Source organism: Streptomyces sp. NPDC002784, assembly GCF_053592135.1.
The window spans coordinates 221,484-277,188 of the sequence record NZ_JBSFVD010000003.1; the positions used below are offsets into that span (position 1 = coordinate 221,484).

General features: G+C 73.3%; 50 protein-coding genes (2 of these 50 only partly in view). 27 read left to right on the forward strand and 23 right to left on the reverse strand.

All coding sequences use genetic code 11. The features are described from left to right. Both ACWD1Z_RS08355 and ACWD1Z_RS08360 read left to right on the forward strand, forming a co-directional pair. A protein-coding gene (locus tag ACWD1Z_RS08355) for a LacI family DNA-binding transcriptional regulator (protein WP_451117136.1) crosses the window boundary here: on the forward strand, positions 1–226 show its 3' end. Its footprint begins 824 nt before the window's first position; 226 of the gene's 1,050 nt are visible here — the last part of the coding sequence; the start codon falls outside the window, past its left edge; its stop codon occupies positions 224–226. Between the two features lie 7 nt (positions 227–233). Further along, entirely contained in the window at positions 234–1,025 is a 792-nt protein-coding gene (locus tag ACWD1Z_RS08360; protein ID WP_451116651.1) for a hypothetical protein, read from the forward strand. On the opposite strand, the gene ACWD1Z_RS08365 is transcribed toward ACWD1Z_RS08360, so the two are convergent. Further along, positions 971–2,521 carry a protein kinase domain-containing protein gene (locus tag ACWD1Z_RS08365; protein ID WP_451116653.1) on the reverse strand — a complete coding sequence of 517 codons (1,551 nt, stop codon included), beginning with the start codon at positions 2,519–2,521 and terminating at the stop codon, positions 971–973. The two genes, ACWD1Z_RS08360 and ACWD1Z_RS08365, sit on opposite strands and share 55 nt — an antisense overlap. 78 nt (positions 2,522–2,599) lie before the next feature. Then, positions 2,600–3,898, reverse strand: coding sequence for a DUF6986 family protein (locus ACWD1Z_RS08370; protein WP_451116655.1), 1,299 nt, complete (start codon positions 3,896–3,898; stop codon positions 2,600–2,602). Between the two features lie 202 nt (positions 3,899–4,100). Between ACWD1Z_RS08370 and ACWD1Z_RS08375 the strand changes: the two genes are divergently transcribed. Further along, positions 4,101–5,006: an endonuclease/exonuclease/phosphatase family protein gene (locus tag ACWD1Z_RS08375; RefSeq protein WP_451116656.1), complete on the forward strand. Its 906-nt coding sequence runs from the start codon at positions 4,101–4,103 to the stop codon at positions 5,004–5,006. Between the two features lie 62 nt (positions 5,007–5,068). Here the strand turns inward: ACWD1Z_RS08375 and ACWD1Z_RS08380 are convergent, their stop codons facing one another. The 4 genes from ACWD1Z_RS08380 to ACWD1Z_RS08395 all read right to left on the reverse strand — a co-directional run bounded on the left by ACWD1Z_RS08380 (position 5,069) and on the right by ACWD1Z_RS08395 (position 8,082). Then, a complete protein-coding gene (locus ACWD1Z_RS08380; RefSeq protein ID WP_451116658.1) occupies positions 5,069–6,031 on the reverse strand; it encodes an electron transfer flavoprotein subunit alpha/FixB family protein in 963 nt (320 codons plus the stop codon). A gap of 53 nt (positions 6,032–6,084) precedes the next feature. Then, complete coding sequence (locus tag ACWD1Z_RS08385) at positions 6,085–6,873, reverse strand: electron transfer flavoprotein subunit beta/FixA family protein (protein WP_451116660.1); 789 nt, start codon at positions 6,871–6,873, stop codon at positions 6,085–6,087. Between the two features lie 219 nt (positions 6,874–7,092). Continuing rightward, a complete protein-coding gene (locus ACWD1Z_RS08390) occupies positions 7,093–7,602 on the reverse strand; it encodes a flavin reductase family protein (RefSeq protein WP_451116662.1) in 510 nt (169 codons plus the stop codon). 114 nt (positions 7,603–7,716) lie between these two features. Next, on the reverse strand, positions 7,717–8,082 hold the full coding sequence (locus ACWD1Z_RS08395) for a thioredoxin family protein (RefSeq protein ID WP_451116664.1): 366 nt from the start codon (positions 8,080–8,082) through the stop codon (positions 7,717–7,719). A 184-nt stretch (positions 8,083–8,266) separates the two neighbouring features. Between ACWD1Z_RS08395 and ACWD1Z_RS08400 the strand changes: the two genes are divergently transcribed. Further along, a complete protein-coding gene (locus ACWD1Z_RS08400) occupies positions 8,267–8,995 on the forward strand; it encodes a lysophospholipid acyltransferase family protein (protein WP_451116665.1) in 729 nt (242 codons plus the stop codon). 42 nt (positions 8,996–9,037) lie between these two features. Here ACWD1Z_RS08400 and ACWD1Z_RS08405 read toward each other — a convergent pair whose 3' ends face one another. The 5 genes from ACWD1Z_RS08405 to ACWD1Z_RS08425 all read right to left on the reverse strand — a co-directional run bounded on the left by ACWD1Z_RS08405 (position 9,038) and on the right by ACWD1Z_RS08425 (position 13,676). Then, positions 9,038–9,736: a B3/B4 domain-containing protein gene (locus ACWD1Z_RS08405; protein WP_451116667.1), complete on the reverse strand. Its 699-nt coding sequence runs from the start codon at positions 9,734–9,736 to the stop codon at positions 9,038–9,040. Positions 9,737–9,749: 13 nt separating this feature from the next. Continuing rightward, positions 9,750–10,340 (reverse strand): transglutaminase-like domain-containing protein, encoded by a 591-nt coding sequence (locus ACWD1Z_RS08410; RefSeq protein WP_451116669.1) that lies wholly within the window; start codon positions 10,338–10,340, stop codon positions 9,750–9,752. 86 nt (positions 10,341–10,426) lie between these two features. After that, complete coding sequence (locus ACWD1Z_RS08415) at positions 10,427–11,497, reverse strand: threonine aldolase family protein (protein WP_451116671.1); 1,071 nt, start codon at positions 11,495–11,497, stop codon at positions 10,427–10,429. Beyond that, complete coding sequence (locus tag ACWD1Z_RS08420; RefSeq protein WP_451116673.1) at positions 11,494–12,240, reverse strand: SDR family NAD(P)-dependent oxidoreductase; 747 nt, start codon at positions 12,238–12,240, stop codon at positions 11,494–11,496. Before ACWD1Z_RS08420 ends, ACWD1Z_RS08415 begins: the two co-directional genes overlap by 4 nt. 38 nt (positions 12,241–12,278) lie before the next feature. Next, entirely contained in the window at positions 12,279–13,676 is a 1,398-nt protein-coding gene (locus ACWD1Z_RS08425) for a DUF6421 family protein (RefSeq protein WP_451116675.1), read from the reverse strand. Between the two features lie 394 nt (positions 13,677–14,070). Between ACWD1Z_RS08425 and ACWD1Z_RS08430 the strand changes: the two genes are divergently transcribed. After that, positions 14,071–14,754, forward strand: coding sequence for a glycerophosphodiester phosphodiesterase (locus ACWD1Z_RS08430; RefSeq protein WP_451116677.1), 684 nt, complete (start codon positions 14,071–14,073; stop codon positions 14,752–14,754). Between the two features lie 3 nt (positions 14,755–14,757). Here ACWD1Z_RS08430 and ACWD1Z_RS08435 read toward each other — a convergent pair whose 3' ends face one another. After that, entirely contained in the window at positions 14,758–15,294 is a 537-nt protein-coding gene (locus tag ACWD1Z_RS08435) for a GNAT family N-acetyltransferase (protein ID WP_451116679.1), read from the reverse strand. A gap of 73 nt (positions 15,295–15,367) precedes the next feature. Here ACWD1Z_RS08435 and ACWD1Z_RS08440 point away from each other — a divergent pair, with 73 nt between their 5' ends. The 3 genes from ACWD1Z_RS08440 to ACWD1Z_RS08450 all read left to right on the forward strand — a co-directional run bounded on the left by ACWD1Z_RS08440 (position 15,368) and on the right by ACWD1Z_RS08450 (position 17,782). After that, entirely contained in the window at positions 15,368–15,760 is a 393-nt protein-coding gene (locus ACWD1Z_RS08440; RefSeq protein WP_451116681.1) for a VOC family protein, read from the forward strand. Between the two features lie 123 nt (positions 15,761–15,883). Then, complete coding sequence (locus ACWD1Z_RS08445; RefSeq protein WP_451116683.1) at positions 15,884–16,660, forward strand: VOC family protein; 777 nt, start codon at positions 15,884–15,886, stop codon at positions 16,658–16,660. Between the two features lie 69 nt (positions 16,661–16,729). Next, positions 16,730–17,782 (forward strand): aldo/keto reductase, encoded by a 1,053-nt coding sequence (locus ACWD1Z_RS08450; RefSeq protein WP_451116685.1) that lies wholly within the window; start codon positions 16,730–16,732, stop codon positions 17,780–17,782. A 6-nt stretch (positions 17,783–17,788) separates the two neighbouring features. Here ACWD1Z_RS08450 and ACWD1Z_RS08455 read toward each other — a convergent pair whose 3' ends face one another. Further along, the gene (locus ACWD1Z_RS08455; RefSeq protein ID WP_451116687.1) at positions 17,789–18,328 is read right to left on the reverse strand and encodes a MarR family winged helix-turn-helix transcriptional regulator; all 540 of its coding nucleotides are present in this window, start codon (positions 18,326–18,328) and stop codon (positions 17,789–17,791) included. After that, positions 18,325–19,956, reverse strand: a complete 1,632-nt coding sequence (locus tag ACWD1Z_RS08460; protein ID WP_451116689.1) for an FUSC family protein — start codon at positions 19,954–19,956, stop codon at positions 18,325–18,327. Before ACWD1Z_RS08460 ends, ACWD1Z_RS08455 begins: the two co-directional genes overlap by 4 nt. 169 nt (positions 19,957–20,125) lie before the next feature. On the opposite strand from ACWD1Z_RS08460, the gene ACWD1Z_RS08465 reads away from it, so the two are divergent. From ACWD1Z_RS08465 to ACWD1Z_RS08480, 4 genes are all read left to right on the forward strand, one after another. After that, the gene (locus ACWD1Z_RS08465; RefSeq protein ID WP_451116691.1) at positions 20,126–20,653 is read left to right on the forward strand and encodes a DUF5134 domain-containing protein; all 528 of its coding nucleotides are present in this window, start codon (positions 20,126–20,128) and stop codon (positions 20,651–20,653) included. A 46-nt stretch (positions 20,654–20,699) separates the two neighbouring features. Continuing rightward, positions 20,700–21,422, forward strand: a complete 723-nt coding sequence (locus tag ACWD1Z_RS08470) for a phosphatase PAP2 family protein (RefSeq protein ID WP_451116693.1) — start codon at positions 20,700–20,702, stop codon at positions 21,420–21,422. A gap of 9 nt (positions 21,423–21,431) precedes the next feature. Next, the gene (locus tag ACWD1Z_RS08475) at positions 21,432–22,154 is read left to right on the forward strand and encodes an HAD family hydrolase (RefSeq protein WP_451116695.1); all 723 of its coding nucleotides are present in this window, start codon (positions 21,432–21,434) and stop codon (positions 22,152–22,154) included. 157 nt (positions 22,155–22,311) lie between these two features. Further along, positions 22,312–22,980, forward strand: coding sequence for a TetR/AcrR family transcriptional regulator (locus ACWD1Z_RS08480; protein ID WP_451116697.1), 669 nt, complete (start codon positions 22,312–22,314; stop codon positions 22,978–22,980). 54 nt (positions 22,981–23,034) lie between these two features. Here the strand turns inward: ACWD1Z_RS08480 and ACWD1Z_RS08485 are convergent, their stop codons facing one another. After that, the gene (locus tag ACWD1Z_RS08485) at positions 23,035–23,514 is read right to left on the reverse strand and encodes a DUF6214 family protein (protein WP_451116699.1); all 480 of its coding nucleotides are present in this window, start codon (positions 23,512–23,514) and stop codon (positions 23,035–23,037) included. Positions 23,515–23,713: 199 nt separating this feature from the next. Between ACWD1Z_RS08485 and ACWD1Z_RS08490 the strand changes: the two genes are divergently transcribed. After that, positions 23,714–25,063, forward strand: coding sequence for an FAD-dependent oxidoreductase (locus ACWD1Z_RS08490; protein WP_451116701.1), 1,350 nt, complete (start codon positions 23,714–23,716; stop codon positions 25,061–25,063). A gap of 64 nt (positions 25,064–25,127) precedes the next feature. After that, a complete protein-coding gene (locus ACWD1Z_RS08495) occupies positions 25,128–26,480 on the forward strand; it encodes a nucleobase:cation symporter-2 family protein (protein WP_451116703.1) in 1,353 nt (450 codons plus the stop codon). On the opposite strand, the gene ACWD1Z_RS08500 is transcribed toward ACWD1Z_RS08495, so the two are convergent. Both ACWD1Z_RS08500 and ACWD1Z_RS08505 read right to left on the reverse strand, forming a co-directional pair. Beyond that, positions 26,477–30,757, reverse strand: a complete 4,281-nt coding sequence (locus ACWD1Z_RS08500; RefSeq protein WP_451116705.1) for a cation-translocating P-type ATPase — start codon at positions 30,755–30,757, stop codon at positions 26,477–26,479. The two genes, ACWD1Z_RS08495 and ACWD1Z_RS08500, sit on opposite strands and share 4 nt — an antisense overlap. An 8-nt stretch (positions 30,758–30,765) precedes the next feature. Further along, a complete protein-coding gene (locus ACWD1Z_RS08505; protein WP_451116707.1) occupies positions 30,766–30,969 on the reverse strand; it encodes a hypothetical protein in 204 nt (67 codons plus the stop codon). Positions 30,970–31,317: 348 nt separating this feature from the next. Here ACWD1Z_RS08505 and ACWD1Z_RS08510 point away from each other — a divergent pair, with 348 nt between their 5' ends. After that, positions 31,318–32,091, forward strand: coding sequence for a pectate lyase (locus tag ACWD1Z_RS08510; protein WP_451116709.1), 774 nt, complete (start codon positions 31,318–31,320; stop codon positions 32,089–32,091). 799 nt (positions 32,092–32,890) lie between these two features. Here ACWD1Z_RS08510 and ACWD1Z_RS08515 read toward each other — a convergent pair. After that, positions 32,891–33,649 carry a PaaX family transcriptional regulator C-terminal domain-containing protein gene (locus ACWD1Z_RS08515; protein WP_451116711.1) on the reverse strand — a complete coding sequence of 253 codons (759 nt, stop codon included), beginning with the start codon at positions 33,647–33,649 and terminating at the stop codon, positions 32,891–32,893. A gap of 75 nt (positions 33,650–33,724) precedes the next feature. On the opposite strand from ACWD1Z_RS08515, the gene ACWD1Z_RS08520 reads away from it, so the two are divergent. Next, positions 33,725–35,380 carry a DNA alkylation response protein gene (locus ACWD1Z_RS08520; RefSeq protein ID WP_451116712.1) on the forward strand — a complete coding sequence of 552 codons (1,656 nt, stop codon included), beginning with the start codon at positions 33,725–33,727 and terminating at the stop codon, positions 35,378–35,380. 93 nt (positions 35,381–35,473) lie between these two features. Then, on the forward strand, positions 35,474–37,432 hold the full coding sequence (locus ACWD1Z_RS08525) for a HEAT repeat domain-containing protein (protein ID WP_451116714.1): 1,959 nt from the start codon (positions 35,474–35,476) through the stop codon (positions 37,430–37,432). Positions 37,433–37,516: 84 nt separating this feature from the next. Here the strand turns inward: ACWD1Z_RS08525 and ACWD1Z_RS08530 are convergent, their stop codons facing one another. Beyond that, positions 37,517–38,092: an Rv1733c family protein gene (locus ACWD1Z_RS08530; protein ID WP_451116716.1), complete on the reverse strand. Its 576-nt coding sequence runs from the start codon at positions 38,090–38,092 to the stop codon at positions 37,517–37,519. Between the two features lie 272 nt (positions 38,093–38,364). Between ACWD1Z_RS08530 and ACWD1Z_RS08535 the strand changes: the two genes are divergently transcribed. The 4 genes from ACWD1Z_RS08535 (at position 38,365) to ACWD1Z_RS08550 (ending at position 42,215) form a co-directional block, all read left to right on the forward strand. Further along, positions 38,365–39,450, forward strand: a complete 1,086-nt coding sequence (locus tag ACWD1Z_RS08535; RefSeq protein ID WP_451116718.1) for a WD40/YVTN/BNR-like repeat-containing protein — start codon at positions 38,365–38,367, stop codon at positions 39,448–39,450. 73 nt (positions 39,451–39,523) lie between these two features. Continuing rightward, the gene (locus ACWD1Z_RS08540; RefSeq protein WP_451116720.1) at positions 39,524–40,201 is read left to right on the forward strand and encodes a uracil-DNA glycosylase; all 678 of its coding nucleotides are present in this window, start codon (positions 39,524–39,526) and stop codon (positions 40,199–40,201) included. Continuing rightward, positions 40,198–41,175: an N-acetylglucosamine kinase gene (locus tag ACWD1Z_RS08545; RefSeq protein ID WP_451116722.1), complete on the forward strand. Its 978-nt coding sequence runs from the start codon at positions 40,198–40,200 to the stop codon at positions 41,173–41,175. Before ACWD1Z_RS08540 ends, ACWD1Z_RS08545 begins: the two co-directional genes overlap by 4 nt. Positions 41,176–41,294: 119 nt before the next feature. Continuing rightward, positions 41,295–42,215, forward strand: coding sequence for a sirohydrochlorin chelatase (locus ACWD1Z_RS08550; protein ID WP_451116724.1), 921 nt, complete (start codon positions 41,295–41,297; stop codon positions 42,213–42,215). Positions 42,216–42,303: 88 nt separating this feature from the next. Here the strand turns inward: ACWD1Z_RS08550 and ACWD1Z_RS08555 are convergent, their stop codons facing one another. Continuing rightward, the gene (locus ACWD1Z_RS08555; protein ID WP_451116726.1) at positions 42,304–43,329 is read right to left on the reverse strand and encodes a lactonase family protein; all 1,026 of its coding nucleotides are present in this window, start codon (positions 43,327–43,329) and stop codon (positions 42,304–42,306) included. Between the two features lie 1,055 nt (positions 43,330–44,384). Next, positions 44,385–45,911 carry an FUSC family protein gene (locus ACWD1Z_RS08560; protein WP_451116727.1) on the reverse strand — a complete coding sequence of 509 codons (1,527 nt, stop codon included), beginning with the start codon at positions 45,909–45,911 and terminating at the stop codon, positions 44,385–44,387. A gap of 195 nt (positions 45,912–46,106) precedes the next feature. Between ACWD1Z_RS08560 and ACWD1Z_RS08565 the strand changes: the two genes are divergently transcribed. The 4 genes from ACWD1Z_RS08565 (at position 46,107) to ACWD1Z_RS08580 (ending at position 51,115) form a co-directional block, all read left to right on the forward strand. Continuing rightward, complete coding sequence (locus tag ACWD1Z_RS08565; RefSeq protein WP_451116729.1) at positions 46,107–46,583, forward strand: Lrp/AsnC family transcriptional regulator; 477 nt, start codon at positions 46,107–46,109, stop codon at positions 46,581–46,583. 97 nt (positions 46,584–46,680) lie between these two features. Beyond that, positions 46,681–47,373, forward strand: coding sequence for an HAD family hydrolase (locus tag ACWD1Z_RS08570; protein ID WP_451116731.1), 693 nt, complete (start codon positions 46,681–46,683; stop codon positions 47,371–47,373). 60 nt (positions 47,374–47,433) lie between these two features. Then, positions 47,434–48,171: a hypothetical protein gene (locus ACWD1Z_RS08575; RefSeq protein ID WP_451116733.1), complete on the forward strand. Its 738-nt coding sequence runs from the start codon at positions 47,434–47,436 to the stop codon at positions 48,169–48,171. A 139-nt stretch (positions 48,172–48,310) separates the two neighbouring features. Continuing rightward, positions 48,311–51,115 (forward strand): beta-L-arabinofuranosidase domain-containing protein, encoded by a 2,805-nt coding sequence (locus ACWD1Z_RS08580; protein WP_451116735.1) that lies wholly within the window; start codon positions 48,311–48,313, stop codon positions 51,113–51,115. A 16-nt stretch (positions 51,116–51,131) separates the two neighbouring features. Here ACWD1Z_RS08580 and ACWD1Z_RS08585 read toward each other — a convergent pair whose 3' ends face one another. Next, positions 51,132–51,866, reverse strand: a complete 735-nt coding sequence (locus ACWD1Z_RS08585) for a LysR family substrate-binding domain-containing protein (RefSeq protein WP_451116737.1) — start codon at positions 51,864–51,866, stop codon at positions 51,132–51,134. Positions 51,867–51,923: 57 nt separating this feature from the next. Between ACWD1Z_RS08585 and ACWD1Z_RS08590 the strand changes: the two genes are divergently transcribed. Then, entirely contained in the window at positions 51,924–52,310 is a 387-nt protein-coding gene (locus tag ACWD1Z_RS08590) for a DUF5997 family protein (RefSeq protein WP_451116739.1), read from the forward strand. A gap of 107 nt (positions 52,311–52,417) precedes the next feature. Next, a complete protein-coding gene (locus tag ACWD1Z_RS08595) occupies positions 52,418–54,592 on the forward strand; it encodes a hypothetical protein (protein WP_451116740.1) in 2,175 nt (724 codons plus the stop codon). Positions 54,593–54,737: 145 nt separating this feature from the next. On the opposite strand, the gene paaE is transcribed toward ACWD1Z_RS08595, so the two are convergent. Continuing rightward, a protein-coding gene (gene paaE, locus ACWD1Z_RS08600; protein ID WP_451116742.1) for a 1,2-phenylacetyl-CoA epoxidase subunit PaaE crosses the window boundary here: on the reverse strand, positions 54,738–55,705 show its 3' portion. The gene runs 139 nt beyond the window's last position; only the last 968 of its 1,107 coding nucleotides appear in the window; the start codon falls outside the window, past its right edge; the stop codon is at positions 54,738–54,740.

Consider the following 55,705-nt stretch of genomic DNA (forward strand, 5'->3'; position numbering starts at 1 on the left):
CGAGCAGTCCCGCCGGGTGGCGCTGGTCGGCTTCGACGACCTGGAGCTCGCCGATCTGCTCCAGCCGGGCGTCACCGTGGTCGCGCAGGACGCCGCCGCCCTCGGCCGGACCGCCGCCGAGCGCCTGTTCCGCCAGCTGGACGGTACGCTCGTGACACCCGAGCGGATCGAGCTGCCGACCCGGCTGATCACCCGCGGCTCGGGAGAACTGCCCCCGGCGGACTGAGCGAGTCATGGACGCGCGCACCCTTCAGGCACTGGGCCTTTCGATGGCGCCCCGCGACCATCCGCTGCTCTACCCCGGCACCTGGCCCGCGGACTCCGGCCTGCTGGACGGCGACCGGTTCCTGCCCCTGGACCGGCTGACCCACCCGGACCGCACCCCCGTCCTCGCGATCGGCTCCAACGCCTGCCCCGGCCAACTGCGGCACAAGATGGCCGAGTTCGGCATCCTCTCCCCGGTCCCCATGGTCAAGGTCCGCGCCACGGGCGTCGAGATCGGGGTGTCGGCACACGTGAGCCGGCTGGGCTATGTGTCCGCGTCCCCCTTCCACGCGCCGGGCCGCGTACGGGAGTTGTTCGTCCTGTGGCTCGACGCCGACCAGCTCACCGTGATCGACGCCAGCGAGGGCGTACCGCTGCCGTACGGCAACTACCGGCGCGTGTGGCTGTCGTCCTCGGAGGTACGGATCGACCTGGCGGACGGCACGACGCTGCCGGGCGTCTTCTCCTACGTCAATCGCCGCGGCGTGCTGCACAACGGCTCCGGAGCGCCGCGCACCCACCCCGGGCAGCGGGCGCTGATCGGTGAACTGCTGCTGAAGTCGGCCCGGTTGCGGGAGCTGTTCGGCGCGACGCCGGAGGAGTTCTGCGCGCGGGCGCGCGCGGACCGGCGGCTGTGCGAGCGGGGCACGCGGCTGTTCGGACGGGAGAAGCTGGTGACCGTGCACGGTCTGGAGCGGCACATCGGTCAGCAGACGGGCAGTCCGGGCACCGGCCCGTCGTTGTCGCCGCCCCTGACGTAGACGTCACTGACCCAGACGTCCGCGTTGCCGCTGTCGTCGTCGGTCTTCGCCCACCAGACGTTGGTCCACCGGCCGCTGGTCTCGCGGCGGCCCAGGTTCTGCTGGCAGTAGAAGTAGTTGGTGCCCGCGCCGAGGATGCCGACCTCGGTGCCGTCGGCCGTGTAGGACTTCGCGGTGCGCCAGACCTCGCAGTTGTACTTGCCGCCGCCGATGGGGTGACAGGAGGCGGCGGGGGCGGTGGCGTCGCTGTCTCCGGCGGAGGACTTGCTCGGGGTGGGCGTCGGCTCGGTGCTCGGCTCGGACTCGGTGCTGCGGCCCGGTGAGCTGCTCGGGGCCGGGGCCGGGGCCGGGGATTTTCCGTCGGCCTTGCCGGTGGGCGTCGGGGCGGCCGGGGTGACGGTCGGGGCGGGGTGTCCGGCCGCCTCGGGTTCGTCGCCGCCGCTCAGGAGGGCGACGGTGGTGCCGGCCGTGGCGAGGACGAGGAGGACCGCGGCGGCGGTGAGCAGGGCGCGGCGCCTGCCGCCGGAGGGGCGGGCGGCCGTCGTGGTGGGTGCTTCGGCCGAGCCGTGCGGGGCGGGGACCTGGTGGGCTTCCGTCACCGTTCGCACCGGCCCGCGCAGGGTGGTCGTGGGCGTGTCACCGGAGTCGGCCACCGCCTGGAGGAGGTCGCGGGCCTCCTCGGCCTCGGGGCGCCCCTCGGGGCGCTTGTCCAGCAGCCGCTGGAGGACGGGGGCCAGCGGTCCGGCGCGGTGCGGCTCGGGAAGGGGCTCGGTGACGATCGCGGTGAGCGTGGAGAAGGTGGAGGTCCGGCGGAAGGGCGAGGAGCCCTCGACGGCGGCGTACAGGGTGGCGCCGAGGGCCCAGACGTCGGAGGCCGGGCCCGGCCGGGCGCCCTGGGCCCGCTCGGGCGCCAGGTAGTCCAGGGAGCCGACCAGTTCGCCGCTGCGGGTGAGGTGGGTGGCGGAGCCGTCGCCCGGGTCCTCCATGGTGGCTATGCCGAAGTCGGTCAGCAGGACCCGGCCCGAGCGGTCGAGGAGGATGTTGCCCGGCTTGACGTCGCGGTGCAGGACGCCGGCGCGGTGGGCGGCGGCCAGCGCGTCCATGACCTTGGCGCCGATCCCGGCGGCCTCGCGCGCGTCGAGGGTGCCGCGCTCGCGCAGGACGTCGTCCAGGGACGGGCCGTCGACCAGTTCCATGACGATCAGCGGACGCCCGTCGACCTCGGTGACGTCGTGCACGGCCACGACGGCGGGGTGGCGCACCCGGGCCGCGGCGCGTGCCTCGCGCTGCATCCGCAGCCGCAGGCCGTCGAGTTCGGGGCCCGCGGTGTCGGTGTAGGTGCGCAGTTCCTTGACGGCGACCTCGCGCCCGAGGACCTCGTCGCGGGCCCGCCAGACCACCCCCATGCCGCCCCGGCCGAGCTGGGCCAGGACGCGATAACGCCCGGCGAGCAGCCGACCGGCCCCGTCCGTCTGTCCGTGATCCCCCGAAGACACCGCCGCCCCGTTCCTGTGAGTCCTTCGTGCGTGGCGTACAGCCTAGGGGGCGGCGGCGACAGTTCTCCCGCGCCCCGGCTACTGCGCCCCGGAGACGGTCAGGTCACCGCGCCGGGGTGCGGCGAAGCCCTCCAGGTCGGCGCGGGTCAGGCCGGTGAGCCGGGCGACCTCGCCGGTGTCCAGGGCGCCGCAGTCCAGGCCGCGCAGCAGATAGCCGCTGAGGGCCTTGGCGGTGGCGGGCTCGTCCATGACGTCGCCGCCGGTCCGGTTGGCGTAGCGGGTGAGCCGGGCGGCGGCCTGGGCGAAGCCCTCGCGGTAGAAGGCGAAGACGGCCGCGTACCGGGTGGGGATGTGACCGGGGTGCATGTCCCAGCCCTGGTAGTAGGCGCGGGCCAGGGCGCGGCGGGTGAGGCCGTAGTGCAGCCGCCAGGCGTCGTGGACGTTCTCGGTCGTACCGACCGGGAGGACGTTGGTGGAGCCGTCGGAGACGCGGACGCCGGTGCCGGCCGCGGCGACCTGCATGACCGCCTTGGCGTGGTCGGCGGCGGGGTGGTCGCTGGCCTGGTAGGCGGCGGAGACGCCGAGGCAGGCGCTGTAGTCGAAGGTGCCGTAGTGCAGGCCCGTGGCGCGGCCCTCGGCGGCCCGGATCATCCGGGCGACGGCGGCGGTGCCGTCACCGGCCAGGATGGACTGGCTGGTCTCGATCTGGATCTCGAAGCCGAGCCGCCCGGGCGCAAGGCCGCGCGCCTTCTCGAAGGACTCCAGGAGGCGGACCATGGCGGTGACCTGCTCGGGGTAGGTGACCTTGGGCAGGGTCAGCACCAGCCCGTCGGGCAGGCCGCCCGCCTCCATCAGACCGGTGAGGAAGATGTCGAGGGTGCGGATGCCGCGGTCGCGGACGGCGGCCTCCATGCACTTCATGCGGATGCCCATGCAGGGGGCGGCCGTGCCGTTGTCGTACGCCTCCGCGATCAGGCGGGCGGCGCGGGCCGCGTCCTGGTCCTCGTCCGTGCCCTGGTAGCCGTCCTCGAAGTCGACGCGCAGGTCCTCGACGGGCTCGCGCTCCAGCTTGGCCCGCACGCGCGTGTAGACGGGCTCGGCCAGCTCGTCGGCGAGGCCGAGGACGGCGGCGAAGGAGGCGGCGTCGGGGGCGTGTTCGTCGAGGGCGGCGAGGGCCCGGTCGCCCCAGGTGCGGATGGTGTCGGCGGTGAAGACGTCGCCGGGGACGTAGACCGTGTGGACGGGCTGGCGGGTGCCGGGGTCTCCGGGGTAGCGGCGCTCCAGTTCGGCGTCGACCGGGGCGAGGGAGGCGCTGATCTCCTCGCTGACGGCGCCCGCGAGGCTCGTCGCCACCTTCTCCTGCTGGCCCTGACCCATCCCACACCCTCCTGTTTTCCGCTGTACGGAATCAACAATCCGTAGAACGAAGTTATCCGGGCACCATCCGGATGGTCAACACCATGTCCACGGGGAGCCATCCCGCCATATCGTCATGTTCACGCCCACCTCATGACGCTCCCTGACACTCCATGAGCACGCCCGCACGACTCGCCCGGCCGTTCCCACCGAAGGAGCCCCCGTGCCGAAGCACAGCCGAGTCACGCGCCGTCTGGGCCTGAAGGCCGCGCTGGCCGCCGCGGTCACCACGCCCCTCTCCAGTACAGCACTGACCGCCGCTCCCGCCGCGGCGGAGGAGCGCCCGCGGCGCCGGCTGGAGGTCATGTCCTTCAACCTGCGCTTCGCGAGCACCACCGAGCCGCACAGCTGGGCCGTGCGCAGACCGGTGCTGCGCGAGCTGCTGCACCGCGAGGCCCCGCACATCATCGGCACGCAGGAGGGCCTCTTCCCGCAACTGCTCGACATCGACGGCGACCTCGGCCGCCACTACGACTGGATCGGCACCGGCCGCCTGCACGGCAGCGCCGACGAATCCATGGCGGTCTTCTACGACACCCGCCGCGTCCGCCCGGCCGAGTACGACCACTTCTGGCTCTCCGACACCCCGTACGCGATCGGCTCCAACACCTGGGGCGCCGCCTTCCCCCGGATGGTCACCTGGGTGCGCTTTCGCGATCTGCGCGACGGCGACCGGGAGTTCACCGTCATGAACACCCACTTCGACCACCGCGGCCAGAGCGCGCGCGAACGCAGCGCCGCCCTGATCGCCGAGCGGATCAAGGGCCTCGACCCCGCGCTGCCGGTCGTGGTGACCGGCGACTTCAACGTGCCCGCGCAGCGGAGCGTCGTGTACGACACCCTCCTGGGCGCCGGACTCGTCGACACCTGGGACACGGCCGCCGAACGCGGCCCGCGGTACGCCACCTTCCACGGCTACCGGCCGCTGGTCCCGGACGGCGACCGCATCGACTGGATCCTGACCACGCCGGGCGTCACCGCGCACCGGGCGGCCAATAACACCTTCGCCGTGGACGGCCAGTTCCCGAGCGACCATCTGCCCGTGCAGGCCTCGCTGAGCCTGGGCTGAACGCACCGAGGCCCCCACGACCGTCGGCACGGTCGCGGGGGCCTCGTACAGCGCCCGGAGGATCAGCCCTTGCGGGTCTTGACCTCTTCGGTGAGCTGCGGGACGACGTCGAAGAGGTCGCCGACCACGCCGTAGTCGACGAGGTCGAAGATCGGGGCCTCGGCGTCCTTGTTGATCGCCACGATCGTCTTCGAGGTCTGCATACCGGCCCGGTGCTGGATCGCGCCGGAGATGCCGGAGGCGATGTACAGCTGCGGCGAGACCGACTTGCCGGTCTGGCCGACCTGGTTGGTGTGCGGGTACCAGCCGGCGTCGACGGCGGCACGCGAGGCACCGACGGCCGCGCCGAGCGAGTCGGCGAGCGCCTCGATGATCGCGAAGTTCTCCGCGCCGTTCACACCGCGGCCGCCGGAGACCACGATCGCGGCCTCGGTCAGCTCGGGGCGGCCGGTCGACTCACGCGGCGTGCGCCCGGTGACCTTGGTGCCGGTGGCCTGCTCGGAGAAGGTCACCGACAGGGCCTCGACCGCACCGGCGGCCGGGGCGGCCTCCACGGCGGCCGAGTTCGGCTTGACCGTGATGACCGGGGTGCCCTTGGCGACCCGGGACTTGGTGGTGAAGGCGGCGGCGAACACCGACTGGGTGGCCACCGGGCCCTCGTCGCCGGCCTCGATGTCGATGGCGTCGGTGATGATGCCGGAGCCGATGCGCAGCGCCAGACGGGCGGCGACCTCCTTGCCCTCGGCGGAGGAGGGGACCAGCACGGCGGCCGGGGAGACGGCCTCGTAGGCGGCCTGCAGGGCGTCGACCTTCGGTACGACCAGGTAGTCGGCGTACTCGGAGGCGTCGTGGGTGAGGACCTTCACCGCGCCGTGCTCGGCGAGGGCGGCGGCGGTGTCGGCGGCGCCGTTGCCCAGCGCGACGGCGACCGGCTCGCCGATGCGGCGGGCCAGCGTCAGCAGCTCCAGGGTGGGCTTGCGGACGGCGCCGTCCACGTGGTCGACGTAGACGAGAACTTCAGCCATGGGATTGCTCTCCTGCGGAATGCGAAGGCGTAAGGGGCGGTAAGGGGCGGTGCCTAGATGAACTTCTGGCCCGCGAGGAACTCAGCGAGCTGCTTGCCGCCCTCGCCCTCGTCCTTGACGATCGTGCCGGCGGTACGGGCCGGGCGCTCGGCCGCGGAGTCGACCGCGGTCCAGGCGTTCTCCAGACCGACCTCGTCGGCGTCGATCTCCAGGTCGTCCAGCTCCCAGGACTCCACCGGCTTCTTCTTGGCCGCCATGATGCCCTTGAAGGACGGGTATCGCGCCTCGCCCGACTGGTCGGTGACCGACACGACGGCCGGCAGGGAGGCCTCGAGCTGCTCGGAGGCGGCGTCGCCGTCACGGCGGCCCTTGACCGTGCCGTCCTCGACGGAGACCTCGGAGAGCAGGGTGACCTGCGGGACACCGAGACGCTCGGCGAGCAGCGCGGGGACGATACCCATGGTGCCGTCGGTGGAGGCCATACCGGAGATGACCAGGTCGTAGCCGGCCTTCTCGATCGCCTTGGCCAGCACCAGGGAGGTGCCGATGGCGTCGGTGCCGTGCAGGTCGTCGTCCTCGACGTGGATCGCCTTGTCGGCGCCCATCGACAGCGCCTTGCGGAGCGCGTCCTTGGCGTCCTCGGGGCCCACGGTCAGGACGGTGATCTCGACGTCGTCGTCCGAGTTCTCGGAGATCTGCAGCGCCTGCTCGACGGCGTACTCGTCGAGCTCGGAGAGCAGACCGTCCACGTCGTCCCGGTCGACGGTCAGGTCATCGGCGAAGTGCCGGTCGCCAGTGGCGTCGGGCACGTACTTCACAGTGACAACGATCCTCAAGCTCACGCCGGCTCTCCTACTGCGTCGACATTTCTCTGCTGCCTACTTGCAGGCAGCATAGGCGCCTGAAGCGGCCGTTCCCGATCGGGGCGACCTGCGCTCCGACCGAAATATTACTCGTCAGTACACCCAGTTCGTTCCCGCTAAGCAAGCGCTTTGAACTGTGACCTTCGCAACGCAGCGTAATCGGAACTGGACGGTTTCGCAGAACCGTCCGGCAAGCGGTCAGTCGCGCAGGCCGGTGAAGCCTCCCTGGTGGTACAGCAACGGCCGCCCGGGGCCGGTGGGGTCGCCGCGCAGGACGTGCGCGAGCACGATCCGGTGGTCCCCCGCGGGCACGCGCGCGTGGATGCGGCAGACCAGCCAGGCGCGGACGCCGTCGAGGACCGGGACACCTTCGGGGCCCTCGTGCCAGGCGGTGGGCGGGGCGAAGCGGTCGGCGCCGCTGCGGGCGAAGGTGGCGGCCAGCTCGCGCTGGTGCTCCCCGAGCAGATGCACGCCCACGTGCTCGGCCCGCGACAGCGTGGGCCAGCAGGAGGAGCCGGTGCCGATGCCGAAGGAGAGCATCGGGGGCTCGGCCGAGACGGAGGCCAGGGAGGTGGCGGTGAAGCCGACGGGGCCGTGTTCGCCGCGGGCGGTGATCACCGCGACTCCCGCCGCGTGCCGCCGGAAGACGGAGCGCAGCAGGTCGGGCGAGGCGAGCCGGGCGGCGTCGGTATCGGGCGTGGCGGTCATGAACACCTGGGGAGTAGGAGCGCCGGGGACATCCCGTCAGACTGACGATAGGTGGCTCGTACAGTCAAGTGCGTGCGGGCAGGTGGGACATGACTCACTGCCCGGTCCATCCCCTCACACCGCTTCACCCAGGGCGGCGATCACGTCCGCCTTGCGCGGCTGTCCGACGGCGCGCCGCACCACCCGCCCGTCGGCGTCGAGGACCAGCACCGTGGGTGTCTTGCGGATCTCCAGCCGCCGTACGAGCTCCAGCCGGGCCTCGGCGTCGATCTCGACATGGGTGACTCCGGGGACCATGGCGGCCACCTCGCCGAGGACCCGCCGGGTGGCCCGGCAGGGAGCGCAGAAGGCGCTGGAGAACTGCACCAGAGTGGCCCGTTCGCCGAGCCGGCCGCCTACGTCCTGCGGCCCCAGCCGACCGCCTTCGCCCTGCCCCTGCACGCGTGTCCTCCTTGGGTCCTCGTCCGCTCCAGCGCGCACCGGACCGCAAAGATTCCCGGTCACGACTACAACGACGTGACGAGGATCTCTCCGTTCCCCGGCACGAGGGCTGGCTACCGGTGCGTTCTTGGGGCACGATCTGCGAGATGCCGTAAACCTACGGCTGCGTAACTTTCCCGCCGGGAGCCTTTCCCAGGCAGAGAAGGAAGGGTCCACACCGTCCATGGCAGAGCTTGTCTACCGTCCCGTCGTCGGTCTCGCCCTCACATTGTTCAAGGCGTGGGACCTCAAGATCGACTGCAAGGGTTCGGAGAACATCCCGCGCTCGGGCGGCGCCGTGCTGGTGAGCAACCACATCAGCTACCTGGACTTCATCTTCAGCGGCCTGGCCGCCCTGCCCCAGAAGCGCCTGGTGCGCTTCATGGCGAAGGAAGCCGTCTTCCGGCACAAGATCTCCGGCCCGCTGATGCGGGGCATGAAGCACATTCCGGTGGACCGCAAGCAGGGCGAGGCCGCCTACCAGCACGCGCTGGAGTCGCTGCGTTCCGGCGAGATCGTGGGCGTCTTCCCGGAGGCGACGATCTCCCAGTCGTTCGCGCTGAAGAGCTTCAAGTCCGGCGCCGCCCGGCTCGCCCAGGAGGCCGGCGTCCCGCTGATCCCGATGGCCGTGTGGGGGACCCAGCGGCTGTGGACCAAGGGGCACCCGCGCAACTTCAAGCGCAGCCACACCCCGGTCACGATCCGGGTCGGCGAGGCGGTCGAGGCGTCCAAGGACAAGTACGCGGGCGCGATCACCCGCCAGCTGCGCGATCGGGTCCAGGAGCTGCTGGAGGCCGCGCAGCGCGCCTACCCGGTACGCCCCAAGGACGCGGCCGACACCTGGTGGATGCCGGCGCACCTCGGGGGCACCGCGCCCACGCCGGAGCAGATCCGCGAGGCGGAGTCCCGCTAGGCCCTGCCGCTTGATCATCCCGGCGTCGCCGAACGACAGGCCCTAGGCACCGGTTGCGGGGCGTACCTCGATGCGGGCTTCCGGGCTGTACTTCTCCAGCTGTTCGGCGAGTTCGGCGGCTGCCCGCTCGACGTCGGCCACCGGCATCGGCGCCATGCTCTCCAGCAGGAAGACCGCCGAGACGGTCTCCTCGGTGAGGCGGGTGCGCGGCCCCTGGCGCCAGTTCCAGCGGCGGCAGGTCACTCCGGCGTCGTCGCACCACACCACCTCGCCGGCGTCGGGGTGCTCGACGGTCCCGGCGCCGTCGGCGACGGTCACGAAGGGCTCGTCGCCGGTGGCGCGGACCAGCCGCATACCGCCCTGGACGCGGTCGAGGTCCTCGCCCCCGACCGGGATGAGGTGCGCCACGCTGATCGCGTTGTAAAGATCGACGAGCAGGTTGATCCGGGGCAGCCCGGCACCCGACAGGGCCCTCTTGGCCAGCGCCTCCGCCGAGTTGCGGGTACGCGACGGCTTGGCCCCGAACGCCGTGTACACCTCCCGCCAGGCCGCCATGTGCGCATCCTCGTGCGGCGCCCGGCCGTCCAGGCGTACGGCGAGACGGCGGGCCGCGTCGTCGAGGAGGGCCGAACCGGCTTCGGTGCTCGGCCCGTTGACGAGTCCGTGGGCCGTGACGGCGAGGTGGGTGAAGCCGGGGGCGAGGGCGCGCACCTCGTCGGACACGGTCAGGGTGAGGGTCATGGTCGGCCTGGCCTCAGAGTTCGGTCGGGAGCGTCTGCCACAGGTGCGGCCGGTCGGTCGCGCCGCGAAGCGCGCCGATAACGGCCGGGTGCGGTTTAGCGTACAGGACCGGATAGTCCAACTCATTGGACTTCGGGTCGACCGGGAAGGCCAGCCGTTCGCCGTTCAGGGAGAACTGCGCGTCCACTCCCGGCTTGTTGCCGCGGGGGTCCTGGCGGTGCCAGGCGCCGTTGAACCGGACGGCCACCAGGCCGTGCACCACGCTCTCGCCGCCGTCGTTCCCCAGCCGCTGGTAGCACAGCGCCGTCGGGATGTCCTCGGCCCGCAACAGGGCCGCCAGCGCATGGGACTTGGCGTAACAGATGCCGGTGCCCTGCTCCAGTACGTCGGAGGCGCGCCAGGTGACGCGCGGGTCGCCGGAGTCCTGGGAGTGCGGGACGGTGTCGCGCACGAACTCGAACGCCAGACGCGCATAGACATACGAGTCCTCTGCCTGACCGGCGAGCCGCGCGGCCGTCTGCCGCACCCGGGGATGGTCGTGGTCGATGACCTCGTCAGCGGCCAGGTAGGCGGAGAGGTCGGGGGTTTCCTGGATGAGCTCCATGGCCGCAGAGCATAGGAATGCGATCACCCGAGAGTCAATGCTTTTTCGGGTGATCGCATAACTATGCAGAGGCGCGGTGGCGTCGGCTAGCGCGCCATCTCCTCCTTGAGTGCCGCCAGGAAGGCGTCCACGTCGTCCTCGGAGGTGTCGAACGCGCACATCCAGCGCACGACGCCCGCGGCCTCGTCCCAGAAGTAGAACCGGAACCGCCGCTGCAGACGCTCGCTCACGTCGTGCGGCAGCTTCGCGAAGACGCCGTTGGCCTGCACCGGGTAGAGGATCTCCACGCCGTGCACCGCGCGGACGCCCTCGGCGAGCCGCTGCGCCATCTCGTTGGCGTGCCGGGCGTTGCGCAGCCACAGGTCCTTGGCGAGCAGCGCCTCCAACTGCACCGACACGAAGCGCATCTTGGAGGCGAGCTGCATGGACAGTTTGCGCATATGCTTCATGTGGCGGACGGCGTCCTGGTTGATCACCACGACCGCCTCGCCGAACAGGGCGCCGTTCTTGGTGCCGCCCAGGGAGAGGATGTCGACCCCGACGGCGTTGGTGAAGGTCCGCATGGGGACGTTCAGCGAGGCCGCCGCGTTGGCTATCCGGGAGCCGTCGAGGTGCACCTTCATGCCGCGGGCGTGGGCGTGCTCGCAGATGGCGCGGATCTCCTCGGGCGTGTACAGCGTGCCCAGCTCCGTGCTCTGGGTGATCGAGACGACCTGCGGCATCGCCCGGTGCTCGTCCTCCCAGCCCCAGGCCTGCCGGTCGATCAGCTCAGGGGTGAGCTTGCCGTCCGGCGTGGGCACGGTGAGCAGCTTCAGGCCGCCCATCCGCTCGGGGGCGCCGCCCTCGTCGACGTTGATGTGCGCGCTCTCGGCGCAGATCACCGCGCCCCAGCGGTCGGTGACCGCCTGGAGCGCGACGACATTGGCGCCGGTGCCGTTGAAGACCGGGAACGCCTCGGCCGTAGGACCGAAGTGGCTGCGGATGATCCCCTGGAGGTTCTCCGTGTACGCGTCCTCGCCGTAGGCCACCTGGTGGCCGCCGTTGGCCACGGCCAGGGCGGCGAGGACCTCCGGGTGGGTGCCGGCGTAGTTGTCGCTGGCGAAACCGCGGATGTCCGGGTCGTGATGGCGACGCGCATCGGTCTTCGGGGGGTTCACGGCTTCTCGGTGAGCCACAGACGCTGTCCGTTCACTTCCGCGGCGGGCTTCTCCCAGACGCCGGCGATGGCCTCGGCGAGGTCCGTGACGTCCGTGAAGCCCGCGAACTTCGCGTTGGGCCGCTCGGCGCGCATCGCGTCGTGCACCAACGCCTTCACCACCAGGATCGCAGCCGCCGATGTCGGCCCCTGCTCGCCCCCGGCCTTCTTGAAGTAGTCGGCCATGGCCAGCGTCCACGCCTCGGCCGCCGCCTTGCCCGCGGCGTACGCGGCGTTGCCCGCGGTCGGCTTGGTGGCGCCGGCCGCGCTGATCAGGACGTACCGGCCCCGGTCGCTGCGCTGGAGCGCCTCGTGGAAGGCGAGCGAGGTGTGCTGCACGGTGCGGATGAGCAGCAGCTCCAGGAAGTCCCAGTCGTCCAGGCTGGTCTTGGTGAAGGTCTCGCTGCCGCGCCAGCCGCCGACGAGGTGGACCAGGCCGTCGACGCGGCCGAACTCCTTCTCGGTGCGGGCGGCCCAGTCGCGGGTGGAGTGCAGGTCGAGCAGGTCGACGGTCTCGCCGGTCACCGTCGCGCCGCCGGAGGCGTAGCGGGCGGCGTCGACGGCCTCGGCGAGCCGCTCCGGGTCGTTGTCGGCGCCGATGACCGTGGCACCGGCCTCGGCGAGCCGCAGCAGTGCCGCCCGCCCGGCGGGTCCGCCCGCGCCGGCCACCGCGATCACCGCGCCGCTGAGAGCCCCGTTGCCCATGATGTTCCCCTTCACCGCAGTGGTCCGGAGGCCGTCGCTCACGCGGCGACCCGCTCGGCGCTGTCCGCCGTGATGCCCTTGGTCGAGGCGATCACGTTCTTGAGCTTCTTGGACAGGGCCTCATAGAACATGCTCAGCGGAAACTCGTCCGGAAGCACGTCATCGACGAGCTTGCGCGGCGGCTGGGTCAGGTCCAGGGCGTCCGGTCCCTTGGCCCACTTGGAGCCGGGGTGCGGGGCGAGGTAGGTGGAGACCAGCTCGTAGCCGGCGAACCAGTGCACGAGCTTGGGGCGGTCGATGCCGTCGCGGTACAGCTTCTCGATGTCGGCGCACAGCTGGTTGGTGACCTGCGGGGCGCGCTGCCAGTCGATGAAGAGCTTGTTGTCCGTCCAGCGCACGACGTCGTGCTTGTGCAGGTAGGCGAAGAGCAGCTGCCCGCCGAGGCCGTCGTAGTTGCGCACCCGCTCGCCGGTGACCGGGAAGCGGAACATGCGGTCGAAGAGCACCGCGAACTGCACGTCACGGGCCTGCGGGACGCCCTCGGCCTCCAGCTTCACGGCCTCCTTGAAGGCGGTGAGGTCGCAGCGCAGCTCCTCCAGGCCGTACATCCAGAACGGCTGGCGCTGCTTGATCATGAAGGGGTCGAACGGCAGGTCGCCGTGGCTGTGGGTGCGGTCGTGGACCATGTCCCAGAGCACGAAGGCCTCCTCGCAGCGCTTCTGGTCGTGGACCATGGCGGCGATGTCCTCGGGCAGCTCCAGGCCCAGGATGTCGACGGAGGCCTCGGTGACCCGGCGGAAGCGGGCGGCCTCGCGGTCGCAGAAGATGCCGCCCCAGGTGAAGCGTTCCGGCGCCTCGCGCACGGCGATCGTCTCGGGGAAGAGCACGGCGGAGTTGGTGTCGTAACCGGCCGTGAAGTCCTCGAACTTGATGCCGCAGAACAGCGGGTTGTCGTAGCGGGTGCGCTCCAGTTCGGCCAGCCAGTCGGGCCAGACCATGCGCAGCACGACCGCTTCGAGGTTGCGGTCGGGGTTGCCGTTCTGCGTGTACATGGGGAAGACCACCAGGTGCTGGAGGCCGTCCGCGCGGTTCGCGGCGGGCTGGAAGGCCAGCAGCGAGTCCAGGAAGTCCGGTACCTCGAAACCGCCCTCGGCCCATCGGCGCAGGTCCTGCGCCAGGGCGCGGTGGTAGTCGGCATCGTGCGGGAGCAGTGGCGACAGTTCCTCGACGGCCGTCACGATCCGGGCCACGGCGGCCTGCGCGTCGGCGGCGGCCGGGGCGCCCTCGGCCGTGAGGTCGATCGACCCGTCCTTGGACTGCCATGGCCGGATCCGCTCCACCGCGTCCTTGAGCACGGGCCATGCCGGGTGCTCCACCACCCTGGCCGCAGGAGCGATCCGCTCCGCCCTACCCGACTGCACAAGAATTTCCGTCATGTCCCATCCTCCACGGGAGAACCTCGCGTAAGAACACCGTATGCGTACGAGGTTCCTCCCAGCAAGAGGGGTCGCGGGAAATTATCCTGCGCCACCCCCATAGTCACCGAACTTTTTCCTGCGAGACGGAGTGCGGGCGCGCTGCCGGGGTAGGGGTGATCGACCGGCCGGTCAAGGCCCGCGGGACTCGCCCACGGCCGGGTGACCGAGTCGGCGACGACCGATGCGACCGGCGGCCAGGCCATGGCCGGATCCCTCCGTCCGCCCGGCTGAACCCCCGTGCACGCCCGGGTTTCATCCGGGGTCCCGGCGGTTAGGCTGCGGCTCTGCCGCGCGAACGCCCCGTTCCGGTCGCGCGCGTGCCGAGCCGCCGTCGACGGAAGCGAGTCGAACCTTGAACTTCCTTACCATCGGTCATCGCGGAGTCATGGGTGTCGAACCCGAGAACACCCTCCGTTCCTTCGTCGCCGCCCAGCAGGCCGGCCTCGACCTCATCGAACTCGATCTGCATCTGAGCAAGGACGGCCACCTCGTCGTGATGCACGACACCGAGGTGGACCGCACGACCGACGGCAGCGGCCCGATCGCCGAGAAGACCCTCGCGGAGCTGCGCGCCCTGGACGCGGGCAAGGGCGAGCGGGTGCCGGTCCTGGAGGAGGTGCTGGACGCCGTGGCGGCGCCGCTCCAGGCCGAGATCAAGGACGTGGCCGCCGCGCGGGCGCTCGCCGAGGTGATGCGGCGGCGGGACCTGGTCGCGCGGGTGGAGGTGTCCTCGTTCCACGACGAGGCGGTCGCCGAGATCGCCCGGCTGGTGCCGGGGGTACGGACCGCGCTGATCGGCAGCCGGTACGGCACCGACATCGTGGACCGGGCCGTCGCGGTGGGTGCAGGAACGGTCTGCCTGAACATCCGCCGGCTCACCCTGGAGGTGGTGGAGGCGGCCCGCGAGGCGGATCTGCGGATCATCGGCTGGGTGGTGAACACCCAGGACCATCTGCGGCTGGTGCGCGCCCTGGGGCTGGACGGCGCGACCACCGACTACCCGGAGATCAAGCGCACGGGACGCTTCACCGCCTGAGGCTCAGCCGAGTTCCTTGGTCAGCAGCTCGAACCGGAGGTCGTCGCGCTGCGGGATGCCGAAACGCTCGTCGCCGTACGGGAAGGGCGTCATCCTTCCCGTACGGCGGTAGCCGCGGCGCTCGTACCAGGCGATGAGGTCCTCGCGCACGGAGATCACCGTCATGTGCATCTCGGTGACGCCCCAGCTCTCGCGGGCCGCGCGCTCGGCCTCCGCGATGACGACCTTGCCGAGGCCGGCGCCCTGGAGGGCGGGGCTGACCGCGAACATCCCGAAGTAGGCGTGGGGGCCGCGGTGTTCGAGCTGGCAGCAGGCGACGATCCGGCCGTCCCGCTCGACCGTGAGCAGGCGGCTGTCGGGGGCCTTGATGACGTCCAGCACGCCCTGCGGGTCGGTGCGCTGCCCCTGGAGGATGTCCGCCTCGGTGGTCCAGCCGACCCGGCTGGCCTCGCCCCGGTAGGCCGACTCGATCAGTGCGACCAGCGCGTCGACATCGGCGCCGGTGGCGTCACGGAAGGTCAGTCCGGCGGCGGTCTCCATGGGGCGCGTCTCCACTTCTCGGCACGGCGCGGGCAGGGACGAGGGTAACGCGCGGCCACTAGGCTCCGGGATCATGGTGCATGTACTCAGCAGCAGAATCCTGCTCCACCCCGTCGACCCCGACCGCTCCCGGGCCTTCTACGGCGATCAGCTGGGCCTCGCCATCCAGCGCGAGTTCGGCACGGGCCCGGAGCGCGGCACCGTCTACTTCCTCGGCGGCGGCTTCCTGGAGGTCTCCGGCCGCGCCGAGGCACCGCCCTCCCCCGCCCTCCAGCTCTGGCTCCAGGTCGAGGACGCGGCGGCGACGCACGAGGAGCTGCGGGCCAAGGGCGTGGAGATCCTGCGGCCGCCGGTGCGGGAGCCGTGGGGCCTGATCGAGATGTGGATCGCCGACCCGGACGGCACGCGGATCGCCCTGGTGGAGACCCCGGAGGATCATCCGCTGCGGTACCGGCCGGGGATCTAGGCCGTCCCGTTCGGCTCGTTCCGGCGCCGGGACGGGCCAGGGCCCGGGCCGCCGCTTCCGATGGCCCGGGCCCGGTGCGGGGCTTAGCGTGCTGGAGGGGGCCGCCCTCGCGGAAGGAACGCCATGAAGCTCGACAGGCCGGTGACCGGCGGGCCCTGCTGGACCGAGCTGGGCACCAGTGATCTCGAGGCCGCCCAGCGGTTCTACACCCGGCTCTTCGGCTGGCGCCCCGAGACGGACCCGCGCCAGGAGGCGGGCGGCTACACCGTGGCCCACCTCGGGGACCGGGCGGTCGCCGCGCTGGGCCCGCTGTACCAGGAGTCGCAGCCCGTCGCCTGGAACATCTCCTTCCTGGTGGCCGACGTGGACGCCACCGCGGCGCGGGCGGAGGCGGCCGGCGGCGCCGTCCTGGTCGGCCCGACGGACGTCTTCGACATGGGCCGGTTCGCGGTGGCCCTCGATCCGGCCGGGGCCGCCTTCCAGCTGTGGCAGGCCCGCTCCTTCCCGGGCGCGGGCCTGTTCAACGCGCCCGGCTCCCTGGGCTGGGTGGAGCTGATGACCCGGGCCCCGGAGCGTGCCGTGGACTTCTACACCACGCTGTTCGGCTGGAGCGTCAACGCCTCCGGGCACTACACCCAGTGGGGCATCGACGGCGCCGACTTCGGCGGCATGGTGACGATGGACGACAAGTTCCCGCCGGAGGTGCCCCCGCACTGGCTGCCGTACTTCGCCGTGGCGGACGTCGACGACAGCGCGGCCACCGCGACCCGGGCGCACGGCACCGTCCTGATGGAGCCGACCTCGGTGCCCGAGGGGCCCCGGATCGCGGTGCTGCGGGATCCGCAGGGCGCGATGTTCGGGGTCTACCGCGGCGCGGACCACGACGACCTAGGTGTGTAGCCGCCTTGCGCTGAAGTGCGCTCCAACCCGTAGCGTCGGCCGCACGAACCGCCCCGAAGGGATGGCACCGTGCGGTACACACTGTTCGGCAGGACCGGTCTGCGCGTCAGCGAGCTGAGCCTCGGCGCGATGACCATCGGCGACGACTGGGGCTGGGGCGCGGACAAGGAGACCAGCGCCAGGATTCTCGACGCCTACGCCGACGCGGGCGGCAACTTCATCGACACCGCGAACATCTACACCGACGGCAGCTCGGAACGGATCCTGGGCGAGCTCCTCGAAGGGCGGCGCGACGAGTTCGTGCTGGCCAGCAAGTACACCTGCGGCATCCGCGAGGGTGACGTCAACGCGGCGGGCAATCACCGCAAGAACCTCCTGCAGTCGGTGGAGGCCGGCCTGAAGCGGCTGCGCACCGACCGCCTCGACGTGCTGTGGGTGCACGCGCGGGACAACTTCACCCCCGTCGAGGAGGTCATGCGCTCCCTGGACGACCTGGTACGCACCGGCAAGATCCTCTACGTCGGCGTCTCCGACTGGCCGGCCTGGGAGATCGCGCAGGCGAACACCCTGGCGGAGCTGAGGGGCTGGACCGCGTTCGCCGGTTCGCAGCTGCGGTACAACCTGCTGGAGCGCACCCCGGAACGCGAACTGCTCCCCCAGGCACGGGCGTTCGACCTGGCCGTCCTGGCCTGGGCCCCGCTGGCGGCCGGGAAGCTCACCGGCAAGTACCGCAGGGGCGAGACCGGGCGGCTCGGCACCGCGGACGGCGCTCCGGACCCGCGCGAGGAGGAGATCGTCACCACCGTTCTCGACATCGCCGAGGAGGGCGGCTGGAGTCCGGCCCAGGTGGCGCTGGCGTGGCTGCTCGGCCGGCCCGGCAATGTCGTCCCGATCGTCGCCGCCACCAGGGAGAGCCAGCTCGCCGACAACCTCGGGGCGGTCGATGTCCGGCTCGACGCGGACGCGGTCGCCCGGCTGGAGGCGGTGAGCGCGGTGCCGCTCGGCTTCCCGCACGACTTCGTCCGCGAGCCCGCGATCACCCGCAACATCTACGGCGACCGCTGGACCCGGATCGACGACCGCCGCTCCACCTACCGCCGCACCGCCCACGACGTGCTCTGAGAGCCGTCAGACCCGCACCGCCCCCAGTCGCCCCTCGAGACGCGTCAGCAGCTCGCCGAGGAGCCCGGCCAGTTCCTGCTGTCCCGGGGCCTCCAGGTCGGAGAGGACGGCCGTCTCGTAGGCGAGCTGCTCGGGGAGGACGCCGTCGACGAGGTCGCGTCCGGTGCCGGTGAGGCTGACGTGGGAGACGCGGCGGTCGCGGGCGTCCACGCGGCGCTCCACCAGGCCGCGCTCGGTGAGCTGCTTGAGGCGCTTGGTGACGGCGGCGCCCGAGGAGAAGGTCTCGCGGGCCAGCTCGCCGGGGGTCAGCTCGCGGCCGGTGCGGCGCAGCGCACCCAGCAGGTCGAACTCGGGGCGGCTGAGACCGGCCCGGCGCAGCGGTGCGTCCTCGGCCTGCTGGAGCAGGGCGGCGCAGCGGTTGATGCGGCCGATGATCTCCATGGGGCCGGTGTCCAGGCCGGGGTGGACGGCCCGCCACTGCCGGACGACGGCGGCGACCGTGTCGTCCCGCCCGCCTCGTGCCCCTGCCGATTCGGCTGCCGTCATGGCCGTACGCCCTCCGTAGTGCTGTGGTCCGGGCGTGCTGCCCGGCGCCGGGTGGTCGCCGCGAGCGTACGATGTCCCGCCTGCTCGGCGAGCACGACCCGCTCCTGGGGAAGATCGCGCCGCCCCCACTCGCCGGCGGCGGCGTCGACGGTTGTGCGCAGTGCGACCAGTGCGGCGGCGAGGGAGCGGTGGGCCGATTCCAGGGCGGCCGGGGCGGGATGCGGCTCCGCGAGCAGGCGGGCGGCGCGCTCGCGGGCGCGTTCCACGGCGGCCAGTGCCCCCTCGACCCGGTCGGCCGCGCGCCGGTCGGTGACGAGGAGGGCGGCGGCGAACCCGACGAGTGCTCCGACCAGGGTGTCCACGACCCGCTCGGTGATCAGCGTGCCGGGTTCCTGGAAGCCGGTGAACTCCGTGATGAGCAGCGCCATCGGGGTCACGCAGACGCTGCCGAGCCAGTAGTTGCGGCTGATCAGCGCCTCGGCGCCGAAGTTCAGGGCGAGGCAGCACAGGACGAGGGCGACCTGGCCGAGGTGGGCCAGCGGGGCGAGGGCGGCGAAGAGCAGGACGCCCGCGAGATTGCCGACGACGCGCTGGACGCTGCGGCTCCAGGTGAGGCCGAGGTTGGCCTGGTAGAGGGCGGCGGCGGTGACCAGCGCCCAGTAGGGGCGGCCGATGCCGAGGGCGAGGGACGCGTATCCGGCGAGGGCGCAGCCGAGGGCGGTGCGCGCGGCGAGCGGGGCGAGGGGCCGGAGCCGGTGCCACAGGGGCTCGTGCGGTACGGCCGACTCGGCGGCGATGCCGAGGAGTTCACCGGCGTCCGCGGTGCCCGTGCGGGGAACCGGGCCGGTGCCGCGCAGGTCCCGGGCCCAGCCGCGCAACCGCTCGGGGTCGCTGTCGGCGGGGGCGGCGAGGGCGACCTCGGCACGCACGACGAGGCGTTCCAGGGCGCGCCGGGTGGCCGAGCGGCGGCCCGCGGACAGCAGCGACCGCCAGGCCGCCTGGATCGCGGCGGCGGCCGCGTCGCGGGTACGGGCGTCCTGGGTGGCGGCGTACGCGGCGGCGGCGTGCAGGGCGGCCGCCGTCGCCCGGCGCTCCGGGCCATGCGGGCGGACCAGACCGGGCGCCATGCCGACGGCCCAGGCCCAGACGCCGGCCGCGAGGGCCAGGGCCAGATGGGCGGGGACCTGGGCCAGGGTCTGGGGCGCGAACAGGGCGGCGGAGCTGATGAAGGTGAGCACCACGTTGCCGGGCGGGCCGATGCGGGTGGCGTCGCACAGCGCCTTGTGGGCCGCGGCCAGCAGGGCGCCGACGGCCACCAGGACGGCCGTACGGCCGGTGAGCGAGGCCGCGACCAGCGCGACGGCGAGTCCGCCGAGCATGCCCGCGACGACCCAGGCGAGCGCGCGGGCCCGGGCGGCGTAGGGGCGGTTGTGGGCGTACAGCGCGCACAGGGATCCGGCCATCGTGTACATCGCCAGATCGAGGCGGCCGGGCACCAGCAGGGTCAGAGTGGGCGGGGCGACCGCGGCGACCACGCTCAGGGCGGGCTTGAACCAGATCTCGGAGGGACGGTTGAGGCGCAGCGCGCCGGCCAGTGAAGGACGTCGGGAGGGGGTCGCACTGCTCATGACGTAAAACCTTAGCAGGTGTTTTACTCGTAAATCATATGGGCTGACCTGCCGTGCTCCCCCCAATGCCCCCCGTGTACACCCTTGCGCTCGCGTGCGCGCCGGATGGCCCGGGCATCCTCCGACCGACCGCGGGCGACTGCCCGGCACCGTCGAGCGGGGAGGGCGTGTGCATCTACCGGCTTCGCCCGGCTGGCTGCTCGTCGCGCTCTGCGCGGCGACCGGCGCCTACTGTCTGCTGCGGATGCGCAGCCACGTCGAGGAACAGCGCCGGGCCGCGGGCGGCGAGGCGCTGATGGGCTTCGGCATGGCCGCCATGGCCGTGCCCGCCGCGGTGTTCACCCCGCCGCCCTGGGCCTGGCCGGTCCATGCGGCCGTCTTCGGCGCGGCGGCGCTGCGCGCGCTGTGGGCGGCGCGGGCGAGCGCACACCATCTGCACCATCTGATCGGCGCCTCGGCCATGGTCTACATGGCGGTCGCGATGGCCGCCTCCCCCGGCCACGGCGCCTCCGGCGTCCCGCTCGTCACGGGCACGCTCCTGCTCTACTTCACCGGGTACGTCCTGCTGACCGGCGTCCGGCTGGTCCCGGTCACCGCGGGCGGCGCCGCCGTGCGCATCGGCGACCGGCCGGAGCTGGCTCGGGCGTGCCGGCTGTCGATGGGGATCGGCATGGTCGCGATGCTGCTGACCATGTGAGTGGCGGAGTTGGCTTGCCCCGGCGGAAGTCGGGGAGTATCGCAGTATGCACACCCAGTCCGTCGAGTCCCCGCCCCGGCCGTCCGACCGCGGGCCCGCCACCCGCTGGGCCGGTGTCCTGGCCCTGTGTTCCGCGCTGCTGCTGGCGCTGGTCGCGGTCCGGTACCACCCGCTGATGACGCTCGACGGCGAGATCGCCGAGACCACCCACCGCTGGGCGGTCGCCCAGTCGGGGCTGACGCAGACGTTCCGGATCCTGACGGACTGGGTCTGGGATCCGTGGACGATGCGCATCCTCTGCGCGGTCGTGGTGCTCTGGCTGCTCCGGCGGCACACGGCCCGCTGGACGGCGCTCTGGCTGGCGCTGACCACCACCCTGGGCACCGCGCTGCAGCAGGGGCTGAAGGCCGCCGTGGACCGCGCCCGCCCCGTCTGGCCCGACCCCGTCGACTCCGCCCACTACGCCTCCTTCCCCTCCGGTCACGCCATGACCGCCACGGTGGTGTGCGGCCTGCTGCTGTACCTGCTGCACCGCCACGGCGCAGGCCCCGCGGTGTGGCGTACGGCGGTGGCGGTGGCGGTGGTCTCCGTGCTCGGCGTCGGGCTGACCCGGGTGTGGCTGGGCGTCCACTGGGCGTCGGACGTCGTCGGCGGGTGGCTCATGGGCGCCGCGCTGGTGGCCGCGGCGGTGGCCGTGTACCACCGCCGGTGGCCCGGGGGGCCGGACGCCGATCCGATCTTCCCGCGCGGGCGATCGTCCGCCCCTTAGGCTGCGGGCATGACCGCCGTCCTGTTCGACTTCTCCGGCACCCTCTTCCGCGTCGAGTCCACCGAGTCCTGGTTGCGCGGGGCGCTCGCCGAGCGGGAAGTGGAGCTGGCCGAAGCGGAGTTGACGGAGGCCGTGGCGGCGCTGGAGCGGATGGGAGCGCTGCCGGGCGGGCCGAGCCCGGCCTGGCTGCCGCAGAGCGTCGCGAGCGTCTGGGGGGTCCGGGACAAGACCCAGGAGCTGCACCGCGCCGCCTACACCGGCCTGTCCCGGCACGTCACACTCCCCGACGAACGACTGCACGACACGCTCTACGACCGCCATATGACGCCCGCCGCCTGGGCTCCGTACCCCGATGCCGCCGACGTCCTGAGCGCGTTGCGGGAGCGCGGGATCGGCGTCGGTGTGGTCAGCAACATCGGCTGGGATCTGCGGCCGGTCTTCCGCGAGCACGGCCTCGACCGTTACGTGGACGCCTACGTCCTGTCCTTCGAGCACGGCATCCAGAAGCCGGACCCCCGGCTCTTCCGGGCCGCCTGCGCCGCACTCGACGCCGATCCGCGCGAGGTCCTGATGGTCGGCGACGACCGCAGGGCGGACGGCGGGGCCGCGGCGCTGGGCTGCGCGGTGCACTTCGTGGACCATCTGCCGGCGGCCGAACGGCCGGACGCACTGCGACCGGTACTGGAGTTGATCGAGCGCCGCCGGACCGAGGATTCCGGAATCGGCGCCTGAGAAGTCGCCCGAGGCCACCATCGGGCAGAGCGCACGCCTGCCTCAGGCGATCCCCCGCGTCGCCCAAGGCAGGCGGCAACCCGATCCGGTCGGCAGGGAGCCGGACCGGCTGCGCTGAGTATAGTTGGCTGGCAGCCAGTCAACGCAGGAGTCAAGCATGTCCCCTCGAAGCGCCTCGGTCAATGAAGAACTGCGAAGGCGTTCTCGGGAACGGCTTCTGCACGCGGCGGTCGAACTCGTCGGCGAGCACGGCTACGAGGCCACGACCCTGGGGGACATCGCGGACCGGGCCGGTTCGGCGCGCGGTCTGGTCTCGTACTACTTCCCCGGAAAACGCCAGCTCGTCCAGTCCGCGGTGCACCGGCTGATGCACCGCACCCTGGAGGAGGCACTGGAGCGGGAGCCGCGCACCGAGGACGGCCGGGAGCGGATGGCCCGGGCCATCGACGCGATCCTGGGCCTCGCCCGGGACCGGCCGGTGCTGATGCGCCAGCACATGGCGGGCATCCTCCAGGCCGAGGGCTTCGTGCAGTGCCCCGAACAGCGCCGCCTCGCCGAACTCCTGCGGGACACCTGCGCCCGGCACGGCTCCAGCAGCGTCGACACCGACTACCCCATGCTGCGCGCCCTGCTCATGGGCGCCGTCTACGCGGCCCTGGTCCCCGGCGTGCCGATGCCCGTACCGGTCCTGCGCACCGAGCTGTTCAAGCGCTACCGGCTCGACTGGGAGATGGGCATCCCCCCGGACACGCCCACCGCGACCCCCGGGCCGGACACCGCGGACCTGTCGCGCTTCTACGCCACCGGAGAGGAACCGTCGGCCTAGCCGACGCGCAGCCGGGCACGGCCACCCGATCGCCCGGCCCGCCCGCCCGCCCGCTCAGCGGCGGGCGTGGCGTGGGGAGAGGAAGCCCTCGTCGCGGGCCTGGGAGATCAGCCGAAGCGACTTGCGGCGGCTGTGGCCGGTCGCGCACATCACCGCGAGGACGGGGTCGAACCCCTCCTCCTGGGCGGCCCGGTACTCCTGCGCGACCAGCCACCGCCCCTCGACACCGCGCGGCCAGGCAGGCCGCGCGCGCCGCGAGGGCGCCGGCTCCCCCTCGCCGCCCCCGGCCTCGCCCTCCGGCTCCGCGACCGCCCCGCACGCCTCGAACAGCGGCTCCTCGATCCAGTCGGCCAGCTCCGTCAGATCGTGCAGGGACAGCGCCGGCTGGGCCCGTACGTCCTCGATGGACACACGTCCCTCGCAGACCACGGCGAGCGCGTCGACCCGGGCGCCGTCGGCGAACGCGAGACGGACCTGGAACCACGAGGTCGCCCCGTCGCCCTCCCGCACTTCCCACGCGGGCCACACGGACACCTGGCCGTCCGTCGTACAACGATCAGAAAGATTAAGAAAGGATGCTTCTAGCACACACAGAACGTAACCGCATGATCACATTCCATACGAATGGACACGCAAGGCCACTCCGCGTCTGCACCCTGTCAGCGCAGCTCCCCGGATGCGATGCTGGAAGCACCAGCGCTCTCCTGAGATCCCCCGGGTGAGGAGTTCCGCCGTGCTGCATGTCGCCGTCGTCGGCTCAGGGCCGAGCGGGTGTTACACCGCGCAGAGTCTTGTCCAGCAGGACCCCGCGGTGCGCGTCGACGTCCTGGACCGCCTGCCGTGCCCGTACGGCCTGGTCCGGTACGGCGTGGCCCCGGACCACGAGAAGATCAAGTCCCTGCAGAACAACCTCCGGACCGTTCTGGAGCACGAGCGGGTGCGGTTCCTCGGCGGGGTGCAGATCGGCCCCGACGGGATTCCGGCCGCCCGGCTGCGGGAGCTGTACCACGCGGTGGTGTACTGCGTGGGCGCCGCCACCGACCGGCATCTCGGCATTCCCGGCGAGGATCTGCCGGGCAGCTGGTCGGCGACCCAGTTCGTGTCCTGGTACAGCGCCCATCCGGACGCCGTCGACGACGGTTTCGTCCGCGACGCGCGGTCGGCCGTGGTGATCGGCGTGGGCAACGTCGCGGTGGACGTGGCGCGCATGCTGGCCCGGGCCCCGGCGGACCTTTCCCCGACGGACATGCCGCAGGCGGCGCTGACCGCGCTGGGCGCGAGCCGGGTGACCGAGATCGCCATGGTGGGCCGGCGCGGCCCGTCCCAGGCCCGCTTCACCACCAAGGAGCTGCGCGAACTGGGCTCCCTCCCGGACACCGACGTCACCGTGGACCCGGCGGAGGCCGCCCTCGACCCGGACTGGGCCGACCCCTCCGCCCTGTCCGGCGCCCAGCGCCGCAACGTGGAGGTGCTGCGCGGCTGGGCCGGCACCGCGGCGGCGGGCGCCACCCGCCGCATCAGCGTGCGGTTCTTCCTGCGCCCCGTCGAACTCCTCGCCGACGCGGGCCGGGTGGGCGCGGTCCGCTTCGAGCGGACGCTGCCGGACGGCCGGGGCGGGGTGACGGGGTCCGGCGAATTCGAGGTGATCCCCGCGCAGTTGGTGCTGCGCTCGGTGGGCTATCGCGGAGTTCCGCTGGAGGGACTCCCGTTCGACCCGGCGACCGGCACGGTGCCGAATCTGGCGGGCCGGGTCCTGCGCGACGGAGTGGTCACGCCGGGCGAGTACGTGGCCGGCTGGATCAAGCGGGGCCCGACCGGGGTCATCGGCACGAACCGCCCGTGCGCGAAGGAGACGGTGACGTCGCTGATCGAGGACGCCGCCCTCCTCGTAGGCAAGGAGGTCCCCGGGGATCCGCTGACGGCGCTGCGGGCGGCGGGAGTCGAGCCGGTGCGGTGGGAAGGCTGGCAGGCCATCGAGAAGGCGGAGGCGGAGCTGGGGGCGAGCCTGGGCCGGCGCGTGGTGAAACTGGCGGACTGGCAGGCGCTGCTGGCCGCCGCGAGGGGCGGTTCCTTGCGGGAATAGCGGGACACCCGGCGGAAACACGGCGGAAATCAACAAACTGTTCAAGCCGCTTACGGTCTCGCCCATGACCTCCACGCACCCTGTCGACGAAGTCCCACCCGTCCGCCACCTGGCCGCCTTCGGCCTGCAACACGTCCTCGCGATGTACGCGGGCGCCGTCGCCGTTCCGCTGATCGTCGGCGGCGCGATGCGGCTGCCGCCCGCGGACCTGGCCTACCTCATCACCGCCGACCTCCTGGTGTGCGGCATCGCCACGCTCATCCAGTGCATCGGCTTCTGGCGCTTCGGCGTACGGCTGCCGATCATGCAGGGCTGCACCTTCGCGGCCGTGTCCCCCATGGTGATCATCGGTACGACGGGCGGCGGACTGCCCGCGATCTACGGCTCGGTGATCGTGGCGGGACTCGCGATCATGCTGCTGGCACCGGTGTTCGGCAAGCTGCTGCGCTTCTTCCCGCCGCTCGTCACGGGCACGGTGATCCTCGTCATCGGCGTCTCCCTGCTGCCGGTCGCGGGCAACTGGGCCGCGGGCGGCGCCGGTTCGGAGGATTTCGGGGCGCCTAAGAACCTCGCGCTGGCGGCGTTCGTACTGGCGGTGGTCGTGGGCGTGCAGCGGTTCGCGCCGGTCTTGCTGAGCCGGATCGCCGTGCTGGCCGGCATCGTCGTGGGCCTCGCCGTCGCCGTGCCGTTCGGGTTCACGGACTTCGGCGGGGTGTCCGACGCGGACTGGGTGGGGATCAGCACGCCGTTCCACTTCGGCGCGCCCACCTTCGAACTGTCGGCGATCGTCGCCATGTTGGTGGTGGCGCTGGTGTGCATGACCGAGACGACCGGTGACTTCATCGCCGTCGGCGAGATGACGGAGCGCAAGGTCGATGCCCGGTCGCTGTCCGACGGACTGCGTGCGGACGGCCTGTCGACCGTGCTGGGCGGCGTCTTCAACACCTTTCCCTACACGGCGTACGCGCAGAACGTCGGGCTCGTCGGGATGACCCGGGTGCGCAGCCGCTGGGTCGTCGCCGCGGCGGGCGGCATGCTCGTCCTGCTCGGGCTGCTGCCCAAGCTGGGCGCGGTGGTGGCGGCGATACCCGCGCCGGTGCTCGGCGGTGCCGGGCTGGTGATGTTCGGGACGGTGGCCGCGAGCGGTCTCCGGACGCTCGCCGAGGTCGACTTCCGGGGCAACAACAACCTGACGGTGGTGGCGGTCTCGGTCGCCATGGGGGTGCTGCCGGTGGGCGTGCCGACGCTCTACGACCGGTTCCCCGACTGGTTCCAGACGGTGATGCACAGCGGGATCAGCGCCGGGTGCCTGACGGCGATCGTGCTGAACCTGCTGTTCAACCATCTTCCCGAGAAGCCCGGGAAGACGGCCACGCCGGCGGTCGAGGGCGCGCCCAAGGCGGAGGAGGTCGTCTAGCGGGTCAACCGCTGCACCGCTTCCTCCAGTTGCGGCAGCGCCCGCTGGCCCGCCAGCGCCATCGCGATCGCGGCGACCACCCCGGCCCAGGCGATCGGGCCGAGCGGGGTGCAGCCGAACAGGCGGCTGACGCCCGGGGTCTGGACCACGGCGACCAGGGCGGCGGCCGAGCCGAGCGAGGTGACGCGGACCAGGGGGCTGTCGCGGCGGTCGGCGAGGGTCTGGGCGAGCTGGGTGCCGACCACCGCGCACAGGGCCATCGTCGTGGAGCGCCGGGCCGAACCGGGGGTGAACCGTCCGATCAGCCAGGCCGCCACCGCGCCGAGGGTCGTGGTCAGCGCCCGGTGCCGGATCTGTTCCATCAGCGGGGCGCCGAGCAGGGAGGTGCCCAGCGGCTTGTCGTCCCGGGTCGTCTCCTCGCTCGCGTCCTGGTGCGGGGTGACCGCGACGGCCATCGCCGGGAACAGGTCCGTGAACAGGTTCACCAGCAGCATCTGCCGGGTGGACAGCGGCGCGGAACCGGCGAGGATCGTGCCGATGATGCCGAAGCCCACCTCGCCGGCGTTGCCGCCGATGAGGATGGCGATGGCGTCGGCGACGCTGTGCCACAGGGCGCGGCCCTCGGCGATCGCCTCGATGAGGACGGTGAGGTCGTCGTCGGTGAGCACCAGGTCGGCGGCGTTGCGGGCGGCGGCCGAGCCGCGGGCGTTGATGCCGACGCCGATGTCCGCGGCGCGGATGGCGGCCGCGTCGTTGGCGCCGTCGCCGACCATGCCGACCACCCGGCCGGAGTCCCGCAGCGCCTCGACGACCTGGAGTTTCTGTTCCGGCGCGACCCGGGCCACGACGCCGACGTCGTGCAGCATGCGGGCCCGCTCCGAGCGGTCGGCGGCGGCGAGTTCGTCGCCGGTGACCACGGCGGTGTCCTCGGGCCAGCCCAGTTCCACGGCGATGGCGAGGGCGGTCTCCGGGTGGTCGCCGGTCAGCATCACGGGCCGTACGCCTTCGTCGCGCAGCCCGTGCACCAGCGCCTGCGAGGTCTCGCGCGGGACGTCGGCCAGGGCGAGCAGGCCGGTGAACTCCAGGTCGCGCAGGGGTTCTTCGAGGGCGGCCGGGTCGTCCGGCTGCTGCCCGCGCCGGGCGACCGCGAGGACGCGCAGGCCGTCCCGGGCCAGGGACCGGGCGGTCTCACCGGCGTGGTCGGGCAGGTCGGAACAGGCGGGCAGCACGGTTTCCGGGGCGCCCTTGACCACCAGCACGCGCTCGTCGTCCCCGGTGTGGCCGACGGCGGCGGCGTAGCCGCGGGCGGCCTCGAAGGGCAGGCCCTCGGTCTGCGTCCACTCCGGGTCCTCCGCGGCCGCGTCCAGGACGGCTTCGTCGGTGGCGTGGACGGGGCGGCCCGAGCCGCCGTCGAGCACCGGGCAGGCGCGCGCCGCGACCCGCAGGACCTCCACGCTGGTCTCGGCGTCGGGCTTGGCGGTGGTGCCCCCGGCGTCGGTGACGCGGAACAGGCGCAGGCGGTTCTCGGTCAGGGTGCCCGTCTTGTCGAAGCACAGGGTGTCCATCCGGCCGAGGGCCTCCAGCGTGCGCGGCGCCCGTACCAGGACGCCCCGCTGGCTGAGCCGGCGGGCGGCGGCCAGTTGCGCGGCCGTGGCCACGAGCGGCAGGCCCTCGGGGACGGCGGCCACCGCCACCGCCACGCCGCCGCTGACCGCCTGCCGGATCGGGGTGCCCCGCAGCAGGGAGAGGCCGGTCACCGCGGCACCGCCCGCCATGGTCAACGGCAGGGCCTTGGAGGTGAGTTCCTGGAGCCGGGCCTGCACACCGGCCGACGGGGGCTTGCGGGCGGCGAGGGAGACGGCACGGGAGGCCTCGGTGCGGTCGCCGGTCTCCACGACCACGGCCCGCGCGTGTCCGGCGACGACGGTGGTGCCCTCGAAGACCATGCAGCGGCGGTCGGCGACGGGCGCGTGCGGGGTGGCGGCCGTCTGCTTGTCCACCGGCAGCGACTCGCCGGTGAGCGCGGACTCGTCGACCTCCAGGCCGTCCTCCCACAGGAGCCGGGCGTCGGCGGGGACCACGTCGTCGGCCTTGAGCTCGATGATCTGGCCGGGGATGAGCTTGGCGGCGTCGACGGTGCGCGGGGACGTCGTCTCGTCCCCGGACTCGTCCGGCGCGAGGCGGGCCTTGCGCTTCTGCTCGGCGAGCAGTCCGGCCAGCGCGCGCTCGGCCCGTAGCCGCTGGACGCCGCCGACGAGGGCGTTCAGGTCGAGGGCGCCGACGACGAGCAGGGCGTCCATGGCCGAGCCGAGGATCGCCGAGGCCGCCGAGCCGACCGCCAGCACCGGGGTGAGGGGATCGTCGAGTTCGCCGCGCACGGCCCGGGCCAGGTGCAGCGTCCAGCGGGCCGGGGCCAGCACGGGGACGCGGCCCGCGGTCTCGGCGGCCCGCTGGACGCGGGTGGCCGCCTGCTCCACGACCGACGGCTCCGCTTCGGACCGGCGGCGCAGCCGGGCCCGTACGTCGGAGGGCCGCAGGGCGTGCCAGGCCACCCGCGCGCGGGGATGCGGGGCGCGGGTCGTCGCCACGCCGAGGGCGCCCCGCGCTCCGGACAGCAGCGCGAACGCGGCGCCCAGGTCGACGGGGGCGTGCCGGATCCCGGGCACGAGGCTGCGCCGGCCGCGCCGGGACTCGCCGACGGCCACCATCAGTCCGGAGAGCGCGGCGCCGGAGCGGGCCAGCGTCTGCGAGCTGCGGCCGACCTTGCGGGCGACGGGCACGGACATGAGCAGGCGCCATACGTCGGCGAGCCCGCCCGGGGCCACGACGTCCGCGGCCCACACGACGGGCGCGTCCCGGTCCGCGAGCGCGACGGCCACGTCGGAGCTGAGCAGTCCGTTCAGGACCTCGGTGTCGTCGCCGGACTCCGGCCGGGCGACGGTGACGACGCCGCCGTGTTCGCGCAGCGACCGGACCACGTCGGTCAGCGGCCGGTCGCGTACGACGCGGTCGGCGAGGGCGGTGAAGTCCTCCAGGGCGGGGTGGTCGACGACCACGATGCGCAGGCCGGCGTGGCGTGCGGCGTCCAGGACGGCCTCGGTCCAGGCGTCCGCACAGACTTCCTCCTCGCCGGTGCACAGGGCGCTGGGGTGCAGGACGAGGGTGCGGGCGGTCTCCAGCCGCCGCAGCCGCTCGGGGTCGCGGACGAGGACTCCGGTGCGGGCCAGGGCGCAGCCGAGGACGGCGTTGAAGGCGGCGGGGCCGTAGCGGGCGGCCTTGGGGGAGCCCGCGAGGACGGCTTCGGCGGCCTCGGAGGCGTCGTGTTTGACGAGCAGGGTCGCGAGGGCGCCGATCACGCTGCCGGTCTCGGCGTGGTTGGCGTACTCGTGGGCGGGGGTGGCGCGCAGCGGCGGGCGCGCGCAGCCGTCGCCGGACACGTCGGAGCGGCCGGGCGAGCAGAGCCGGTCGTGGACCGAGTCGAAGGCGGCGGCCCGTGCCACGGTCTCCGCGAGCTGGAAGGAGCGCAGGGTCGCGTCGAGCAGCAGGGAGGTCGGGGTCTGTCCGGCGCCGTGCGTGGCGGCGTTGACGGCGGCCAGGATCAGGTCGGTGCGGTCACGGCCGTAGCGGTCGCGGAGCCAGCCGCGGAAGCGGGGGTTCTCGCGCAGCAGGGTGACGCCAGCGGTGACGAAGCGGGGCGAGGGCGGCAGGCGGAGCGCGTACGCGGTGACCGCGGCGCCGGTGCCGATCGCGTCGGCGAGGAGGGCCGCGGCGGCGATGCGGACGCCGCCGGGGTCGCCCGGGTGGGTGATGTCGTCGACGGACTCGTCGCCCGGGCCGAGACCGTGCCGCTCGGCGAGGGCGGTCGCCTTCTCCACCACCCGGTCGGTCAGGGCCTCGTCGGTGGCGGCCACCACCAGGCGGGCCAGTCCGCCGTCCCAGTAGGCGTACGCCACCTCCGGATGCTCCGCGAGGGCCGCGGCCACGCGCCGCGCGGCATGCGCCGTCCCGCCCTCCCGCCGTACCCGGTCCGACGCGCCCCGCAGTGCCAGGTGCACGCGCTTGCCCGAACGCCAGTGGCCGTCGCCGCCGGGCAGCGCGTTCCGGGCGACGCGGGTCACCCTGACGACGGAGTCGGCGCTCCTCACCCCGGCGCGGGCCGTCCCGGCCGCCGCGCCGGCGGCGACGCTCACGGCGGGCACGGCGCCGCGCGCCAGCAGCCGGGGGCCGGCCATGACGAGACCGGCCGCGGCGGCCGAGGTGTGTGTCAGCAAGCCCATGGCAACCCTCAGTTCTCGGTGCGACTGCCCCGGCGGGCGGTGGACGACGTGCCGGTGGGGGTCTTCCTGGCCGGCGCCGTCTCGGTGGTGGCCCGGTCGGGGGCCGCCGTGGCGGTGACGGTCCTGCTCATCGTCGCCGGGGCCTGCTGTTTCCGCAGTTCCTGGGGTCGCGGCCGGGCCAGCCGGGCCGTCGACGATGTCTCGTGGGCCATGGCTCTTCTCGCCTCCCGAGCCGGAACCACCGCAGAACTCCGCGGATCCTTCCTGATCCGGCGGGTTCCCGGGATTCGGAATCCGAAAAGGAGGCAGCCGGTGTCACTGCGCTGCCCCGGACGGCACAGAGAGCCCTTGCCTCTCACCAGGACCGACAGATTTGTTGTGCGCGAACCGTTGACCAGAAAGCGCTTGCACTCTACGTTCCGTTCAGCAGTGTGACCGAGCCGCGTCGCAACTCCCCCGAACGGTCACCCTGCACGCGCGGACCATTCCGCATGGTGAACGAAGAGCACACACATGAACGACGCAGATCTGAACCCCCACTCAGAAGAAGGCATCGGGACATGACTTCACGGCACACCAGGCGTCGCGCCCTGATCGGCGGGCTCGCCTCACTCGGCGTCACGGTTGGCATGATCACGACAGGAACGGCTCCGGCGGCGCACGCCGCCACCTGGCCCACCCCCAACGGCAGCCAGGCGGTCAGCTCCACCATCGCCGTCTCCGGCACGGTGGACGGCGGGATGAAGAAGTACTACGGCAGCGGCAACCTGGCCGGCGACGGCCAGGAGGAGGGCCAGGACCCGATCTTCCGGCTCGCGGCCGGCGCCACGCTGAAGAACGTCGTCATCGGCGCGCCCGGCGCCGACGGCATCCACTGCGAGGGCAACTGCACCCTGCAGAACGTCTGGTGGGAGGACGTCGGCGAGGACGCGGCCACCTTCCGGGGCGGCTCCACGTACACGGTGACCGGCGGCGGCGCCAAGAAGGCCGCCGACAAGGTCTTCCAGCACAACGGTCCCGGCACGGTGAACATCTCCAACTTCGCCGTGAGCGAGTTCAAGACGCTCTACCGCTCGTGCGGCGACTGCTCCACGTCGTACACGCGCAAGGTCAACCTCAGCAACATCGAGGTGACCGGCACGGGGACCACGGCCCGCCTCGTCGGCATCAACGTCAACCGGGGCGACGTGGCCACCCTGCGCGGCATCACGATCCTCAACGACGCGAGCCGCAGGGTGATCCCCTGCCAGAAGTACAACAACAACACGGCGGTCGGCACGGGTCCGGACAGCACGAACTGTCTGTACTCCAGCTCGGACATCACGTACCGCTAGGGCCCTCGCGGGAGGCGGCCGCACGAGACTTCGTGCGGCCGCTGTGCCGTTGCGGGGTCGCGCGGTACTTCGTGCGGGGCCGCAAGGTCGTTCCTCCCCGGCACGCGCGCGTAGCGGTTCGGTTGCCTCGGGCGGGTGGCCGGGGCGGGCGGCGCGGCCGGGAGGTCTGCGGACAGGGGTTCATGGGGCGTAGGCGGTTGGCGCCGCCGCGGTGGCATTCCCGCAGCGCGCGGCACTCCGTACGGGAGCGAGCCGTCTTCCTCCTGGTGCGGGCACCGGTTCGGGCGGCCGAGGGGAGCGGCCAGGCGCCCGGCGACGTCACCGTGGCATCCAGCGGCGCGCGCACTCTGCGCCGGGCCGATCCACCACTTCCGCCCGGCACGGTCATCTGGCGCGGGCGGCCCCGGAGGTCAGCGGCCCTCTGGCCGGACCGCGGAAGCGTTAACGGGGAGAGCGACCAGGCGCCTTTGGCGCCGCCACCGCGGCATCCCACGTCGCGCGGCGATCCGTCGCTCCGCCCGGCCAGGGCTCCTCGCGCGGGCATCGGCGCGGCCCTCCCCCGGGCAGGAGCTTGGCGCCGCCGCCTGGCCTCCCACATCGCGCCGCCCTCGGTGCCGGGGCGGTTCGCCTCCGCCCGGCACGGTCACCTGGCGGGGGCACCGGTGCAGGCAGCCCCCGGGAGGCCAGGTGCTCACGGTCACCCTGTGCTGGTGATCGGTGCAGGCTGGGACGTGCGCGGATCGGCCGGGGCTTGGGACGGCCGACCTGCCCGCGGCGCGCTTCGGGGCGGTCCGGTTCGTCAGTCCCGGGCGGCACGCGCGCGTAGTTGTTCGGTCAGCTCTTCCTGGTACGCGGCGTAGGCGGCGCGCAGTGCGGGGCCCGGCCAGTCGGGGGGCAGGAGTTCGGGCGGGAGGACCGGGTCGGTCAGCAGGTGGCGTACGGCGGCGGCGAAGACCGTGAAGCGGGTGGCGGGGCGGGTGGCCTCGGCGATGTGTGCAAGGAGGGCCTGGGCTGTCTCGGACCAGGTGCCCAAGGGCCAGAGGGCCTCTGCCGACTCGCGCGCGGGGGTGGCCGGGCGGGCGGTCCAGTGCTGGGTCACCGGGGCGAGGTCGGCCGGCAGGGGGCGGGTCAGGTTGGCGGGGCGCAGCCAGACACCCTCGCGGAGTTCGGCCAGGCGCAGGGCGGTCAGCCGGGCGCGGAGTTCGGCGCGTTCGGCGGGGCCGCGGCCGGTGGCGGTGATGACGACCATCTCCCAGTCGCCGTCCCACGCGCGCGTGCGGGGACGTACGGCCTCGTCCTGGCGGCGCTGCCGCTCCAGCAGCCGGTCGCTGAGCCGGTAGACGGTGTCCTCGCGGTGCAGATCCCCGGCGGCCACCATCCGGCTGAGCGCGGCCCGCACCGTGGATCCGCCGACCCCGAAGGGCTCCACGCCGCGCACGAGGTCCTTCACGGGCAGCTCCGGCGGATGGCTGCCGAGCAGCAGGCTCAGCACGACCGACCGCGCGGACAGCGGACGCAGGGCGAGCGCTCCCGCCTCCGCCGCCTCGTCCGTCCCCATGAGCACGTACTGTACGGCGCCGATCTTGATGTTGCACTATTGCTGCGACTGTCGCAGAAGTGCAACACTCACCGCATGGTCCTGACCCCCGAGCACGCGCCGTACGCCACGCACGACGTCACCAACCAGCCCCCTCCCCTGGCCCCTTATGACGCCTCCGAGGACACCGCCCTGTTCGAGGGGTTGCGGCGCGAGGGCGCCGGGTGGGCCGAGCAGGACCTCCGGCGGCTGGGCCGCGAGGCCGGCGGTGTCGCCGCCCAGGAGTGGAGCGAGCAGGCCAATCGCCGGGAGCCGGAGCTGCGCACGCACGACCGGTACGGCCACCGCGTCGACGAGGTCGAGTTCCACCCGAGCTGGCACCACCTGATGCGGGTCGCGGTGACCGAAGGACTGGCCGCGGCCCCGTGGGCCGACGGGCGGGCGGGCGCCCACGTCGCCCGCAGCGCCGGCGGTCTGGTGTGGGGGCACACCGACGCCGGACACGGCTGCCCGACGTCGATGACCTACGCCGCCGTCCCCGCGCTGCGCGCCCAGCCGGAACTCGCCAAGGTCTACGAGCCCCTGCTGACCAGCAGGGAGTACGACCCGGGGCTGCGGGTGCCGACCGAGAAGCGGGGCCTGCTCGCGGGCATGGGGATGACCGAGAAGCAGGGCGGCTCGGACGTCCGGACCAACACGACCACGGCTATGCCCACCGCCGAACCCGGGGTGTACACCCTGCGCGGCCACAAGTGGTTCACCTCGGCGCCCATGTGCGACCTCTTCCTGGTGCTGGCACAGGCGCCGGGCGGTCTGTCCTGCTTCCTCGTGCCGCGCGTCCTGCCCGACGGCACCCGCAACACCTTCCGCGTCCAGCGCCTCAAGGAGAAGCTGGGCAACCGCTCCAACGCCTCCTGCGAACCGGAGTTCGACGGGACCGTCGCCTGGCTGGTGGGACCCGAGGGCCGGGGCGTGAAGACCATCATCGAGATGGTCAACTGCACGCGCCTGGACTGCGTGACGATGTCCGCGGCGCTGATGCGCAAGACGCTGGTGGAGGCCGGGCATCACGCGCGGCACCGCAGCGCGTTCGGCGCGCGGCTGCTGGATCAGCCGCTGATGCGCAACGTTCTGGCCGACCTCGCCCTGGAGTCCGAGGCCGCCACCGCGCTCACCCTGCGGCTGGCGGGAGCGGCCGACCGGGCGGTGCGCGGGGACGCGGGCGAGGCGGCGTTCCGGCGGATCGCCACCGCCGTCGGCAAGTACTGGGTCACCAAGCGCGGCCCGGCCTTCACCGCGGAGGCCCTGGAGTGTCTCGGCGGAAACGGCTACGTCGAGGACTCCGGCATGCCCCGCCACTACCGCGAGGCTCCCCTGCTGTCGATCTGGGAGGGCTCGGGCAACGTCAACGCCCTCGACGTGCTGCGGGCGCTCGGCAAGGAACAGGGCGCGGCCGAGGCCCTGTTCGGCGAACTCGCCCTGGCGCAGGGGGCGGACGCCCGACTCGACGCGGCCGTGATCCGGCTGAAGGGCATGCTGTCCGAGGCGTCCCAGACCGGTGCCCGGCGCCTGGTGGAGCTGATGGCGATGGCACTCCAGGCGTCCCTGCTGGTCCGGCACGCCCCGGCCGCGGTCGCCGACGCGTTCTGCGCGACCCGCCTGGGCGGCGACTGGGGGCACGCCTTCGGCACCCTGCCCGACACCGCGGACCTGGACACCGTCCTGGAGCGGGCCCTGCCCGCCGCGCACTGAACGGATCGCACACAGTCACGTCTCGATTCCACCCCGTTGTCAGTGCCGTGGTGCAGACTCCGGAGCAGAAGGCACTTGCCTGGGGAGGACGACGTGTTCACGGGGATCGACGAGGTCGACTGGGCCTCGATGCGCCATGCGTACGGCAGCGCCGAGGACGTGCCCGCACTGCTGAGGGGCCTGGCCTCGACGGACCCCGCCGAGCGTGAGACCGCGCTCGACGGCCTGTACGGCGCGGTGCACCACCAGGGAGACGTGTACGACTCGACGCTCGCCTGCGTTCCGTTCCTGTTCGCGCTGGCGGCGCGCCCGGATCTGCCGGACCGGGGCGCCGTCGTGGAGCTGCTGGTCAGCATCGGCGGTGAAGGCGAGGGGCCGTCCGCCGTACGGGCCGGCGCCGAGGTCTTCGCCCGGCTCACCGGGGACCCGGACCCCGGGGTGCGCCGGACGGCTCCGGGCGCGCTCGTGCGGTTCCTGGACCAACCGGCCCGGGTGCTGGACCTGTTACGGGAGCGGCTCACCGTGGAGCGGGACGACCGGGTCCTGCTCGCCCTCGTCGAGAGCCTGGGACTGTACGCCCGGCGGAACCCCGCGCACGCCGACGCCGCGGTGGACCTCCTGGCGGCCCAGGCCGCGCTGCCGTACGGACCGGAGCTGCGCCTGGCCGCGCTCGGCCAGCTCGCCGGGTGCGCGCCCGACCGCATACCCGCCGACCTGGTTCCCACCGCCGTCCGGCTGCTGCGGGAGCGGTCCGCACGGCGGTCCCGCCAGGCGGCGCTGTGCGCCCGCCCGCACACCGACACCCTCGTCGGACGGCTGCGCCGGCTGCGGCCGTCCGACGAGGAGGGTTCCCAGCTGCTGCGCACCCTGCACAACGCGCTCGACAGCCGGACCGGCGACCGGATCGCCCTGCTGGTCGGGCAGTTGAGCAGCCCGGGGTGGGCGGACCGGTGCAACGCGGTGTGGATGTCGGGCGGGCTGTTCCGCACCTGGCGTGCCGACTTCAGCGAGCCGGTCGCGCTGATCGGGGCGCAACTGGACACGCCGGAGGACCGGTTGCGGGACGCTGCGGTGGCCGCACTGAAGCAGCTCTTCGAGCTCGCCGCTCCCGCGGCGGACGGTCTGCACAGACTGGTGACGGCCCGTCCCGATCTGTGGGTCCGGCAGTGGGAGCACGGCTCGCCCGCCTTGGGCGATCCGCTGCGGGCACTGGTGCGGTGCGGGGATCCGCGGGCCGTGCCGGTGCTGGGCGACGTGCTGGCCGGGGCCGTGGTCCCGGACGATCTGGGCCATGAGATCTCCTGGCTGGGCGCCGCCGCGGCACCGCTCGCACCGGCACTGCGCCGCCGCCTGGGCTCGCTGGCCCTCGACGATCCCGGGACACCGGGGCGGGCGGCGCCGCTGCTGCGGGCGCTCAGCGTGCTCGGGGACGCGGAGGCGGTGCCCGAGACGCTGCGGCTGCTGGAGGGTGGCGGGGCCGTCGAGTACGCGGTCCCGGCGCTCGGCGCCTGGGGCTCCGCCGCGCGGGAGGCCGTACCGGCGCTGTCGCGGCTGCTGGACACGGAGTTCGCCGTCCCGGCGGCGGCTGCCCTGTGGGCGATCGAAGGGGATGCCTCCGCCGTACTTCCCGTGCTGCTCGGTGAGTTGAGGCACCGGGACTCCCGTCGGTGGGGGGCTGCGGCCGAGGGGTTGGGGCGGATGGGGCGGGCGGCCCGTGCCGCGTTGCCGGAGCTGCGCCGGGCGGCGGACTGCCCGGGGCCGGCGGAACGACGGGCGACGGCGGCGTGCGCCCTGTGGCGGATCGGCGGCGAGGCTGAGGCGGTCAACCCCGTGCTGCGCTCCGCCTGGACGGAGAAGCCGCACCTGCGCCGACGGATCGCCGCGTGTCTGCGCGCCATGGGCCCGGCGGGCGCCCCGCTCGGCGACCTCGTGGCGACGGAACTCGCCGCGCCCCGCCGCCACACGGCCCACTCCGAGGGGTACGGCAGCCACGACATCCCGCACGACGAGGAACTGCTGCGGCTGTGCCGGGAGGTGTTGCCGGCCCCCTAGACGCAACAACAGGCCGCAGCGAGGGGGCTGTCTGCCGGAAGTGCTGCCCTGCTGGGCCCCTGGCCCTGAGCCCCACCCCATCGCTCACCCCGTCGTACGCCCCCACAGCGGCCCGAAGCGCGCCCATTCGATCTCCCACTGGTCGATCCGCTGCCGCTCCAGGCGTCCGCACAGCATGCGGCCGCCCGCGAACGGCACGACCGCCGCGCCCGCTCCCACCAGGCCCCCGGCGAGGGCGGCGCGCGAGCGGGCCTGGGCTGCGGTGGCGGGCTCGGTGACCAGACGGCCGGTGCGGTCCGTCCAGACGGTGACCGCGGCCCCGGCCTCGCTGCCCGGACGGACCCGGACCTGGCCGGTGCGGTGGGAGCCGTCCGGGGCCGTCCAGGACACCTCCGCCCACATCCGCTCACCGTTGAAGACACCGGGCGCGTGAGCGGTCAGCCGCGCCTGCACCGGGCGCCACTCGGCGCGCTCGCGGGCCAGGCCGTGCTCGACGGAACCGGCCGTGGCCAGGCCGACGGCCACGCCCACGAGGACGGTGACCGCCCCGGTCCCGAGCAGCACCCAGGACTCCACCGCGTCGGCACGGCGCTTGAGCGGATTGCGCCGCCAGCGCCACCACCACACCCTCGGACCTCGCAGCGGACCTCGCAGCGCCATCGCGGGCTTCCTCCTCATGCGCACACCGACCTGCCGGGCCGCCCTCCCATACGACGGACGGCGCCCCGACGCTCACGCCGCCTGCCGGTCCCCGACCGTCGCACACGCCCCTCACCCCCCGCTCGGGTCTTGCGGAAACCGCCCCACCCGCCCGGGCTGCGGGCTATCATCGCCGCGCTGACCTGCGACGAAGCCGTTTCCAGAGGTGACTGTCAGTGCCGGGGTGCAGACTGGCCGGTGTCTGAGACAGAGACGTCGCGGAGGTGATCGGCATGACCGAGGTACTGCTGGCCGTAGGCACACGCAAGGGTCTGTTCATCGGCCGGAAGCGGGGTGGCGCCTGGGAGTTCGACGAGAGCCCCTACTTCAACGCACAGGCCGTGTACTCGGTCGCCATCGACACCCGCGGTGAGACTCCGCGGCTGCTGGCCGGCGGGGACAGCGCGCACTGGGGGCCGTCGGTGTTCCACTCCGACGACCTGGGCCGCACCTGGACCGAACCGGCCCAGCCGGCCGTCAAGTTCCCCAAGGACACCGGGGCTTCGCTGGAGCGGGTGTGGCAGCTGCACCCGGCGGCGGCCGAACCGGACGTGGTCTACGCGGGCACGGAACCGGCCGCGCTGTACCGCTCGGAGGACCGCGGGGAGAGCTTCGAGCTGGTCCGCCCGCTGTGGGAGCACCCCACCCGCTCCCAGTGGGTGCCGGGCGGCGGCGGAGAGGGCCTGCACACGGTGCTGACCGACACCCGGGACCCGCGGTCGGTGACCGTGGCCGTGTCGACCGCGGGCGTCTTCCGCACCTCGGACGGCGGCGCGAGCTGGGCGCCCTCCAACTCCGGTGTCTCCGCGGTGTTCCTGCCCGACCCCAACCCGGAGTTCGGCCAGTGCGTGCACAAGGTGACGCGGGACGCGGTGACCCTGGACCGGCTGTATCTGCAGAACCACTGGGGGGTGTACCGCAGCGACGACGCGGGCGCGACCTGGACCGACATCGGCGAGGGGCTGCCGTCGACGTTCGGTTTCGCCGCGGCCGCCCACCCGCACCGCGGCGACACGGCCTACGTCTTCCCGATCACCGCCGACGCCGACCGGGTGCCCGCGGACCGCAAGTGCCGGGTCTTCCGCACGGCGGACGCGGGCAAGACGTGGGAGGCGCTGTCGGCGGGGCTGCCGCAGGAGGACCACTTCGGCACGGTGCTGCGGGACGCCCTGTGCACCGACGACGCCGACCCGGCGGGCGTGTACTTCGGCAACCGCAACGGCGAGGTGTTCGCCTCCGCCGACGACGGCGACAGCTGGCGGCAGTTGGCCTCGCATCTGCCGGACGTGCTGTGCGTGCGCGCGGCGGTGGTCGGATGAGCCGCACCGGGTTACGGCCTGGCCCCGGCCACCGGTTGATCGCCGCTGCGGGTACGGCAGTAGGGTGACGCCCGTGGCACCACGACCCTTGCATGAGATCGTCGAACCGGGCTGGGCGAAGGCCCTGGAACCCGTCGCCGGACGGATCGCCGAGATGGGCGACTTCCTGCGCGCGGAGATCGCCGCGGGACGCACCTATCTGCCCGCCGGACCGAATGTGCTGCGGGCCTTCCAGCAGCCCTTCGACGACGTGCGCGTCCTGATCGTCGGACAGGACCCGTATCCGACACCGGGACACGCGGTGGGGCTGTCCTTCTCGGTCGCGCCCGAGGTGCGTCCGCTGCCCGGCAGCCTCATCAACATCTACCGGGAGCTGCACACCGACCTCGGGCTGCCGCAGCCGTCCAGCGGTGATCTGACGCCGTGGACGGAGCAGGGCGTGCTGCTGCTCAACAGGGCGCTGACCACGGCTCCGCGCAAGCCCGCCGCGCACCGCGGCAAGGGGTGGGAGGAGGTCACCGAGCAGGCGATACGGGCGCTGGCCGCGCGCGGCAAGCCGCTGGTGTCCATCCTGTGGGGCCGGGACGCCCGCAATCTGCGCCCCCTGCTGGGCAGTCTGCCGTCGGTGGAGTCCGCCCACCCCTCCCCCATGTCGGCCGACCGCGGCTTCTTCGGCTCGCGGCCGTTCAGCCGGGCCAACGACCTGCTGATCAGACAGGGGGGTCAGCCGGTGGACTGGCGCCTGCCGTGACCGGGGCCCGCGGCCTCCTCGCCGTCGACTCGGGGGGATCCGGGCTGCGGGTCGTCGTCGGCACCGTCGAACGGGGCGTGCTGGCCCAGCGGGAGTCCCGCGAGCCGGTGCGCACCGGCTCGCGCGGGATCGACCCCGGGCACTTCATGGAGCAACTGGTGCCGCTGGTACGGGAGTCGGCCGCCGAGGCCCGGCTCGCCCAGGTGCACACCGCCGCGATCGGGGCCGCGGGGCTCGCCTCGCTCGGGGACGGTCTGCGCGCGGAGCTCCCGGCAGCGCTGCGGCGGGAGTTCGGCATCCGCAGGGTCGCGCTGGTCGCCGACGCCGTCAGCGCCTACACCGGGGCCCTCGGGTCCCGGCCCGGTGTCGTCCTCGCGGCCGGTACCGGTCTGATCGCCGTCGGCACCGACCTGAAGCGCTGGCGCCGGGCGGACGGCTGGGGCCATCTGCTGGGCGACTGCGGCGGCGGCGCGTGGATCGGACGGGCGGGACTCGAGGCGGCGCTGCGGGCGTACGACGGGCGGCCCGGCGGTTCGAGCGGCCTGCTGGCCCGCGCCGAGAAGCTGTTCGGACCGATGCCCGGACTGCCCGGCCAGCTGTACCCGCGGCCCGACCGTCCCGCCGTTCTCGCCACCTTCGCGCCCGAGGTGGCCGGCTGCGCCGGGAGCGACCCGGCCGCCGCGGGCATCCTGCGGGAGGCCGCCCGGCACCTGGCCGAGTCGGCGGCCGCCGTCTGCCCGGCCGAGGGGGAGCCGCGAGTCGCGCTCACCGGCGGGCTGTTCAGGATGGGGGACCCCCTCCTCGTACCCCTGGAGGCGGAGTTGTCGCGCCGCCTGCCGCACGCTCGGCGGGTCGCGGCCGACGGGGATCCGCTGCTCGGAGCTGTCCGGATCGCGACGGAGTTGGCGTCGGGCGCGCTCACTCTGCCGGGTGACGAATCGATGCTTTGCGTGGTCAGGGACGGGGCGGACTGATCGCCTGCGCCCGCCCGGTACCGCAACGCGCGTAACTCATCAGACAAAACCGGACGGATACCGCTCACCTGCACCCTCCCCGAACAGGGGAGCCCAGGAAGCCAGTAACATGCGGCGCCATGAGCTCCCCCACTGGGCCCGCCGGCCTGCCAGTACGAATGCCGCGCCCCCGACAGCCGGGCCGGCACCGCCGACCCGAGCCTCTGGCTGCTCCCGAGGGCGCGCCCGCGCTCGTCCTCGCGGTCCCTGGCACGCCGGGCGCCCCCACGCGCAGCCTCGCCGAGGAGGTCGTGAGCATCGCCCGCTCGGAGCTGCCCGGCCTTGATGTCCGGATCGGGTACCTCGACGGGGACGACGCGGAGTTCCCCACCCTGCAGAGCGTGCTCGCGCACACCGCCCACGAGCGCACCGCCCGTCACGAGCAGGCGATCGCCGCGGGTGTGGAGGCCAAGGCCCCCGAGGGTCCGGTCGCGGTCGTGGTTCCGCTGCTGGCCGGTCCGGACAACTCGCTGCTGCGCCAGGTCCGCCAGGCCGTGATGGACAGCCGGGTGGCCGCCGATCTGACCGACGCGCTCGGTCCGCACCCGCTGCTCGCCGAGGCGCTGCACGTGCGGCTGTCGGAGGCCGGGCTGGCCCGCGCCGACCGCGCCCGGCTGTTCACCGTGGCGACCGCCGCGGACGGCATCATCCTGGCCTCCGTGGGTGGCGACGAGGCCGTGCAGGCGGCCGGGATCACCGGCATGCTGCTCGCCGCGCGCCTCGCCGTGCCGGTGATGGCGGCGGCCCTGGACCAGGAGGGCTCGATCGCCTCCGTCGCCGAGCAGCTGCGCGGCTCCGGCTCGCAGCAGCTGGCGCTCGCCCCGTACCTGATAGGGCCGGAGATCGACGCGGCGCTGATCGAGGACGCCGCGCAGGAGGCGGGCTGCTCCGCGGCCGAGCCGCTCGGCGCCTACCCGGCCATCGGCAAGCTGGCCCTGGCCAAGTACACGACGGCGCTGGGCATCGCCCCCCAGCAGCCGCAGGGCGCGCCGGTCCGCTGAGACCCGCCCGACGCACGACGCACGACGGAAAGGGCCCGCTCCACGAGGAGCGGGCCCTTCGTCGTACGCGAGGGTGCCGTGAGGCTGATCAGCCGACGACCACGCAGGATGCCGCCGGGACCTCGATGGAGCCGCCGTAGCGGGGCAGTCCCGACGCCGGGTCCACGGCGAACCAGGCCACGTCGCCGGAGCGCTCGTTGGCCGCGTACAGGAAGCCGCCCGCCTCGGTGAGCGCCCTGGGCCAGTGGCCCCGGCAGGGCACGGTGCCGAGCAGCCGGAGTGTGTCTCCTTCGACGGCGAACGCGGACAGGACGTCCTCGCCGCGGGTCGCGGTCCACAGGAAGCGTCCGTCGGGTGAGGCGACGATGCCCGAGGGGTAGGCGTCGCCCGCCGGGGCGCCCGGCAGAACCGGCGTCTCGGCGAGGGGCTTCAGGGAGCCGTCGGCGGCGTCCCAGCGGCAGACGGTGACGGTGGGCGTGAGTTCGTTGAGCACGTACGCGTGCGTGCCGTCCGGGTGGAAGGCCAGGTGGCGGGGGCCCGAGCCGGGGCGCAGCGCGTACTCCCCGTGGAGTTCCGGGCGGCCGTCCGCCAGGGTGCACACCCGTACCGAGTCGGTGCCGAGATCGACGCTGACGGCCCAGCGCCCGCTGGGGTCGGCCTGCACCTGGTGGGCGTGCGGGGCCTGCTGGCGGGGCGTGCAGGGGCCGGAGCCGGTGTGCGGGAGGACGCCGGAGGGGGCGCTCGCGAGGGAGCCGTCGGGGCGCAGGGGCACGGCGCTGACGCTTCCGGAGCCGTAGTTGGCGGTCAGGACGTGTCCGTCGTACAGGCCCAGATGCGTGGGGCCGCTGCCGGCCACGGGGGTGGGTGAGCCGAGGGGATCGAGCTTGGTGCCGGTCACGCGGTACGCGGCCACGGCGCCCTCGCTCGTCTCGCTGACCGCGTAGAGCGTGCCGCCGTCGGGCGCCAGGGCCAGGTAGGAGGGGTCGGGCAGGTCGTCCGTGCCGGTGAGGACCGTCAGTGCCCCGTTGTCTGCGTCCACGGACGCCGTCACGATGCCTGGCCCTCCGGCCGCCGTGAACGACCCGATGAAGGCCCGCCTGCCACCGTCTGCCACCGCTGTCCCCTTTCGGTCGGGTGCCGTCCGGAGGTGACGGTAGCAGTCGATCAAACGCGGTCTAGACCGAGTAACCCACATGCGGCGACGCCCGCGGGGCGGACGGGTCCTTACCGGGCGAGGGCGGGGACACTGAGCACGCCGGGCACGCCGGACGCCTTACGCGGCACCGGCGTGGGCGCTGCCCAGGACGCCTAACGCGGCACCGGCGTGGCGCTCCGCCAGGGCGGCCTGCCGGGCTACGGGGGGCTACGGCGAGGGCTGCCGCCAGGACGTCCTACCGGGCCATGTCGGAGCCCGCCGCCAGCACGCCCCACCGGGCCACGCCAGGGGCACCACGGCAGGGCTGCCGCTGGGACGTCCCACCGGACCACGGCAGTGCCTCGGCCAACACGCCCACCGGACCAAGCCAGGGGCTGCCGCCAACACGCCAACCGGCCACGGCAGGGGCTGCCGCTAGGACGTCCCACCGGACCACGGCAGTGCCCTCGCCAGCACGGCTACCGGACCACGGCAAGGTCCCACGCCAGCACACCCCACCGGACCACGACAGAGGCCCCGCCAAGACAGCCCACCGGGCCACGGCGAGGGCCGCCGCCAGCACGCCCCACCGGGCACGGCGGGGGCCGCCGCCCAGACGCCTCCCGAGCTGAGCGGCGCCCGGACCTCCGGAGCGGACCAGCGGAGACCCGGCGCCCGGACCTCGGGCGCCGAGCGCACAGACCCGGCGACGGGACCTCAGGCGCCGACCAGCGGGACCCGACGCCCAGACCTCAGCCCCCGCCCCCAGAGACCCGAGCACCAGATCTCAGGCATCGACCCGCGGACCCGACACCCGGACCTCCGATCCGCCAGCAGAGACCCGGCGACCATGCCTCAGGCCCTGACCCGGAGACCAGGCGCCCAGACCTCAGACCCTGACCAGCGGAGACCCGACACCCGAACCTCCGATCCGATCCCAGAGACCAGACGACCAGACCTCAGCCAGCCCTCGCCCTCAGAGACCCGGCACCCAGACCTCAAGCTCCGCCCAGCGGAGACCCTGCGCCCAGACCTCAGGCGCCGACCAGCGGAGACCCGGCGCTCGGGCCTCCGGGGCCGACCAGTGGAGACCCCGGTGGCCTTCTGAGCGGTGTCGCAAGCTCTGCCAGGGCCCGTTCCAGCCCGTGCAGATGGGCCAGTGCGGGATCCGCCACCGGTGGCTGCTCGCCGGGCGCGGTGATGTCCGTACCGCCGGTGAGCGCCTCGACCGCGGCCTCGACGCGCCAGCACGCCGCGGCCAGACGCGCGTCGTGGGAGGCCACCGGGTCGGCGGCGACGGCGACCAGACCGCGGATCTCGCGGGCGCAGTCGTCGAGCAGGGCGAGGACCCGGCGGGCCCGGCGCTTGCGGCCCCGCATCGGGTTGAGCGGGTGGACCAGCGGGGCGACCGACAGCCGGACCCGGCCGAGGAGCTGCTCCAGCTCGGCCACCCGGGAGGCCGGGTCGGCCGTCGTGGAGCCGGCGAGACGGGCGGCGGCCTCCGCGGTGGCGGCGTGGACGCAGCGCAGGGCGCGCTGGATCCAGGCGTCGGTGACGGCGTGGGTGGTGACGGGCAGGACGAACAGCACCGCGAGCACGGCGCCGAGTGCGCCGACCCCGGTCTCCGCGAGGCGCAGCGCCAGCAGCGCGGGATCGAGGACGCCGAGCAGGCCGTAGAGGAGCTCGGCGAGGAGGGTGACGCAGAGCATCATCCAGGTGTACGAGACCGCGGCCGTGTAGAAGATGCCGAAGACGCAGACGGCCAGGATGACGGCCGTGGGGACGGGCGCGCCGTTCACCGGGAGCGCGATCACCAGTCCGAGGCCGATGCCGATGACCGTGCCGAGGACCCGGCGGAAGCCGCGGACGAGCGTCTCGCCGCGCGAGGTGGTGTTGACGAAGACCCACCAGGTCGCGCCGACGGCCCAGTACCAGCGCTCGCCGGAGATCAGCTGGCCCACCACGAGGGCGAAGCCCGCGCCGGCGGTGGCCTGGACGGCCTGGCGCGTGGTGATCCGGGCCAGGCCGGTGCCGCCGGGGGCGGCGGGCACGGGCGCCGGGGGCAGGCGGCGCTCGTAGCACCACAGGCCGAAGCGCACGCCGAAGGCGATGAGCAGGGACAGCAGCAGCGCGGCGTAGAGCTCGGGGAGGTGGCGCGGGGTCGCCTGGAGGAACTGCGCCACGAAGAACGTCATGAACGCGAAGACGCCGAGGCTGTGCCCGCGCGGCCCCCAGCGGCGCGCGTACACGCCCGCGCCGACCACCGCGAGGAAGGTGAGGTCGCGGGCGAGCGGCTGGTCGTGCAGTTCGGCCGCCGCGGCGAGCACGGGCAGGCCGACGAGCGGCAGCAGCGCGGTGGTGACCGCCTGGCCGCGGACCGTGGGGTCCGTGACGGTGAACAGGGCGAGCAGCGCGGCGAGGCCGCCGGTGACGGCGCCGACGAGGGAGTGCCCGGCCAGCCCGCAGACGACCACCGCGAGACCGATGCCGACGACGGCCCGCGCGGCGAAGCGCAGCCGCGCCCGTCCCGGGTCCGGCGCCATGAACACCCTCTTCAGCACTGCTTTCCGCCCCCTTCTCCGGCCCGGCATGAGAAAGGCGCCGCGGAGGTCCGCAGCGCCATCGACGGGCCCATTGCAGCATCAGCCCGACTGCTGGCTCAAGTGGCGACGAATATGCTGGTCCATTGGTACAGGCAAATCGGTCCTGCTCCGCCCACCGGCGGGCCAACGGACCATGCAGGAGGAGGCCGGGCCATGGCCGTGGACGAGCTCGACACCCGCATCCTGCGGCTGCTGCTGGAGCAGCCGCGCACCAGCGTGCGCGAGTACGCCCGCATCCTCGGGATCGCCCGCGGCACCCTCCAGGCCCGGCTCGACCGCCTGGAACGGGACGGCGTGATCACCGGCACCGGCCCCGACCTCTCCCCCGCCGCCCTCGGCCACCCCGTGCTGGCGTTCGTGCACATCGAGGTCACCCAGGGACACCTGGACGACGTGGGCGACGCGCTGGCCGCCGTACCGGAGATCGTGGAGGCGTTCTCGATCACGGGCGGCGGGGATCTGCTGACCCGGGTGGTCGCGCGGGACAACGCACACCTGGAGGACGTGATCCAGAAGCTGATCAGCCTGCCCGGTGTGGTCCGCACCCGGACCGAGGTGGCGCTGCGCGAGCGGGTGGCGCACCGGCTGCTGCCGCTGGTGGAGTCGGTGGGCCGCTCGGCCCGTACATAGAGCCCGCAGATGAAGCCCTCCGGTGGCGCCCTCCGGTGACGCCTGCCGGTGACGCCCACCAGCGAGCCCCGCCAGTGACCCTTGGCATGCTGGCCCCATGAGCAATCTCGGCGGCATCTCGGTCATCTTCGATCTGGACGGAACGCTCGTGGACAGCGAGCCGAACTACTACGAAGCGGGACGGCAGACTCTCGCCGAGCACGGCGTGCCGGACTTCTCCTGGTCCGAGCACGAGGGTTACGTCGGTATCAGCACCCTGGAGACGGTCACCGACTGGAAGGCCCGCTACGGCCTGCGGGCGTCGGTGGAGGAACTCCTCGCCGCCAAGAACCGCCGCTACCTCGACCTCGCCCGCGCCTCCACGCGCGCGTACCCGGAGATGCGGAAGTTCGTGGAGCTGCTGGCCACGGACGGGGTGGCGATGGCGGTGGCGTCCGGCTCCTCGCGGGAGGCGATCGAGGCGGTGCTGGCCGGCACCGGCCTGGACGCCCATCTGCGGACGATCGTCTCGGCCGAGGAGGTCGAGCACGGCAAGCCCGCCCCCGACGTCTTCCTGGAGGCGGCCCGCCGCCTGGGCGCGGAACCCGCCGACTGCGTGGTCCTGGAGGACGCCGCCCCGGGCGCCGCCGCCGCGCACGCCGCCGGGATGCGCTGCATCGCGATCCCGTACGTCGCCGCACAGGCCGACGCCCCCGAGTTCGCGACGGCCGGGCTCCTGCTGCGGGGCGGCCAGCCGGAGTTCACGGCGCGGGCCGCGTACGAATGGCTCGCCGCCGCGGGGCAACCCTGAGCCGGTCCTGATGGTCATGCCATGCATGATCCGGATACACCGCGGCCCCGGGCTGCCCCGATGACGCCGCGGCGCGGTGAGCTGGTCCGGGTGTACGAGCTCTGTCGCCTGCACGCCGACCGGGACGGCGCGGAGCGCACCGGCCGGTTGTTCACCGTCGCCGCCCGGCTGGCGGCGGGGGCCGCGGTGGTGCTCGGATGGCTGGCCGGGGTCCTGCTGTGGGCGCATCCCGCCGGGACGGGGCCGCGGACGGCGCTGGCGGTCGGCGGCGCCGGACTGGGCTGCGGGGTGCTGTGGGCCGTACTGCTGTGGTGGGCCGCGCGCTGGCTGCGGCGCGGCCTGGTCGCCGACGCGGGCAGCCGGCCGCTTCGGGTGGCCGGTCTGGCGTCCGACGGCTGGGGTGATCCGGAGTGGCTGTGGAACACGCTGCGGATCGCGAACCTGGTGCTGATCGCCGTGCCCATCGCCGGGCTGGTGCTGGCGGCGGACCCGGAGAGAGGGCTGACCGCGGGGCGGTGGGTCGTCACCGGGCTGGTACTGCTGGTCACCGGGCTCATGGGCGGGATCATCGGCGGCCTGTCCGTCGGCTTCGGCGCCAAGTCCGAGGACTGCTGGACGCTGCGCGGCGCTCTGGGCTGGCTGCTGGTCTACGGCATGCCCTTCCTGCTCGCCGCGCCGCTGCTGTCCGGCGTGCACGCGATCTGGACCGGCACCCTGGCCGCCGTCGCCGTGCTGTGGCTGCTCGTCGCGCCGGTGAGCAAGGCCGCCAAGGAGATCCCGAGCGTGTCCTCCGACTGAACGGCCGGAACTGACCGCTCCAGACCCGTTGACCCCCACGCGTCCCCTTCCTATCGTCTGGTCGATTGCTCGTACATTGTTCGAAATCTCGGCCGTAGAGTCATCCGTCGACACGACGTGGACCCGTGGAGGAGCACCCATGGCACCGCCCCTCTCCAGACGCTCCCTTCTCCAGGCCTCGGCCCTCGCCGCGGCCTCCCTCGCGCCAACCTCCCCCGCCGCGGCGGGCGTTGCTCAAGCACCCCCCGCCGCACCGGCCACCTGGACCGTACGGCCTTTCACGCTCGACCAAGTCGCCCTCGGCCAGGGCCTCTTCGCCGACAAGCGCAAGCTGATGCTCGACCACGCCCGGGGCTACGACGTGCACCGGCTGCTGCAGGTCTTCCGCGCCAACGCCGGTCTGCCCACCGGTGACGCGGTCGCCCCCGGCGGCTGGGAGGGGCTGGACGGGGAGGCCAACGGCAACCTCCGCGGGCACTACACCGGCCACTTCATGACCATGCTCGCGCAGGCCTGGGCGAGCACCGGCGAGCAGGTCTTCGCCGACCGGCTCCGCACCATGGTCGGCGCGCTGACCGAGGTGCGCGCGGCCCTGCGCGAGGACCCACAAGTACTGAGCACCGCAGGGAAGTTCGGCACCGCCGTCGAGAACGTGCGCGGGTCCTACCAGTACGTCGACCTGTCCTCCGGCGTCCTCGGCGGCACGTCCGCGGTGACCCTGTCCGCGTGGGTGAAGCCCACCCACGACGGTGACTGGGCCCGGGTCTTCGACTTCGGTGACGACACCACGCGGTACATGTACCTGGCCGCCCGCAACGCCGACGGAGTACCGCGCTTCGCCCTCACCACCGCGGGCCCGGGCGCCGAGCAGGGGCTGAACGGCACCGCCGCGCTCCCGCTCCACCGGTGGAGCCACCTCGCCGTCACCCTCGCGAACGGCACCGGCGTCCTGCACGTCAACGGCACCGAGGTGGCCCGCAACACCGCGATGACCCTCACCCCGGCCGCGCTCGGCACCCCCGTCAACAACTGGCTCGGCCGTTCGAACTACGCCGCCGACCCCGTCTTCGCGGGCGCCTTCGACGAGTTCAACATCTGGTCACGAGCCCTGACGGCCGCCGAGATCACCGAGTTGCAGAACGAACGCGCCGCCGGCTCCTCCGCCGGACGCGGCGACCTGGCGTCGTACGCCTTCGACGAGACCGCAGGCGGCACCTTCGCGGACGCCTCCGGCCGGAACCTCACCGCCGCCCTGCGCCGCACCTGGGGCGGGCCCAGCCACCCCGGGTTCCTGGCCGCCTACCCCGAGACGCAGTTCATCGACCTGGAGTCGAGGACCAGCAGCGACTACACGCAGGTGTGGGCGCCGTACTACACCGCGCACAAGATCCTCCGAGGCGTCCTCGACGCCTACCTCGCCACGGACGACGCCCGCGCCCTCGACCTCGCGTCCGGCATGGCCGACTGGATGCACGCGCGGCTGTCCCGGCTGCCCGAGGCCACGCTGCAGCGCATGTGGGGCCTGTTCTCCAGCGGTGAGTTCGGCGGCATCGTCGAGGCCGTCTGCGATCTGCACGCCCTCACCGGCAAGGCCGAACACCTCGCGCTGGCCTGGCTGTTCGACCTCGACCGGCTGATCGACTCCTGCGCCGCGAACACCGACATCCTCGACGGGCTCCACGCCAACCAGCACATACCGATCTTCACCGGGTACCTCGGGCTGTACGACGCGACGGGCGAGCGGCGCTATCTCGACGCCGCCAGGAATTTCTGGGACATGGTCGTCCCGCACCGCATGTACGGCATCGGGGGCACCAGCACCGGCGAGTTCTGGAAGGCGCGGGGCGTCATCGCGGGGACGCTCGGCGCCACCACCGCCGAGACCTGCTGCGCGTACAACCTGCTGAAGCTGAGCCGCACGCTCTTCTTCCACGAGCAGGCGTCGAAGTACATGGACTACTACGAGCGGGCGCTCTACAACCAGGTGCTCGGCTCCAAGCAGGACAAGCCCGACGCGGAGAAGCCGCTCGTCACCTACTTCATCGGGCTGACGCCCGGTCAGGTGCGGGACTACACACCCAAGCAGGGCACCACCTGCTGCGAGGGCACCGGCATGGAGAGCGCCACCAAGTACCAGGACTCGGTGTACTTCCGGAAGGCGGACGGCAGCGCCCTCTACGTCAACCTGTACAGTCCGTCCACGCTGACCTGGGCGGAGCGGGGCCTCACCGTCACCCAGACCACCGGCTACCCCAGGGAGCAGGGGTCCACCCTGACCTTCGCGGGCGGCAGCGCGGCCTTCGAGCTGCGGCTCAGGGTGCCGTCCTGGGCGACGGCCGGGTTCCGCGTCACGGTCAACGGCCGTGCGGTGTCCGGCACTCCGGCGCCCGGCAGCTACTTCGCGGTGTCCCGCACGTGGCGCGGCGGCGATGTCGTCCGGATCGCCGTTCCCTTCCGGCTCCGGGTGGAGAAGGCCCTCGACGACCCGTCTTTGCAGACGCTGCTCTACGGCCCGGTGAACCTGGTCGGCCGCAACTCCGCCACCTCGTACCTGGAGTTGGGGCTCTACCGCAACGCCGGTCTCTCCGGCGACCTGCTGCCCAGCCTGACCCCGGTGGCGGGCAAGCCGCTGCATTACACCCTGAACGGCACCGAGTTCGCCCCCTTCTTCGAGGGCACCGAGGACCCCACGCACGCCTACTTCCGGCGCGTGGAACCCCGGGTGGTCTTCGGCACCACGGACTCCGGTGTCGCCAACCCGGCGCGTCCCGACGGCACCACTCTGCTGGACGAGATCTGGGCCGGGGCTCCGTTCGGCGGCAAGGGCGCCCTGCTGTCCCGGGTGCGGTCCAGCGTGGACGCGTGGGTGGCGGCGGGACGGCTGGGCGCGGCGGACGGGCGGACGGTGGTGCGCACGGCGGAGCGGGCCACCTTCGCCCCCTGACCCCGGAGCCGGCGGCCTACGATTTGCGGCGCGGCTTGCCGCGGCGGCCGGGGGCGCCCTTCTTGGCCGGGGCGGGCTTGCGGCGGGCGGGCGCGGGCTCGGGGCGCTTGCGCCTGGGCTGCTCCTCGGCCTGCGGGGCCGAGCGGCCACGGGTGCTGTTGACGGTGCGGCCGCGGACCACGCCGATGAAGTCCTCGACCCGGTCGGTCGTGGCCTCCTCCGGCCAGGACAGGGCGATGCCCGACTGGGGGGCGTCCACCAGCGTGCGGTAGGTGAGGTCCTTGCGGTGGTGCAGGCGGGCCAGTGACTGGGGCACGACCAGCAGGCCGACATTGGCCACGACCAGCTCGACGGCGTCCGCGGTGGTGGCCGGGCGCTCGAAGCCGGGCTGCCCCGGCGGCCGCTCCCACCCGATGACGTCGTCCAGCGGATGGAAGACGACGTCGTCGGCCAGGTCCTCCGCGGTGACCTCGTCGACGGCGGCCACGGCGTGCTCCTTGGGGACCACGACGACCGTGGTCTCCGTGTAGAGGGGGATCGCGCTGAAGAACGTACGGTCGACCGGCAGCCGGACGAACCCGGCGTCGGCGCCGCCGTCCCGCAGCACCCCGGGCGCCTCGGCCGCGGTGACCGGGACGAGCTCCAGGGGGACGTCGGGGTAGCGCTCGTTCCAGATCCGCACCCACTTCGAGGGTGTCACTCCGGGAACGTACGCGAGCCGGAACGATGGGGGTGCTTGCGAGCCTGTCACCTGGCCAGGTTACCGGCCGTGGTCGGCGGCCGTTCACCCACTCGATACCCTTGAGGCATGACGTCGCACCAGACCACCCAGACGATGAAGCCGGCCACCGCCGCCAAGAAGCTGGGTGTGTACCTCGAGGCCACCCCCGCCGAGTTCCAGGAGGGTGTCGTCTCGCGCGCCGAACTGGACGCGCTCCAGGCCGAGCCGCCCCAGTGGCTGCGTGACCTGCGCGCCAACGGCCCGCACCCCCGTCCGGTGGTCGCGGCGAAGCTCGGGGTGTCCATCGCGGGCCTCGCCCGGGGCGGGGTCACCGAGCCGCTCACCACCGAGCAGATCGAGGCGCTGAAGCAGGAGCAGCCCGCGTGGCTGCGGAAGGAGCGCGCCACCCAGGCGGAGGTCCGCAAGGAGGCCGCGCGCCTGAAGCAGCGGGACGCCGAGCGCCAGGAGTCCTGACCCCTCGCCCACCTGCCGAAAGGCCCTGCCGGGAAAGCACTGCCGGGAAGCCCCTGCCGCGAAAAACCCGCATGCGTACACGCGTGCGGTTCTGGGAGCATCCCGGCATGGATCGCAGCCTGGAATCGCTGGTCGTCCGGCATACCCACCGTCTCCCCCGGCCCGCGCAGCCCGTGGGGTCCCCGGCGCGGGGCGAGGTGGTGGCGCGGCAGTTCGACGCCGCTTTGATGTCCGTGGGCTTCAAGCTCTCCGCGGACCTGCTGGAGCACCTGTCGGGGCTGTCCGAGGAGACGGTCGCCGCCACCGCCGAGCGCACCCTCGGCACCGTCCGGGCCATGGTCGGCGATCACGTCCGGCACAACGTCTACTTCGTCGACTTCCCGGCGAACGTGCCGGACACCCTCGACTTCTGGCGGGACTGCATCGTCCGGGCCCTCGCCGACGAGTCGGTACGCCCGACCGTCCTCGCCCAGCTGCGCAGCGGGGTGGTGAACCTGCTCACCCTGCCGTCCTACGGCCGCTACCAGCACGCGTACGACGAGATGCTCGCCGCCCACGACGAGCTGATCGCCGCCGGCGGTGACCGGGTGACCGTGCTGCACCTGGGCGGCACGCTCGAGGACGAGGTCGGCGGCCTGTACCTGGCGCTGGCGGGGTCCACCACCCCGCTGGGCGAGGAGCACCTGGCCGACCTCGCGCTCCTCGCCGGGCTCTGCGCCGACGGACCGCAGCCGGAGAGGATCCCGGTGCGGGAGAACCGGGCCGTGGTCAACCGGGCGCGGCTGGCGGCGGGGGCCGTGCCGCTGCTGGACACGGTCACGGACGTACTGCGGCTGGCGTGCGCGCTGTGCGACGGAGACGTCACCCTCCAGGAGCCGACCAGGTTCCGGGCGCTGTCCCGTCCGACGCGCCGCGCGCTGCTCGCGGGGCTCGACTCCGTCGTGGCGGCGGCGCCGGGCAAGCTCGCCGACGTACCCGTGCACCGCGAGGCGTTCAAGCGGCTCGGTGAGCGGCTGCATCCGCACGAGTTCCCGCGGTGGCCGCACGCCGCCGAGGTGTTCGCGGTCGCGCGCGGTGAGCGCAAGGCGCCGTCCCTCGACCGCCGGGTGGAGGAACTGCTCGGCGCGCACGACGTCGTCGGGGCCGCGGAACTGCTGAAGTCCGCGCCCGGACGGCTGTTCCGGTCGCTGGACCGGCTGCTGCGCACCTGCGGGGAGCAGCGCGAGCGCGATGCCGTCGTGGCCGCCGCCGAGGCGGTCGCCCCGGAGGTCTCCGGCCGGGTCCTGCTGTCGGTCCGTGAGCATCTGCACAACCGGACCGACGGCTGCGACCGGCGCCGGGTGTTCATCAACCGGCTCGGCCGGGCCTGGGTGACGGACGACCTGCGCGCGCCGGTGCCGGCAGCCGAGCGCGCGCGGCTGATCGACGCGCTCGACGCCGAGCTGCGCCGCCGGCTGCCGGAGCCGGGGCAGCTGCTCGTCGACCCGGACGTCCTCGACGTGGCGCTGCCGCTGAGCGGACGTGCCACGGCGGCCGGGCTCGGGGTGCTGCCCCGCGGTTCGCTCTCGCCGGTCGAGGGAGAACTGCTGCGCTTCTTCGTGTACTGGAAGCAGCGGCACCGGGACACCGACTACGACCTGTCGGCCCTGATGCTGGACCAGGACTACGCCACGGTCTGCTGGCTGTCGTACACCCAGCTGACCGAGGTGGAGGGCGAGCACTCCGGTGACATCACCGAAGCGCCGCACGGGGCCTCGGAGTTCATCGACCTCCGGCTGGGGGCGGTGCGCGGGACGTTCGTCGTGCCGCAGGTCAACCTCTACTCCGGGGAGGGCTTCGAGGAGGTCGCCGAGTCGTTCTTCGGGTTCATGCTGCGCGAGGGCGAGCAGAAGGGGCGGCCGTTCGAGCCCCGGACCGTGCGGATGAAGTCGGAGCTGCGGGGTCCGGGCCGGGTGGCGCTGCCGCTCGCCTTCCTGCGCGGGGCCGACGGCCGGTGGCGGGCCAAGTGGCTGCACCTGTACCTGCGGGGCGCTCCGGCGTCCAACCGGGTGGAGGGCAACCAGGTCTCGGTGGCGACGCTGCTGCGCGGCATCGTGGAACGGGAGCAGTTGACGGTCCGTTACCTGACGGAGCTGATGGCCGGTGGTGCCGTGACGGTGTGGGACGGCAGCGAGGTCCCGGAGGGTCCGGTCACCTACATCGGGCTGCAGCGGCCCGAGGGGCTGCACCCGGAGTCGCGGATCGTGACCCTCGAAAATCTGCGCGACCTGATACCGGAGTGACTGATAGCGTGAGCCGCGGCGAGGCCATGAGGGGGCTTCCTTCTACCTCCGCGAAAACGGATTCGATGCTAGTCCCCTCGCTCTCCTCGCCCTCGACTCGATGCCTCCGGCCGTCCCGCCACCGTGCGGGACGGCCGGAGGCATGTCAGCTGTCGTAGTCCACCGTCAGCGTCTCGGACACCGGGTACGACTGGCAGGTCAGGACGTACCCCGCCTCGACCTCCGCCGGTTCCAGGGCGAAGTTGCGCCGCATGTCCACCTTGCCGTCGGTGACCAGGGCCCGGCAGGTGCCGCACACGCCGCCCTTGCAGGCGAACGGCAGGTCCGGGCGGCTGCGCTGGGCGCCGTCCAGGACGGTCCGCTCCCGGGGCAGGGCGGAGGTGGTGGAGCGGCCGTCGAGGACGACGGTGACCTGGCTGACGGGACCGGCCGGCCCCGACTCCGTGTGGTGCACCTCTCGTACGGGCTCGTCGTCGGCGTAGAACAGCTCCTGGTGGACCCGGTCGGCCGGGACACCGAGTGCGTCGAGGACCCGCTGGGCGTCGCGGACCATGCCGTGCGGGCCGCACAGCCACCAGTGGTCGGCACTGGGCACGTCGACCAGGCCGTCGATGAGCGCCGTCAGCCGTTCGGCGTCGAGGCGGCCGGAGAGCACCTCGGCCTCCCGGGGTTCGCGGGACAGGACGTGGGCGAGCTGGAAGCGGCTCGGGTACAGGTCCTTCAGGTCGGCCAGTTCGTCGGCGAACATCACCGTGCCGCTGCGGCGGTTGCCGTAGAAGAGGGTGACCCGGGAGCGGGAGTCGGCGGCCAGGACGGACTCGGCGATGGACAGCATGGGGGTGATGCCGGAGCCCGCGGCGAGCAGCACATGGTGGCCCGGGGTGGTCAGGTCGGGGGTGAAGGTGCCGGTGGGGGCCATCACCTCGACGGTGTCGCCGGGGCGCAGCTCGTTGACCAGCCAGGAGGAGAACAGGCCGCCGGGCACCACGCGCACGCCGATGCGCGGGGCGGTGCCGACGGGGGTGCAGATCGAGTACGAGCGGCGCTCGTCCCGGCCGTCGATCTCGCGCCGCAGGGTCAGGGACTGGCCGGGCGCGAAGGCGAACTCCTCGG

Bases quoted from the DNA above. Each gene is read 5' to 3' on its own strand.
- ACWD1Z_RS08360 (WP_451116651.1), top strand. From the start codon at position 234: ATGGACGCGCGCACCCTTCAGGCACTGGGCCTTTCGATGGCGCCCCGC.
- ACWD1Z_RS08370 (WP_451116655.1), bottom strand. From the start codon at position 3,898: ATGGGTCAGGGCCAGCAGGAGAAGGTGGCGACGAGCCTCGCGGGCGCC.
- ACWD1Z_RS08380 (WP_451116658.1), bottom strand. From the start codon at position 6,031: ATGGCTGAAGTTCTCGTCTACGTCGACCACGTGGACGGCGCCGTCCGC.
- ACWD1Z_RS08390 (WP_451116662.1), bottom strand. From the start codon at position 7,602: ATGACCGCCACGCCCGATACCGACGCCGCCCGGCTCGCCTCGCCCGAC.
- ACWD1Z_RS08400 (WP_451116665.1), top strand. From the start codon at position 8,267: ATGGCAGAGCTTGTCTACCGTCCCGTCGTCGGTCTCGCCCTCACATTG.
- ACWD1Z_RS08405 (WP_451116667.1), bottom strand. From the start codon at position 9,736: ATGACCCTCACCCTGACCGTGTCCGACGAGGTGCGCGCCCTCGCCCCC.
- ACWD1Z_RS08410 (WP_451116669.1), bottom strand. From the start codon at position 10,340: ATGGAGCTCATCCAGGAAACCCCCGACCTCTCCGCCTACCTGGCCGCT.
- ACWD1Z_RS08420 (WP_451116673.1), bottom strand. From the start codon at position 12,240: ATGGGCAACGGGGCTCTCAGCGGCGCGGTGATCGCGGTGGCCGGCGCG.
- ACWD1Z_RS08425 (WP_451116675.1), bottom strand. From the start codon at position 13,676: ATGACGGAAATTCTTGTGCAGTCGGGTAGGGCGGAGCGGATCGCTCCT.
- ACWD1Z_RS08435 (WP_451116679.1), bottom strand. From the start codon at position 15,294: ATGGAGACCGCCGCCGGACTGACCTTCCGTGACGCCACCGGCGCCGAT.
- ACWD1Z_RS08440 (WP_451116681.1), top strand. From the start codon at position 15,368: ATGGTGCATGTACTCAGCAGCAGAATCCTGCTCCACCCCGTCGACCCC.
- ACWD1Z_RS08445 (WP_451116683.1), top strand. From the start codon at position 15,884: ATGAAGCTCGACAGGCCGGTGACCGGCGGGCCCTGCTGGACCGAGCTG.
- ACWD1Z_RS08455 (WP_451116687.1), bottom strand. From the start codon at position 18,328: ATGACGGCAGCCGAATCGGCAGGGGCACGAGGCGGGCGGGACGACACG.
- ACWD1Z_RS08460 (WP_451116689.1), bottom strand. From the start codon at position 19,956: ATGAGCAGTGCGACCCCCTCCCGACGTCCTTCACTGGCCGGCGCGCTG.
- ACWD1Z_RS08470 (WP_451116693.1), top strand. From the start codon at position 20,700: ATGCACACCCAGTCCGTCGAGTCCCCGCCCCGGCCGTCCGACCGCGGG.
- ACWD1Z_RS08475 (WP_451116695.1), top strand. From the start codon at position 21,432: ATGACCGCCGTCCTGTTCGACTTCTCCGGCACCCTCTTCCGCGTCGAG.
- ACWD1Z_RS08480 (WP_451116697.1), top strand. From the start codon at position 22,312: ATGTCCCCTCGAAGCGCCTCGGTCAATGAAGAACTGCGAAGGCGTTCT.
- ACWD1Z_RS08495 (WP_451116703.1), top strand. From the start codon at position 25,128: ATGACCTCCACGCACCCTGTCGACGAAGTCCCACCCGTCCGCCACCTG.
- ACWD1Z_RS08500 (WP_451116705.1), bottom strand. From the start codon at position 30,757: ATGGGCTTGCTGACACACACCTCGGCCGCCGCGGCCGGTCTCGTCATG.
- ACWD1Z_RS08505 (WP_451116707.1), bottom strand. From the start codon at position 30,969: ATGGCCCACGAGACATCGTCGACGGCCCGGCTGGCCCGGCCGCGACCC.
- ACWD1Z_RS08510 (WP_451116709.1), top strand. From the start codon at position 31,318: ATGACTTCACGGCACACCAGGCGTCGCGCCCTGATCGGCGGGCTCGCC.
- ACWD1Z_RS08515 (WP_451116711.1), bottom strand. From the start codon at position 33,649: ATGGGGACGGACGAGGCGGCGGAGGCGGGAGCGCTCGCCCTGCGTCCG.
- ACWD1Z_RS08520 (WP_451116712.1), top strand. From the start codon at position 33,725: ATGGTCCTGACCCCCGAGCACGCGCCGTACGCCACGCACGACGTCACC.
- ACWD1Z_RS08530 (WP_451116716.1), bottom strand. From the start codon at position 38,092: ATGGCGCTGCGAGGTCCGCTGCGAGGTCCGAGGGTGTGGTGGTGGCGC.
- ACWD1Z_RS08535 (WP_451116718.1), top strand. From the start codon at position 38,365: ATGACCGAGGTACTGCTGGCCGTAGGCACACGCAAGGGTCTGTTCATC.
- ACWD1Z_RS08550 (WP_451116724.1), top strand. From the start codon at position 41,295: ATGAGCTCCCCCACTGGGCCCGCCGGCCTGCCAGTACGAATGCCGCGC.
- ACWD1Z_RS08565 (WP_451116729.1), top strand. From the start codon at position 46,107: ATGGCCGTGGACGAGCTCGACACCCGCATCCTGCGGCTGCTGCTGGAG.
- ACWD1Z_RS08570 (WP_451116731.1), top strand. From the start codon at position 46,681: ATGAGCAATCTCGGCGGCATCTCGGTCATCTTCGATCTGGACGGAACG.
- ACWD1Z_RS08575 (WP_451116733.1), top strand. From the start codon at position 47,434: ATGACGCCGCGGCGCGGTGAGCTGGTCCGGGTGTACGAGCTCTGTCGC.
- ACWD1Z_RS08580 (WP_451116735.1), top strand. From the start codon at position 48,311: ATGGCACCGCCCCTCTCCAGACGCTCCCTTCTCCAGGCCTCGGCCCTC.
- ACWD1Z_RS08590 (WP_451116739.1), top strand. From the start codon at position 51,924: ATGACGTCGCACCAGACCACCCAGACGATGAAGCCGGCCACCGCCGCC.
- ACWD1Z_RS08595 (WP_451116740.1), top strand. From the start codon at position 52,418: ATGGATCGCAGCCTGGAATCGCTGGTCGTCCGGCATACCCACCGTCTC.